The organism is Streptomyces sp. NPDC001606 (assembly GCF_053596835.1).
Map to the genome: position 1 here is coordinate 1 of NZ_JBSFHC010000010.1, position 57191 is coordinate 57191.

At 72.9% G+C, this 57191-nt stretch carries 52 protein-coding genes and 1 pseudogene (1 of these 53 running past the window's edge); 17 read left to right on the top strand and 36 right to left on the bottom strand.

The features are described from left to right. The 3 genes and pseudogenes from ACWCV9_RS19250 to ACWCV9_RS19260 all read right to left on the bottom strand — a co-directional run. Nucleotides 1–596 (bottom strand): annotated as a pseudogene (locus tag ACWCV9_RS19250) (LCP family protein); the annotation flags it as partial. 192 nt (nt 597–788) lie between these two features. After that, nucleotides 789–3407, bottom strand: a complete 2619-nt coding sequence (gene mgtA / locus ACWCV9_RS19255; protein WP_450788084.1) for a magnesium-translocating P-type ATPase — start codon at nt 3405–3407, stop codon at nt 789–791. Continuing rightward, on the bottom strand, nt 3400–3762 hold the full coding sequence (locus ACWCV9_RS19260; protein ID WP_385848339.1) for an ArsR/SmtB family transcription factor: 363 nt from the start codon (nt 3760–3762) through the stop codon (nt 3400–3402). The genes mgtA and ACWCV9_RS19260 overlap by 8 nt, the downstream gene beginning before the upstream one ends. Nucleotides 3763–3995: 233 nt before the next feature. On the opposite strand from ACWCV9_RS19260, the gene ACWCV9_RS19265 reads away from it, so the two are divergent. Then, a complete protein-coding gene (locus ACWCV9_RS19265) occupies nt 3996–4262 on the top strand; it encodes a GlsB/YeaQ/YmgE family stress response membrane protein (RefSeq protein ID WP_385848338.1) in 267 nt (88 codons plus the stop codon). On the opposite strand, the gene ACWCV9_RS19270 is transcribed toward ACWCV9_RS19265, so the two are convergent. Further along, nucleotides 4229–4792 carry a hypothetical protein gene (locus ACWCV9_RS19270; protein ID WP_450788086.1) on the bottom strand — a complete coding sequence of 188 codons (564 nt, stop codon included), beginning with the start codon at nt 4790–4792 and terminating at the stop codon, nt 4229–4231. The genes ACWCV9_RS19265 and ACWCV9_RS19270 overlap by 34 nt on opposite strands. A gap of 149 nt (nt 4793–4941) precedes the next feature. On the opposite strand from ACWCV9_RS19270, the gene ACWCV9_RS19275 reads away from it, so the two are divergent. Further along, nucleotides 4942–6972 (top strand): NAD(+) synthase, encoded by a 2031-nt coding sequence (locus ACWCV9_RS19275; protein ID WP_450788088.1) that lies wholly within the window; start codon nt 4942–4944, stop codon nt 6970–6972. Between the two features lie 25 nt (nt 6973–6997). Here the strand turns inward: ACWCV9_RS19275 and ACWCV9_RS19280 are convergent, their stop codons facing one another. Then, nucleotides 6998–7741: a TIGR03943 family putative permease subunit gene (locus ACWCV9_RS19280; RefSeq protein ID WP_450788090.1), complete on the bottom strand. Its 744-nt coding sequence runs from the start codon at nt 7739–7741 to the stop codon at nt 6998–7000. Next, on the bottom strand, nt 7738–8763 hold the full coding sequence (locus ACWCV9_RS19285) for a permease (RefSeq protein WP_385848332.1): 1026 nt from the start codon (nt 8761–8763) through the stop codon (nt 7738–7740). The genes ACWCV9_RS19280 and ACWCV9_RS19285 overlap by 4 nt, the downstream gene beginning before the upstream one ends. Before the next feature lie 152 nt (nt 8764–8915). Here ACWCV9_RS19285 and ACWCV9_RS19290 point away from each other — a divergent pair, with 152 nt between their 5' ends. Next, the gene (locus ACWCV9_RS19290) at nt 8916–10805 is read left to right on the top strand and encodes an NAD-binding protein (protein WP_450788433.1); all 1890 of its coding nucleotides are present in this window, start codon (nt 8916–8918) and stop codon (nt 10803–10805) included. Nucleotides 10806–10918: 113 nt separating this feature from the next. Here the strand turns inward: ACWCV9_RS19290 and ACWCV9_RS19295 are convergent, their stop codons facing one another. Beyond that, entirely contained in the window at nt 10919–12712 is a 1794-nt protein-coding gene (locus ACWCV9_RS19295) for a prolyl oligopeptidase family serine peptidase (RefSeq protein WP_450788434.1), read from the bottom strand. Between the two features lie 134 nt (nt 12713–12846). Here ACWCV9_RS19295 and ACWCV9_RS19300 point away from each other — a divergent pair, with 134 nt between their 5' ends. Then, a complete protein-coding gene (locus ACWCV9_RS19300) occupies nt 12847–13686 on the top strand; it encodes a class I SAM-dependent methyltransferase (RefSeq protein WP_450788092.1) in 840 nt (279 codons plus the stop codon). A 62-nt stretch (nt 13687–13748) separates the two neighbouring features. Further along, a complete protein-coding gene (locus ACWCV9_RS19305) occupies nt 13749–14540 on the top strand; it encodes an SURF1 family protein (RefSeq protein WP_450788093.1) in 792 nt (263 codons plus the stop codon). A gap of 35 nt (nt 14541–14575) precedes the next feature. Here the strand turns inward: ACWCV9_RS19305 and ACWCV9_RS19310 are convergent, their stop codons facing one another. From ACWCV9_RS19310 to ACWCV9_RS19340, 7 genes are all read right to left on the bottom strand, one after another. Next, on the bottom strand, nt 14576–15748 hold the full coding sequence (locus ACWCV9_RS19310; RefSeq protein ID WP_450788095.1) for a hypothetical protein: 1173 nt from the start codon (nt 15746–15748) through the stop codon (nt 14576–14578). 46 nt (nt 15749–15794) lie between these two features. Then, nucleotides 15795–16472, bottom strand: coding sequence for a SigE family RNA polymerase sigma factor (locus tag ACWCV9_RS19315; protein ID WP_450788097.1), 678 nt, complete (start codon nt 16470–16472; stop codon nt 15795–15797). A 395-nt stretch (nt 16473–16867) separates the two neighbouring features. Then, complete coding sequence (locus ACWCV9_RS19320; protein ID WP_450788098.1) at nt 16868–17932, bottom strand: aspartate-semialdehyde dehydrogenase; 1065 nt, start codon at nt 17930–17932, stop codon at nt 16868–16870. Further along, nucleotides 17932–19203 (bottom strand): aspartate kinase, encoded by a 1272-nt coding sequence (locus ACWCV9_RS19325; protein WP_385848323.1) that lies wholly within the window; start codon nt 19201–19203, stop codon nt 17932–17934. The genes ACWCV9_RS19320 and ACWCV9_RS19325 overlap by 1 nt, the downstream gene beginning before the upstream one ends. Nucleotides 19204–19373: 170 nt before the next feature. Then, nucleotides 19374–20036 (bottom strand): DUF5063 domain-containing protein, encoded by a 663-nt coding sequence (locus tag ACWCV9_RS19330; protein WP_450788100.1) that lies wholly within the window; start codon nt 20034–20036, stop codon nt 19374–19376. Beyond that, on the bottom strand, nt 20029–20628 hold the full coding sequence (recR, locus tag ACWCV9_RS19335; protein WP_450788101.1) for a recombination mediator RecR: 600 nt from the start codon (nt 20626–20628) through the stop codon (nt 20029–20031). Before recR ends, ACWCV9_RS19330 begins: the two co-directional genes overlap by 8 nt. A 57-nt stretch (nt 20629–20685) precedes the next feature. After that, on the bottom strand, nt 20686–21030 hold the full coding sequence (locus ACWCV9_RS19340; protein WP_450788102.1) for a YbaB/EbfC family nucleoid-associated protein: 345 nt from the start codon (nt 21028–21030) through the stop codon (nt 20686–20688). 244 nt (nt 21031–21274) lie between these two features. On the opposite strand from ACWCV9_RS19340, the gene ACWCV9_RS19345 reads away from it, so the two are divergent. After that, complete coding sequence (locus tag ACWCV9_RS19345; protein ID WP_385848320.1) at nt 21275–22024, top strand: SLATT domain-containing protein; 750 nt, start codon at nt 21275–21277, stop codon at nt 22022–22024. An 18-nt stretch (nt 22025–22042) separates the two neighbouring features. Here the strand turns inward: ACWCV9_RS19345 and ACWCV9_RS19350 are convergent, their stop codons facing one another. Continuing rightward, on the bottom strand, nt 22043–24328 hold the full coding sequence (locus ACWCV9_RS19350) for a protein kinase domain-containing protein (protein WP_450788104.1): 2286 nt from the start codon (nt 24326–24328) through the stop codon (nt 22043–22045). Nucleotides 24329–24503: 175 nt separating this feature from the next. Here ACWCV9_RS19350 and ACWCV9_RS19355 point away from each other — a divergent pair, with 175 nt between their 5' ends. From ACWCV9_RS19355 to ACWCV9_RS19380, 6 genes are all read left to right on the top strand, one after another. After that, entirely contained in the window at nt 24504–25859 is a 1356-nt protein-coding gene (locus ACWCV9_RS19355) for an aminotransferase class III-fold pyridoxal phosphate-dependent enzyme (RefSeq protein ID WP_450788106.1), read from the top strand. A 106-nt stretch (nt 25860–25965) separates the two neighbouring features. Beyond that, nucleotides 25966–26691 carry a GntR family transcriptional regulator gene (locus ACWCV9_RS19360; RefSeq protein WP_450788436.1) on the top strand — a complete coding sequence of 242 codons (726 nt, stop codon included), beginning with the start codon at nt 25966–25968 and terminating at the stop codon, nt 26689–26691. Between the two features lie 98 nt (nt 26692–26789). Then, on the top strand, nt 26790–27440 hold the full coding sequence (locus ACWCV9_RS19365) for a hypothetical protein (RefSeq protein ID WP_450788108.1): 651 nt from the start codon (nt 26790–26792) through the stop codon (nt 27438–27440). A gap of 46 nt (nt 27441–27486) precedes the next feature. Further along, a complete protein-coding gene (locus ACWCV9_RS19370) occupies nt 27487–27831 on the top strand; it encodes a hypothetical protein (protein WP_450788110.1) in 345 nt (114 codons plus the stop codon). Between the two features lie 58 nt (nt 27832–27889). After that, nucleotides 27890–28129 (top strand): DUF6400 family protein, encoded by a 240-nt coding sequence (locus tag ACWCV9_RS19375; protein ID WP_450788111.1) that lies wholly within the window; start codon nt 27890–27892, stop codon nt 28127–28129. Further along, nucleotides 28116–28301: a hypothetical protein gene (locus ACWCV9_RS19380; RefSeq protein WP_450788113.1), complete on the top strand. Its 186-nt coding sequence runs from the start codon at nt 28116–28118 to the stop codon at nt 28299–28301. The genes ACWCV9_RS19375 and ACWCV9_RS19380 overlap by 14 nt, the downstream gene beginning before the upstream one ends. A gap of 87 nt (nt 28302–28388) precedes the next feature. Here the strand turns inward: ACWCV9_RS19380 and ACWCV9_RS19385 are convergent, their stop codons facing one another. Then, nucleotides 28389–30203, bottom strand: coding sequence for a bifunctional metallophosphatase/5'-nucleotidase (locus ACWCV9_RS19385; protein ID WP_450788115.1), 1815 nt, complete (start codon nt 30201–30203; stop codon nt 28389–28391). Between the two features lie 244 nt (nt 30204–30447). After that, the gene (locus tag ACWCV9_RS19390) at nt 30448–31731 is read right to left on the bottom strand and encodes an adenylosuccinate synthase (protein WP_450788117.1); all 1284 of its coding nucleotides are present in this window, start codon (nt 31729–31731) and stop codon (nt 30448–30450) included. Between the two features lie 197 nt (nt 31732–31928). On the opposite strand from ACWCV9_RS19390, the gene ACWCV9_RS19395 reads away from it, so the two are divergent. Together ACWCV9_RS19395 and ACWCV9_RS19400 are read left to right on the top strand one after the other, a co-directional pair. Then, entirely contained in the window at nt 31929–32804 is an 876-nt protein-coding gene (locus tag ACWCV9_RS19395; RefSeq protein ID WP_450788119.1) for a diacylglycerol kinase family protein, read from the top strand. A 129-nt stretch (nt 32805–32933) separates the two neighbouring features. Next, on the top strand, nt 32934–34454 hold the full coding sequence (locus ACWCV9_RS19400; RefSeq protein WP_450788121.1) for an APC family permease: 1521 nt from the start codon (nt 32934–32936) through the stop codon (nt 34452–34454). Nucleotides 34455–34548: 94 nt separating this feature from the next. Here the strand turns inward: ACWCV9_RS19400 and ACWCV9_RS19405 are convergent, their stop codons facing one another. The 19 genes from ACWCV9_RS19405 to ACWCV9_RS19495 all read right to left on the bottom strand — a co-directional run bounded on the left by ACWCV9_RS19405 (nt 34549) and on the right by ACWCV9_RS19495 (nt 54647). After that, complete coding sequence (locus ACWCV9_RS19405; RefSeq protein WP_450788123.1) at nt 34549–35769, bottom strand: cytochrome P450; 1221 nt, start codon at nt 35767–35769, stop codon at nt 34549–34551. Between the two features lie 61 nt (nt 35770–35830). Continuing rightward, nucleotides 35831–36496 (bottom strand): response regulator, encoded by a 666-nt coding sequence (locus tag ACWCV9_RS19410; protein WP_385841793.1) that lies wholly within the window; start codon nt 36494–36496, stop codon nt 35831–35833. Next, entirely contained in the window at nt 36493–37914 is a 1422-nt protein-coding gene (locus ACWCV9_RS19415) for a sensor histidine kinase (protein ID WP_450788126.1), read from the bottom strand. Before ACWCV9_RS19415 ends, ACWCV9_RS19410 begins: the two co-directional genes overlap by 4 nt. Nucleotides 37915–37988: 74 nt before the next feature. Then, the gene (locus ACWCV9_RS19420; RefSeq protein WP_450788128.1) at nt 37989–38738 is read right to left on the bottom strand and encodes a response regulator; all 750 of its coding nucleotides are present in this window, start codon (nt 38736–38738) and stop codon (nt 37989–37991) included. Continuing rightward, entirely contained in the window at nt 38735–40114 is a 1380-nt protein-coding gene (locus tag ACWCV9_RS19425; protein ID WP_450788129.1) for a sensor histidine kinase, read from the bottom strand. Before ACWCV9_RS19425 ends, ACWCV9_RS19420 begins: the two co-directional genes overlap by 4 nt. Continuing rightward, nucleotides 40107–41348: an acyltransferase family protein gene (locus tag ACWCV9_RS19430; protein ID WP_450788131.1), complete on the bottom strand. Its 1242-nt coding sequence runs from the start codon at nt 41346–41348 to the stop codon at nt 40107–40109. Before ACWCV9_RS19430 ends, ACWCV9_RS19425 begins: the two co-directional genes overlap by 8 nt. Beyond that, nucleotides 41341–42429, bottom strand: a complete 1089-nt coding sequence (locus tag ACWCV9_RS19435) for an alpha/beta hydrolase (protein ID WP_450788133.1) — start codon at nt 42427–42429, stop codon at nt 41341–41343. Before ACWCV9_RS19435 ends, ACWCV9_RS19430 begins: the two co-directional genes overlap by 8 nt. 205 nt (nt 42430–42634) lie before the next feature. Further along, nucleotides 42635–43543 (bottom strand): alpha/beta hydrolase family protein, encoded by a 909-nt coding sequence (locus ACWCV9_RS19440; protein WP_450788135.1) that lies wholly within the window; start codon nt 43541–43543, stop codon nt 42635–42637. 199 nt (nt 43544–43742) lie between these two features. Next, the gene (gene kynU / locus ACWCV9_RS19445) at nt 43743–44939 is read right to left on the bottom strand and encodes a kynureninase (RefSeq protein WP_385841786.1); all 1197 of its coding nucleotides are present in this window, start codon (nt 44937–44939) and stop codon (nt 43743–43745) included. Further along, nucleotides 44932–45777, bottom strand: coding sequence for a tryptophan 2,3-dioxygenase family protein (locus ACWCV9_RS19450; protein WP_450788137.1), 846 nt, complete (start codon nt 45775–45777; stop codon nt 44932–44934). The genes kynU and ACWCV9_RS19450 overlap by 8 nt, the downstream gene beginning before the upstream one ends. Nucleotides 45778–45938: 161 nt before the next feature. Continuing rightward, on the bottom strand, nt 45939–46352 hold the full coding sequence (locus ACWCV9_RS19455) for a DUF3151 domain-containing protein (RefSeq protein ID WP_385841784.1): 414 nt from the start codon (nt 46350–46352) through the stop codon (nt 45939–45941). Nucleotides 46353–46448: 96 nt separating this feature from the next. Next, nucleotides 46449–47969: an MFS transporter gene (locus tag ACWCV9_RS19460; protein ID WP_450788140.1), complete on the bottom strand. Its 1521-nt coding sequence runs from the start codon at nt 47967–47969 to the stop codon at nt 46449–46451. A 69-nt stretch (nt 47970–48038) separates the two neighbouring features. Then, nucleotides 48039–49061: a class II fructose-bisphosphate aldolase gene (gene fbaA, locus ACWCV9_RS19465; RefSeq protein WP_385841782.1), complete on the bottom strand. Its 1023-nt coding sequence runs from the start codon at nt 49059–49061 to the stop codon at nt 48039–48041. Between the two features lie 153 nt (nt 49062–49214). Then, nucleotides 49215–49763 carry an orotate phosphoribosyltransferase gene (pyrE, locus tag ACWCV9_RS19470; protein ID WP_031172616.1) on the bottom strand — a complete coding sequence of 183 codons (549 nt, stop codon included), beginning with the start codon at nt 49761–49763 and terminating at the stop codon, nt 49215–49217. A 10-nt stretch (nt 49764–49773) separates the two neighbouring features. Beyond that, the gene (locus tag ACWCV9_RS19475) at nt 49774–50562 is read right to left on the bottom strand and encodes an aldose epimerase family protein (RefSeq protein WP_450788142.1); all 789 of its coding nucleotides are present in this window, start codon (nt 50560–50562) and stop codon (nt 49774–49776) included. Nucleotides 50563–50602: 40 nt separating this feature from the next. Beyond that, a complete protein-coding gene (locus ACWCV9_RS19480) occupies nt 50603–51517 on the bottom strand; it encodes an SRPBCC domain-containing protein (RefSeq protein ID WP_450788144.1) in 915 nt (304 codons plus the stop codon). Nucleotides 51518–51587: 70 nt separating this feature from the next. Beyond that, on the bottom strand, nt 51588–53231 hold the full coding sequence (locus ACWCV9_RS19485; protein WP_450788145.1) for a polyamine aminopropyltransferase: 1644 nt from the start codon (nt 53229–53231) through the stop codon (nt 51588–51590). 79 nt (nt 53232–53310) lie between these two features. Continuing rightward, a complete protein-coding gene (locus tag ACWCV9_RS19490) occupies nt 53311–53868 on the bottom strand; it encodes a DUF2617 family protein (protein WP_450788147.1) in 558 nt (185 codons plus the stop codon). 422 nt (nt 53869–54290) lie between these two features. After that, nucleotides 54291–54647 (bottom strand): hypothetical protein, encoded by a 357-nt coding sequence (locus tag ACWCV9_RS19495; RefSeq protein WP_450788149.1) that lies wholly within the window; start codon nt 54645–54647, stop codon nt 54291–54293. A 135-nt stretch (nt 54648–54782) separates the two neighbouring features. Here ACWCV9_RS19495 and ACWCV9_RS19500 point away from each other — a divergent pair, with 135 nt between their 5' ends. The 3 genes from ACWCV9_RS19500 to ACWCV9_RS19510 form a co-directional block, all read left to right on the top strand. Continuing rightward, the gene (locus ACWCV9_RS19500) at nt 54783–55967 is read left to right on the top strand and encodes a pyridoxal phosphate-dependent aminotransferase (protein ID WP_450788150.1); all 1185 of its coding nucleotides are present in this window, start codon (nt 54783–54785) and stop codon (nt 55965–55967) included. Between the two features lie 67 nt (nt 55968–56034). Then, entirely contained in the window at nt 56035–56910 is an 876-nt protein-coding gene (locus ACWCV9_RS19505) for a PhzF family phenazine biosynthesis protein (protein ID WP_450788152.1), read from the top strand. 153 nt (nt 56911–57063) lie between these two features. Further along, on the top strand, nt 57064–57191 hold the 5' end (the start) of the coding sequence (locus ACWCV9_RS19510; protein ID WP_450788153.1) for a mannosyltransferase family protein. It continues 1054 nt past the right edge of the window; 128 of the gene's 1182 nt are visible here — the first part of the coding sequence; it begins with the start codon at nt 57064–57066; the stop codon falls past the right edge of the window.

The following is a 57191-nucleotide window of genomic DNA, read 5'->3' on the forward strand; positions in this document are numbered from 1 at the left end:
GGGACCCGGGTCATGGTGTCCCGCGGAATGCTCATCACCGTCGCGTTGGAACGGTCCGCGGCGATGTGCACCACCATCTCCACGTCCGCGTTGCCATGACCGCTCTGCACCCCGGTCTTCGAACAGCCGCCGCCCAGCTTGCAGTCCGCCGCACTGGTCCGCCCGTCCGACCCCATCACCAGGATGTTGATCGGCGTACGGCCGAACGCGTCCGCCTTCTCCGTACCGCCCTTGCCGTCCAGCGCCACACTGTGGATGTTGCCGTTCAGATGCTCGTAGAACCACCAGCCGACGCCTGCCGTGGCCAGCACCAGCAGGGCCGTGCAGAGACCGACGATCTTCAGTACGCGCCTGCCACGCCCTGCCGGACGCGCCCGGCGCCGTGCCGCGGCGCGTCCGCGTCCGCGTCCGCCGCGCGAGCGGGACGCCTCACGGGCCGCCGCCCGGCCGCCGACCGCCGGGCTCTGTGCCGCCCGGGCCGCGGCCCGGCCCCCCGTGGGGCGCGCCTCGCCCGGCCCGGCCGTACGCTGTTCCGGCATCTGGGCGGTGCGGCTGCGCGTGGTCTGCCCGACCGGGCCGTCCCACGGGTCGCTCATCTCCCACTCCCAATGAACGCTCGGGCCGGTCAGGCCGGTGGACGAGAAGACGGAGCGCCACACCCCGACTCGGTTGCGTAGTTGCGCAATCTAACAAACACATGGCCCGAGCAGCAGAGATCCTGGGGGAATTCACAGGTGAGGCATCTCATGCGACCGCTCACCAGATAAGCGTCACGAAGTCCTCGCATGTCACACCGCTGCCCGCGTCCCGGATCCCGCCCCGGACCGCAGCGCGGGCAGCGCCAGGGCGTAGAGGGCGAGTACGGCGGTGAGCAGCAGGTAGTACACGGCCGGCAGCGCGGGCAGGCCGAGCGCCGGGCCGAGCGGTGAGACCGGCAGCACCAGACCGATGGCGGCCAGCACGAGCGCGGCCCGGGCAACCGGTCCCGGCCCGCGCCGGCCGGCGGCGCCGCGGCCGGCCCGCAGCAGCACCATCACCAGGGCCTGGGTGAGCAGGTTCTCGCTGAACCAGCCGGAGTGGAACACCGCCTCGTTGTCGCCCGTCCCCGGCCCGTGCACCGCGAGCGCCAGGACACCGAAGGTGGCCAGGTCCGCGACGGCGTTGAGGCCTCCGAAGACGATGATGAAACGCAGCAGGGCCCGCGGGTCCAGCACGGTCGGCCGGCGCAGCACCGAGGGGTGCGGGCGGTCGTGGGCGAAGGTGAGCTGGGCGGCGTCGAAGCACAGGTTCTGCACCAGGACCTGCGCCGGGAGCATCGGCAGGAAGGGCAGCAGCAGACCCGCGGAGAGCATCGCGAGGACGTTGCCCAGGTTGGAGGAGAGGGTGATGCGCAGATAGGTGGCGATGTTGCCGCCCGCGTGCCGGCCCGCGGCGACGGCGTGCGCGAGCGCGGTGAGGTCCCGCTCCGCGAGCACCACGTCCGCGCCCTCCCGGACCACGTCGGCGGCGTCCCGCGGGGCGATGCCGACGTCGGCGGTGCGCAGCGCGGGCAGGTCGTTGACCCCGTCGCCGAGAAAGCCGACGGTGTGCCCGGCGGCGCGCAGCGCCTCGATGACACGGGCCTTGTGTTCCGGGGTGCAGCGCGCGAAGACGGTCGTACGGCCGGCCGCCTCGGCGAGTTCGCCGTCCGGGAGCCGGTCGAGGGCGTCGGCGGTGAGGACGGCGTCCGCGGCGACCGGAACACCGAGGTCGCGGCAGGCGCGGACCGCGGTGTCCGGATGGTCGCCGGTAAGGATCTTGACGGTGACCCCCCGGTCGGCGAGGACGGCCAGCGCGTCGGCGGCGGAGGGCGCGAGCGCGTCCCGCAGGGTGACCAGGCCCTGGAAGACCAGCCCGCGGACGTCGGCCGGCCGGTGGTCCCGGTCGCGCGCCGGGCGCTCGGCGGTGGCGACCGCCAGGACCCGTACCCCGCCCGCGGCCTGCCGGGCGGCGAGCGCCCGCAGCCGGTCCCGCTCCTCGTCGGCGAGGGCACAGCGCTCCAGTACGGCCTGTACGTCCCCCTTGACGGCCAGCGTGTGCGTGCCGAGCCGGCCGGGGGTGCGGACGACCGCGACGGCCAGCCGCCGGTCCGGCGCGAAGGGTACGGCCGCGATCCCGTCGTACGCCGTGAGCGCGGCCTCGTCGGCCGCGTCCAGGATCGCCTCGTCCAGGGCGTCGGGGGCGGGCAGCTCGGCGAGCTGGAGGGTCCACCAGGCGTTGACGGCGGCCCAGTGCAGGACATCGGGGGCGTCCCGGCCGTCGGGGCCGAGGGCGCGGTCGACGACGGGCCGGTCCTGGGTGAGGGTGCCGGTCTTGTCCAGGCACAGCACGTCGACGGCGCCGATGTCGTACAGGGCCGGCAGCCGCTTGACGATCACCCCGTGGGCGCGGGCCAGCAGCGCGGCGCCGCGGGCCAGACAGAGGGTGACGAGGACGGGCAGCATCTCCGGGGTCAGTCCGACCGCCACCGCCACGGCGAACGGCAGCGTCTCCAGGCCCCGGCCGCGCAGCGCCGCGTTGGCCATCAGCACCAGGGGCGGGGTCAGCAGCATGAACCGGATCAGGATCCAGGAGATGCCGTGCACGGAGCGGTCGAAGGCGCTGCCCTCGGGCCGGCCGGCGCCGCGCCCGTGCGCCGTGGCGAACCGGGTGTGCGGACCGGTGGCGACGACCACCGCGGTACCGCTGCCGGTGGCCACGCTGCTGCCCTGGAAGCAGAGCTGGGGCCGGTCGAGAACACCGGACCGCTCGGCGGCCCGGGTGCGGGGGGCGTGGTCGGAGGCCGACTTGGGGACCGGGGCGGACTCACCGGTCAGTGCGGCCTGATGGACGGTCAGCCCGGCCGCCCGCAGCAGGTGTACGTCCGCCGGTACCAGATCCCCCGGCCCCAGCCGGATCACATCGCCCGGCACCAGCTCGGCCACCGGTACCTCGCGGGTCGCCGGGCGGGCGCCCTCCTCGGCCCGGCGCAGCACCGTGGCGGTGGTGGCGACCAGCTCCCGCAGCGCGGCCGTCGACCGGTCGGCGCGGCGCTCCCCGGCGGCCCGCAGCACGCAGCTCACCACGACCAGCGACAGGATCACCGAGGCGGTGCCCCAGGCGAGGACGGCCGCCGAGACCAGCCCGAGGCAGGCCAGCACCGCCGTGAACGGATCCCGCAGGCTGCGCAGGAGCAGCCGGGGCCAGGAGGCCGCGCGCCGGGCCGGACCGGTGTTCTCGCCCAGCCGGGCCAGCCGCTCCTCGGCCTGCGCCTCGGTCAGTCCGCGCGGGCCGCTGTCCAGTCGGCGCAGCGTCTCCAGCACGGTCGGCGGCGACGCCGGTGCGGTCGTCTCGGCGTCCTGCCCCGAGGCGGTGGTGGTGTCAGCCACCGGTTCCGCGCAGCTCGCGCACCGGCGCGAGGGGGTGCTGCGAACGCGCCGTCAACTGCCCGACCATCACCCGCACCACGGTGACGACGTCAGGGTCGTCGACGTAGTAGACCTGCCGTCTGCCCTCGCGGCGGGAGCGCACGAGCCCGGCGAGCTTCAGCTTGGCCAGATGCTGGCTGACGGCCGGCAGCGCGCCGCCGACCCGGGCGGCGAGATGCGTGACGTCGCTCTCGCCCTGCGACAGCGCCCACATCAGGTGCAGCCGGGCGGAGGAGGCGAGCAGTCCGAACGCGGCGGCCGCCTCGGCGAGGACCTCGGCCGACGGATCCTCGAAGCCACCGGCGTTCCCCGTCACAGCCCTCTCCCGTCCCGCCCACTCCACAGCCGACACTCATGTGCCCACCCAGTGTAGGTGTGTGGATGCTCGGTGTCCCTGCGCGGTCGCGCAATGTCATGAGTCCGTGCCAACACCTCAACGGCTCGTCACCAAAGGCCGGATGCGATGGCCATGGCTCAGTGCCCCTCCCTAGGCTTGCGCAAACAGGCAAATACAGGGGAAGTACGGGGAAGTACAGAGAGGACAACACCGTGGGCGTCATCGGCTGGATCATCCTCGGCCTGCTCGCCGGGGCCATCGCCAAGCTCCTGCTGCCCGGCCGCGACCCGGGCGGGCTGATCGGCACCACCCTCATCGGCGTCGCGGGCGCGTTCGTCGGCGGCTGGCTCTCCGCGCACTTCCTCCACCGGGCGGTGCAGAAGGACTTCTTCGACCTCTACACCTGGGGCGCGGCGATCGCCGGCTCCCTGGTGCTCCTCATCGGCTACCGCATCCTCTTCGGCAACTCCCGCGACTGATCCCCGGTGCGCGCCCGTCCGCGCGTCTCCATGCCTGCCGCCATGTGCGCCTCCTCCAGCCGGCCGAGGAGGAAGGGCAGCATGCCCCGTTCCAGCAGGGCCAGTTCCCACGCGCCGCGCGCCCTGGCCACCTCGGCCCGGGCGTCGTCCTCATTCCGGCCCGCACCCGCGGACCGGGGCCGCCCCCGCGTCACCAGCAGCCGGAGCAGGCCGCCGGCCGGGAGACCGGGGCGGGAGCCCGAACCGGGGCGGGAGCCCGAACCGGGGCGGGAGCCGGAACCGGGGTCGGAGCCGGAGCCGGGCCCGTCGCACGCCGCGGCCACCGCCCCGCGGTACGCGCGGTATTCGAGGTCCGCGAAGGCCGCGATGCGGCGCGCCGCGCACAGCGCCCGGTCGCGCAGCTCGGCACGCCCGACCCGGCTGCCGCACCGCACCATCGCCTCACCGACCTGGCCCATCGCCAGGGCCCGGTCCAGCACCCGCTCGAACACCACGCTGAACTCCGGCTCCACCGGATCGGCATCCGTCATCCGTCCCCCGATACCCGACAGCTCACCACCAATAGTTCCATATTTGCGCAACCATCGAAGCAGTACACGCGGGGCAAGAGGATCTAGGCTGCTTGTGTAGGGAGTGTCGTTTCGTCTGTGGGGTCCGTGGCGTGGTGAGGGAAGTCCCGTTGAACTTCTGGTCGCTCTATCAGCATGGCTTCGCGCGCGTCGCCGCGTGCACCGGCCACACCGTCATCGCCGCACCGCACGCCAACGCCGAGGCGGTCCTGCGGCACGCGCGACGGTGTGCCGAGGAGGGGGTCGCCGTCGCCGTCTTCCCCGAGATGGTGCTGTGCGGCTACTCCATCGAGGACCTGCTGCTCCAGGACGCGCTGCTCGACGAGGTCGAGCAGGCACTCGCCACCGTCGTGGCCGCCTCGGCCGATCTGCTGCCGGTGCTGGTCGTGGGCGCCCCGCTGCGGCACCGCAACCGGATCTACAACTGCGCGGTCGTCGTGCACCGCGGCCGGGTCCTCGGTGCCGTACCGAAGTCGTACCCGCCGAACTACCGGGAGTTCTACGAGCGCCGGCAGATCGCCGGCGGTGACGACGAGCGCGGCGGCACCATCCGGATCGGCGGGGAGAGCGTGCCGTTCGGCGTGGACCTGCTGTTCTCCGCCGCCGACGTGCCCGGCCTGGTGCTGCACGCGGAGATCTGCGAGGACATGTGGGTGCCGGTGCCGCCCAGCGCCGAGGCGGCGCTCGCCGGCGCGACCGTGCTGGTCAACCTCTCCGGCAGCCCGATCACCGTGGGCCGGGCCGAGGACCGCAAGCTGCTGTGCCGCTCCGCGTCCTCCCGCTGCCTCGCCGCGTACGTCTACGCCGCCGCCGGTCTCGGCGAGTCCACCACGGACCTGTCCTGGGACGGCCAGACCATGATCAACGAGAACGGGGTGCTGCTGGCCGAGTCCGACCGCTTCCCGGTCGGCGACCAGTACGCGGTGGCCGACATCGACCTGGATCTGCTGCGCCAGGAACGGCACCGGATGGGCACCTTCGACGACAACCGGCGCACCCACGGCGAGCGCACCCGCGACTTCCGCACGGTGGACTTCCGGCTCGACCCGCCGCGGACCGACCTCGGTCTGCGCCGCCGCCTGGAGCGCTACCCCTTCGTGCCCGCCGACCCCGACCGGCTGGCCCTCGACTGCTACGAGGCGTACAACATCCAGGTCGCGGGGCTCCAGCAGCGGCTCGCGGCGATCGGCGGCCCGAAGGTGGTCATCGGTGTCTCCGGCGGCCTGGACTCCACGCACGCGCTGATCGTCGCCGCCCGGGCGATGGACCGGGCCGGCCGCCCGCGCACCGACATCCTCGCCTACACCCTGCCCGGCTTCGCCACCAGCGACCACACCAAGAGCAACGCCCACAAGCTGATGCGGGCCCTCGGGGTCACCGCGGCCGAGCTGGACATCACGCCGACCGCGCGGCTGATGCTGAAGGAGATGGGGCACCCGTTCGCCGCCGGTGAGCCGGTGTACGACGTCACCTTCGAGAACGTCCAGGCCGGGCTGCGCACCGACTACCTCTTCCGGCTGGCCAACCAGCACGGCGGCATCGTGCTGGGCACCGGCGACCTCTCCGAGCTGGCGCTCGGCTGGTCGACGTACGGTGTCGGCGACCAGATGAGCCACTACAACGTCAACTCGGGCGTGCCGAAGACGCTGATCCAGCATCTGATCCGCTGGGTCATCGGCAGCGGCCAGTTCGACGAGGAGACCGGGAAGATCCTGGCCGCCATCCTCGACACCGAGATCAGCCCCGAGCTGATCCCCGGCGAGGAGTTGCAGTCGACCGAGTCGAAGATCGGCCCGTACGCGCTGCACGACTTCACCCTGTTCCATGTGCTGCGCTACGGCTTCCGGCCGTCCAAGATCGCCTTCCTGGCCTGGCACGCCTGGCACGACACGGCGGCGGGGGCCTGGCCGCCCGGCTTCCCGGAGGAGAAGCGGGGCGCCTACGACCTGGCGGAGATCCGGCGCTGGCTGGAGGTCTTCTGCCGCCGCTTCTTCGCATTCGCCCAGTTCAAGCGGTCGGCCATGCCGAACGGGCCGAAGGTGTCCGCCGGCGGCTCGCTGTCGCCGCGCGGCGACTGGCGGGCCCCGTCGGACGGCAACGCCGAGGCGTGGCTGCGGGACCTGGAGCGGTTCGAGTTCTAGGCCGGAGAGCCCCCGGTCGCAGCGGTCAGGTGTTCCAGGTCTCGTCGTACGGGTCGTGCGGGACCGGGACCGGGCGGGTGCCGGTGACCTTCAGGTAGGGGACGGGGCCGTTGTTGACCGGGTCGCGGGCCAGGCGGGGGGTGTAGGTGCCGGTCACCTCCAGCCAGGCGTCCGGGCGCAGCACCGGGGGCAGGTCGCCGGTCAGGGCGATCTTCACCGGCTGGGCGTCCGCGGCACAGCAGTTGAGGGCCATCCGGACCAGGTAGGGCGCGCCGGAGCGGTCCAGGGCGAGGAAGCCGGTGACCCGGACCGGACGGCCGTGCAGGGAGCGGCCGTGGTCGTAGGCCGCGCGGGAGGCGTAGTCGACGACCGAGAGGGGGACCGGGTCGCCGCCGGGCAACGGGCCGTACCCGTACGGCTTCTGGAGCGCCGTGCCGGCCCGCAGCGCGCTGTAGGAGCCGAGCGCGGGCGGGGCGATGAGGATCAGGGCGAGCAGGGGCAGCAACAGCAGCCAGGAGAGCCGGGGTTCGGGGTGGCTGTGCCGGTCCGGGCCGTGCTCGTCCGGACCGCTGTGCTCGCGGTGGTGGCGGGCGCGCCGACGCTCGTACCAGGCCGTCGCCACGGCCGTCGCGATCAGCACCGCGCCCGAGGCCAGCAGCAGGGGGCGCAGGCCCGTCTTGACGTAGCGCAGATACAGGTCGGTGCTCCCGGCGTGCAGCAGGGCGGCGCCGAGCAGGAACAGGACGGCGGCCTGGGACTGGCGGTTCACAGCAGCACCGCCCCGGTCAGCAGGCCGCCCGCGACGGCCAGCACGAAGGTGGCCGGCGCGAAGCGGAGCGCGAAGGCACGGCCGAAGGTGCCGGCCTGCATCGCGAACAGCTTGAGGTCGATCATCGGACCCACCACCAGGAAGACCAGCCGGGCCGTCAGCGAGAACTGGGTGAGGGAGGCCGCGACGAACGCGTCCGCCTCCGAGCAGATGGAGAGCAGTACGGCCAGGACGGCGAGGGCGAGCACGGAGAAGACGGGGTTTCCGGCCGCCGTGCGCAGCCACTCCGCCGGGGTCGCCGCCTTCAGGGTGGCCGCGGCCATCGCACCGAGCACCAGGAAGCCGCCCGCGTGCACGGTGTCGTGCCGGACCGACTGCCAGAACGCCTCCCCCCTGGTCGCGCCCTCGTGCGCACCGTGCGCCGGCGGACGCAGCCAGTCGGTACGGCCCAGCCGCTGCCACAGCCAGCCCATCACGCACGCCACCAGCAGGCTCGCCGCGAACCGGGCCAGCACCATCACGGGATCGCGGGGGAAGGCGACGGCGGTGGCGGTGAGCACGATCGGGTTGATCGCGGGGGCGGAGAGCAGGAAGGCGAGGGCGGCGGCCGGGGTCACTCCCCGGCGCACCAGGGCGCCCGCCACCGGCACCGAAGCGCACTCGCAGCCCGGCAGGACCGCGCCCGCGACCCCGGCCACGGGCACCGCCAGCAGGGGGCGGCTCGGCAGGGCCCGCGCGAAGAAGGACGGCGGGACGAACACCGCGATCGCCGCCGACAGCAGCACACCGAGGACCAGGAAGGGCAGCGCCTGCACGGTCACCGCGACGAACACCGTCATCCAGCTCTGCATCAGCGGTGTGCCGAGCGCGCCGCGGATCGGGGACTGGGCGAGCACCGCCAGGACGAGGACCAGCGTCAGCACCAGCGGGGAACTGAGCCTGGCTCCGCCCTCCGTACGGTCCGCGGGGCGGCCCGGGGCCCGCGCCTCGGCGCCGGGCGGGGCGTCTTCGGTGATGGCCACGGGTGGATACCTCCGCTGGTACGGTTCCTCCCCCTGCGTACGCGAGGCGTCGCACGGGCGTTCAGCCCCTTGCTGGAACCACTCCCGTCCTTGGGGCAGTCTTTTCCCTCGTGGCGAGCGTTCCGTATCAAGGCGGCCCCGGCGTACCGCACATGGTGGTGTGCGGTGACGACGGACTCGCGCACCGGCTGGCCGCCGAGCTGCGCGGAGTCTACGGCGAGCAGGTGACCCTCGTCGTACCACCGAACGGACGCACCGCCCGGCCGCCCGTCGTCGGACGCGCCCGGGGCGTGTCGGCATCGCTGCTGGACCGCGTGGTCAGCGCCACGGTCGGCCGGACCGGCGGGGCGGCCGCGCCGGCCCCCGCCCAGAGCAGCGCCCCGAGCGGCAGTGGCGGCATCGGCGGGACCGGCGGTGGTGCCGGTGACGGGGTGCTGGAGGCCGCCGAACTCACCGAGGCGGTGCTCGCCGAGGCCGGGGTGGAACGGGCCGCCGCGCTCGCCCTCGTCCACGACGACGACGAGACCAACATCCGGGCCGCCCTCACCGCCCGCCGGCTCAACCCGCGGCTGCGGCTGGTGCTGCGGCTGTACAACCGGCGGCTGGGCCAGCACATCGAGGAACTCCTCGACCAGGCCGCCGCGTTGGCCGGCTGCGACGACGCCGACGGCATCGGCCCGGACGCCTCCACCACCGTGCTGTCCGACGCCGACACCGCCGCGCCCGCGCTGGCCGCCACCGCCGTGGCCGGCACCAGCAAGGTCGTGCAGTGCGAGGGGCTGCTGCTGCGGGCCGTGGAACGGCCGCCGTCCGGGGACGGGCCGGCCGCCGACCCCGGGCTGTGCACCCTCGCGCTGCTGTCCGCGCCCGCCGGCGACGCCCCGGCCGGCGGCGGCTCCGGGGCGGGCGACGGTTCCGCTCCGGGCAACGGGGAGCAGGAGCCGCGGCTGCTGCCCGACGACGAGGAGGTACGGCAGGCCGGCGGGCGGGCGGCCGTGGTGCTGGAGCAGGTGACGTCCGCGGCCGGCCGGGAGTCGGCCGCACCCGGCCGCGGGGTGGGCGGTGTGCCCCCGCTCGCCTCCCTCTTCTCCCGGCGGCTGCGCTGGTCGCTGGCCGGAATGGTGGCGTGTGTGGTCGCGCTCGCCGTCGCGCTGTGGGCGGTGACGCCCCATCTCCATCCGGTACGGGCCTTCTATCTCACCCTCCTCGATCTGTTCGCCATCGACGACCCGGCCATCGGCGCGCCGCTCGGCCGCCAGATCCTCCAACTCCTCTCCGGCCTCACCGGGTTGTTGCTGCTGCCGGTGCTGCTGGCCGCCGTCCTCGAGGCGCTCGGCACCTTCCGCACCGCCTCCGCGCTGCGCAAGCCGCCCCGCGGGCTCGGCGGGCATGTCGTCCTGCTCGGGCTGGGGAAGATCGGCACCCGGGTGCTGAGCCGGCTGCGCGAGCTGAACGTCCCCGTGGTCTGTGTCGAGTCCGACCCCGAGGCCCGCGGTCTCGCCACCGCGCGACGGCTGCGGGTGCCGGTGGTGCTCGGCGACGTCACCCAGGAAGGGGTGCTGGAGGCCGCCAAGATCCACCGGGCGCAGGCGCTGCTCGCGGTGACCAGCGCCGACACCACCAACCTGGAGGCGGTGCTGTACGCGCGGACGGTACGGCCCGATCTGCCGGTGGTGCTACGGCTGTACGACGACGACTTCGCCACCGCCGTGTACCGGACGCTGCGTGCCGCGTACCCGCAGGCGCGGACCCGGAGCCGGAGCGTCACGCATCTCGCCGCGCCCGCGTTCGCCGGGGCGATGCTGGGCCGGCAGGTGCTGGGGGCGATTCCGGTGGAGCGCAGGGTGTTGCTGTTCGCCGCGGTCGGGGTGGACGGTCATCCCCAGCTGGAGGGGCGGACCGTGCGGGAGGCTTTCCGGCCGGGGTTCTGGCGGGTGCTGACGCTGGAGGGCCGGACCGACACGGCTCCTGATCATGTGCTGGAGAAGGGGGACCGGGTGGTGGTGGCGGCGACCCGGAGAGGGCTGGCCGAACTCCGCTGAGCCCTCCGGGGGTTCAGCGGTCTTTTGCCCACCCGCCCCCCGAAACGGTCGGCTGGAAGGCTCCGTCCCGGGTGGGGGTGGGTGAGGCCGGCTGGGTGCTGCCGTGGGTGGGGTCAGGAGGGCGGGAGGTGCGTGGCGGCGAAGGCGAGTTCCAGGGCCACCTGCTTGATGCGCTCGTCCACCACCAGCGAGCCGTGGCCCGCGTCGTAGCGGTACACCTCGTGGATCGCGGAGCGGTCCCGCAGGCGTGCCACGTAGTTGTCGATCTGGCGGATCGGGCAGCGCGGGTCGTTGACGCCCGCGGAGATGTAGACGGGGGCCTTGACCTGGTCGACATAGGTGATCGGGGAGGACGCCTCGAAGCGGTCGGGGACCTCCTCCGGGGTGCCGCCCAGCAGGGTGCGGTCCATGGCCTTCAGCGCCTCCATCTCGTCGTGGTACGCGGTGACGTAGTCCGCGACGGGCACGACCGCGATGCCCACCGCCCACGCCTCGGGCTGGGTGCCGAGGCCGAGCAGGGTGAGGTAGCCGCCCCAGGAGGCGCCGGTGAGGACCAGCCGGGCGGGGTCGGCGAGGCCCGAGGAGACCGCCCAGTCGCGGACCGCGGCCACGTCCTCCAGCTCGATCAGGCCGACCCGGTGCTTGAGCGCGTCGGTCCAGGCGCGGCCGTAGCCGGTGGAGCCGCGGTAGTTGACCCGGACCACCGCGTACCCGTGGTCGACCCAGGCGGCCGGGCCCGCGGCGAAGGAGTCGCTGTCGTGCCAGGTCGGGCCGCCGTGCAGGTCGAACACCGTGGGCAGCGGGCCGGTCGCGCCCGCCGGCTTCTGGACCAGGGCGTGGATCCGGCCGCCGGGCCCCTCCACCCACACGTCCTCCACCGGCACCGACGGCGGACACGTCATGCCCGGGGGGTCCAGCACCACGCCGCCGGAGGTGGAGCGCACCGCCGGGGGCTGCGCCGCCGACGACCACAGGTACTCCACGCTGCCGTCGGGGCGGGCCGTGGCGCCGGAGACCGAGCCGGGCGGGGTGGGGATGCGGGACAGCTCACGGGCCGCCAGGTCATAGCGGAACAGCTCGCTGCGGGCCTCGAAGCTGTGGGCGATGAGCAGGGCCGAGCCGTCCGGGTACCACTCGGCGCTGACGTCACCGGGCAGGTCGAGGGCCAGGTCGGTCTCCTCGCCGGTCGCCACGTCCCACACCAGCGGCTCCCAGCGGCCCCGGCGCTGATGGCCGACGAGCAGCCGGGTGTCGCCGTCCACCGGGGCGAAGCCCAGTACCTCCAGGCCCAGTTCCTCGGTGCCGCCCTTGGTGTCGTCCAGCTCGGCGACCGTCGTGCCGTCGGGGCGCAGCACGCGCAGCGCCGAGTGCATGGCGTCGCCGTGCTCGGTGTGCTCGACGGCGATCAGCGAGCCGTCGTGCGAGAGGTCGCCGACGCCCGCGGACTCGCGGTGCCGGTAGATCTCCAGCGGGGCGGCCCCCTCGCGGGCGAGGTGGATCGTCGTACCGTCCGCGTCCGTGGAGCGGCCGACGACCGCCGTACGCCCGTCGCGGGCCAGGGCGAGGCCGGCCGGGTAGGAGGGTTCGAGCCCGGGGACGGCCGGTTCGTCCGGGCCGCCCGCGAAGGGCTGGCGGCGCCAGATGCCGAACTCGTCGCCGTCCTTGTCGTCGAACCACCAGATCCAGGCGCCGTCCGGGGAGAGCACGCCGTCGGTGGTGCCGTTCGGCCGGTCGGTCACCTGGCGCTGGTGACCGGTTCTGCGGTCCCAGGCGTACAGCTCGTACGTACCCGTCGCGTTCGACACGAAGAGGGAGTGGTCGGGGGCGTCCTCCGCCCAGTCGGGCAGGGACACCCGCGGCGCCCGGAAGCGCTTCTCCCAGTCCGGCATCCCCGGCTCGTCCCGCATCCTCGGCTCGCCCGCCCTGTCCGGCGTGTCCGGCGTCTTGCTCTCGCTCGTGGCCCCAGTCATGCGCCCATACTGCCTGGCCCCGCCGACAATTCGCTGGCCGGTACGCCCAGCCTGTGGATAACTTTCGGATCATGAGCACAACGACAGCCTCCGTGTCCGTTCCCGACGGCTGGCGCGAGGACAACCGCGCCATGTGGGACGAGCGGGTTCCGGTGCACGTCGCCGGGGAGTACTACGACCTGGACGGCTTCCGGGCCCGCCGGGACGTACTGCGGGACTTCGAGACCGCCGAGGTCGGCGACGTCACCGGCAAGACGCTGCTGCACCTCCAGTGCCACATCGGCCTCGACACCCTCTCCTGGGCACACCGCGGCGCAGCCCGCGTCGTCGGCCTCGACTTCTCCGGGCCGGCCGTGGCGGTGGGCCGGTCGCTCGCCGCCGAGTTCGGCTACGGCCCCGAGCGTGCCGCGTTCGTCACCAGCGACGTCTACGACGCGGCGGCCGCCGTACCCGAGCCGTCGTACGACATCGTCTACACCGGGCTCGGCGCGCTGTGCTGGCTGCCCGACATCCGCCGCTGGGCCGAGACCGCCGCCTCGCTCGTCGCGCCCGGCGGCTTCCTCTATCTCGCCGAGTTCCACCCGATCACCGAGTCCCTGGACGACGCGACCGGCAGCCGGATCGTGCGCGACTACTTCTCCCGCGACGCCCAGGTCTACGACGAGCCCGGCACGTACGCCGACCGGAGCGCCGCCACGGTCCACAACCGCAGTGTGGAGTGGCAGCACACCCTCGGCGACGTCGTCTCCGCGCTCGCGGCGGCCGGGCTGCGCATCGAGTTCCTCCACGAGCACCCCGTGTCGGTCTTCCAGCGCTTTGAGAACTTCGAGGTCAGGGACGGTTTCCACCGTTTCCCGGCGGACCGCCCGGAGATCCCGCTGATGTACTCGCTGCGCGCCGCCAAGGTCTGAGCCCGCGCCGTTGCCGAACCCGGTGCCAGGGGGCCGGGCCCGGGCGCCGTACCGTGGAGGGCGTGTACCGGTTTCTGCTGACACCCCGCTGGTGGGGCATCAACGTCTTCGTGCTGCTCGCCATCCCCTTCTGCATCTTCATGGGGTCCTGGCAGCTGAGCCGGTTCGAGGGGCGGGTGCAGGACCATCGCACCGCGACCGAGCAGGCCGCCTCCGACAGGCACGAGACCGCCCGGCCGCTCGACGCGCTGCTGCCCGTCGACAAGGCCACCTCAGGGCGCCGGGTCACCGCGAGCGGCCACTACGGCAAGCAGCTCCTGGTGCCGGACCGGCAGCTGGACGGCAAGGACGGCTTCTACGTCCTCACCCTGCTGCGCACCGGATCCGGCAAGGCGCTGCCCGTGGTGCGCGGCTGGCTGCCCGGTACCGCGGACCCGGCGAAGGCCCCGGCGCCGCCGACCGGTGAGGTGACCGTCACCGGGGCGTTGCAGGCGTCCGAGACCCCGGGAAGCAACGGGGTCAGCGCGCAGAGCGGACTGCCGGCCGGGCAGACCTCGGCGATCAGCTCGGCGGCGCTGGTGAACCTGGTGCCGTACCGGCTGTACGACGCGTGGGTCACCCTGGACCGGGCGGACGCGGGGATGAAGGCGGTGCCGGCTTCCGCGCCCGACGGGACCGGGCTGGATCTGAAGGCGTTCCAGAACCTGGGGTACACCGGGGAGTGGTTCGTGTTCGCCGGGTTCGTGGTGTTCATGTGGTTCCGGCTGGTACGGCGGGAGGTCGAGGCCCTGCGGGACGCTGCGCTGGGCTTGGTGCCGGATGAGTCGGAGCGCACACCGGTACCTAGTAGCTGACCGGTACCGGTGTGGGCCAGAGCAGCCATGGGCTGCTACGCGCCCGGCAGCACTCCCGTGTAGTACACCGTTCCCGCGCACTCGCCCGGGACCACCGTCGCCGCCGAGGGGGCGCCGCCGGCCGAGGTGTGGGAGATCAGGACGCTGCCGTCGGCCGTGCCGTCCGCGGTCATCAGCTGGGTGGTCGTGCCCTCCGACGTGGTGCCGCCGTCGGTCGTACCCGCGGTCGTGGAGGTGCCCGAGGTCGCGTCCTGGGACGGCGACGGGTCCGCCGTCGGTCCGCCGGTGTCCGTGCCGCCGGCGCCCGAGTTGTCGCCGCCGGTGGTGGGACAGGCCGCGGAGGGCACGAAGGCGAACTTCTCCTCGTAGGCGGCGCCGGGCTGGAGGACCAGTCCGGAGACCTCCTGGGAGGGGTCGGGCAGACCGGTCGCCGCGTCACCGGCCACATGCCGGGCGGTGAGGATCTTGGCCGGGTCGGCCGCGCCCTGCGCACTGGCGCCGATGGAGCCCGGCCCGGACACCGTGCACGCGGTGGTGGAGACGTTGACGACGCGGAAGGTGCCGTAGACGACGCCCGCGGAGTCGGGTGCGCCGGCGCTGCCCGTGGCCGAGCCCAGCTGGGCGGACGTACACGACGCGAGGCCCGCCGAGGCGGACGCGGACGGTCCCGTGCCGCCGGTGGAGCCGGTGGAGGCGCCGCCGGTGCTCTTCTTCCCGTCCTTGCCGGGGTCCTTGCTGGGCTGCACGACCGTGCCGGGCGTGCCCTTCGCACCGCGGGGGGTACTGCCCTTGTCGCCGTGTGCCTGCCCGGTGCCGCCCTGGGCCTGGGAGGACTCGCCGGCCATGGCGGTGTCGGGGCTGGAGCCGTCGACGCCGGAGACATGGATGAGGGCGGGGATCGCGGTGCCGATGAAGAGGGCCGCCGCTGCCATGCCGACGGCGGCCTGGCGCTTGCGCGCCCGCCGCGCGGGTACGGCCCGGCGGAGGTGGTCCAGCGTGCCGGTGCGCGGTTCGAGGTCGCCCACCGCGGAGTGCAGCATGCGCCGCAGGGCCGCCGCGTCCGGGTCGAGCCCGTCCTCCGCGCCGTCCGTGCCGTCCTGGTCGATGGATTGGCCGAAGCTGTCGAAAACGCCGCTGCCGTCGAGCTTCTCGCGGCCGTCCGGCTCGCCGAACCGCTCGGCGGGCTTGTCGTCGGGGCCGTGGTTCACAGTTCCGTTCCCAGCATGCGATGACGTGTGCTCTTGTTCCTGCCGCTCATACCGTCTTCCCCATGGCCACGCGCAGCGCCGCGATGCCCCGCGAGCCGTACGCCTTCACCGAGCCCAGGGATATCCCGAGGGTCTCGGCGACCTGAGCCTCGGTCATGTCCGCGAAGTAGCGCAGCACCAGGACCTCGCGCTGCCGGCGCTGGAGCCCCTTCATCGCCTTGATGAGGTCGCGCCGCTCCAGCTGGTCGTAGGCGCCCTCCTCCGCGCTGGCCATGTCCGGCATCGGCTTGGACAGCAGCTTCAGGCCGAGGATGCGGCGGCGCAGGGTGGAGCGGGAGAGGTTGACGACCGTCTGCCGGAGGTAGGCGAGCGTCTTCTCGGGGTCGCGGACGCGCTTGCGGGCCGAGTGGACGCGGATGAAGGCCTCCTGGACGACGTCCTCGCAGGAGGCGGTGTCGTCGAGGAGCAGCGCGGCGAGGCCCAGCAGGGACCGGTAGTGCGCGCGGTAGGTCTCGGTGAGGTGGTCGACGGTCGTGCCGACGACGGCAGCGGGGGCCTCGGACTCCTCGGCGCCGTCACGCTGACTGGGTATGCGGGCGGGCCGCGCTGCGGGCATGGGCGCGATCACCGGCATGCCGCCGGGCGGGCGGGGCCGGAAGGCCGCACGCGGGGGCCGAAGGGCCGCGGCGCCGCGGGGCGCAGTGAATTCGAGTACCTCTGCCACGCCAGTTGGACACGTCTCCCCCCGCCAGGGTTGTACGTGCCGGGCGTCACATGTGCGACAACCGACGGTGCCTCAAGTGCCGTCATGCGTCCCGCTCTTCCCCTATGTCTGATATCGACCGCGGTCCGCTGTGGACCGGGTCCGACCTGGACGAGCGTCCCCACGCCCGGCCGATCGCGACGTCCCCACGCCTGAAGAGTGACCGCAAAGACGCTCCCCGCCGACCGCGCGGTTGCGGAAGGCGGGGAGAAAAAATCTTCGGTTGCACCGAGCAAGGGTTCAAGGGACTTCGACCATGCTCCCGGCCACTTTTATTACCGAGATCCTACAAAGCCCGCGCCGGGCCGGGCGCGGTGGCCTGTTTCAGCGGTGTCCTGCTTCAGCAGTGGCCTGTTTCAGCCGTCCCGCCACTCCGCCGCGACCAACTCCGCGATCTGCGCGGTGTTCAGCGCGGCCCCCTTGCGCAGGTTGTCGCCGCAGACGAAGAGTTCCAGCGCGGTCGGGTCGTCCAGCGCCCGCCGCACCCGGCCGACCCAGGTCGGATCGGTGCCGACGACGTCGGCGGGGGTCGGGAACTCACCGGCGGCCGGATCGTCGCACAGCACCACACCGGGGGCGGTGGCGAGGATCTCGCGGGCGCCCTCGACGCGGACCTCCCGCTGGAAGCGGGCGTGGACGGTGAGCGAGTGCGTGGTGATCACCGGGACCCGGACACAGGTCACGGCGACCGGGAGATCCGGCAGCCCGAGGACCTTGCGGGACTCGTCGCGGACCGTCATCTCCTCCGAGGACCAGCCGTCCGCCCGCAGCGACCCGGCCCACGGTACGACGTTGAGCGCCACCGGCTCCGGGAACGGCCCGGTGCCGTCCCCCACGGCCCGCCGTACGTCTCCCGGCTTGGTGCCCAGCTCGGTCCCGGCGACCAGGGACAGCTGGGCGCGCAGCGTCTCCACGCCGGCCCGCCCGGCCCCGCTCACCGCCTGGTACGACGACACCACCAGCTCGCGCAGCCCGAACTCGGCGTGCAGCGCGCCCAGGGCGACGATCATCGTCAGGGTGGTGCAGTGGGGGCTGGCGACGATCCCGCGCGGGCGGCTGCGCACCGCGTGCCCGTTCACCTCGGGCACCACGAGCGGCACGTCCGGGTCCATCCGGAAGGCGCCGGAGTTGTCGACCACGACCGCGCCGCGCGCGGCGGCGACCGGCGCCCACTCGGCCGCGACCTCGTCGGGCACGTCGAACAGCGCGATGTCGACCCCGTCGAAGGCGTCCTCGGCCAGCGCCGTCACCTCGACCTCCTCGCCGCGCACGGCCAGCTTGCGGCCGGCCGAGCGCGGGGAGGCGATCAGACGGATCTCGCCCCAGATGTCCGCCCGCTGGGACAGGATCTGGAGCATGACCGCGCCGACGGCCCCGGTCGCTCCCACGACCGCGAGTGTCGGCTTCCCGGTCGGGGCCATCAGCGGCCCGTGCCTCCGTAGACGACGGCCTCGTCGGTCTCGGAGTCCAGCCCGAAGGCGGTGTGCACGGCGCGCACGGCCTCCGGCACGTCGTCGGCGCGGGTGACGACCGAGATCCGGATCTCCGAGGTGGAGATCAGCTCGATGTTCACGCCCGCGTCGCTCAGCGCCTCGAAGAAGGAGGCGGTGACGCCCGGGTTGGTCTTCATACCGGCGCCGACCAGGGAGATCTTCCCGATCTGGTCGTCGTAGCGCAGGGAGTCGAAGCCGATCCCCGGGCGGTTCTTCTCCAGCGCGTCGATGGCCTTGCGGCCCTCGGTCTTCGGCAGGGTGAAGGAGATGTCCGTCAGCCCGGTGGAGGCGGCGGACACGTTCTGCACGACCATGTCGATGTTGATCTCGGCATCGGCGATGGTCCGGAAGATCGCGGCGGCCTCACCCGGCTTGTCCGGCACACCGACGACCGTGATCTTGGCCTCGGAGGTGTCGTGCGCGACACCGGAGATGATGGCCTGCTCCACCTGCTTGTCCCCAATCGGCTCACTGCTGACCCAGGTGCCCTGAAGTCCGCTGAAGCTGGACCGGACATGGATCGGGATGTTGTAGCGACGGGCGTACTCCACACAGCGGTGAAGCAGCACCTTGGAACCGGACGCGGCCAGCTCCAGCATGTCCTCGAAGGAGATCCAGTCGATCTTCTTCGCCTTCTTCACCACGCGCGGGTCGGCGGTGAACACACCGTCGACGTCCGTGTAGATCTCGCAGACCTCGGCGTCGAGCGCGGCGGCGAGCGCCACGGCCGTGGTGTCGGACCCGCCCCGGCCGAGCGTGGTGATGTCCTTCTTGTCCTGGCTGACGCCCTGGAACCCGGCGACGATGGCGATGTTGCCCTTGTCCAGGGACTCGCGGATCCGGCCCGGCGTGACGTCGATGATCCGGGCTTTGTTGTGGACCGAGTCGGTGATGACGCCTGCCTGGCTGCCGGTGAAGGACTGGGCCTCGTGGCCCAGGTTTTTGATCGCCATCGCCAGCAGGGCCATGGAGATCCGCTCTCCGGCGGTCAGCAGCATGTCGAATTCACGCCCGGCAGGCATCGGAGAAACCTGCTCGGCGAGATCGATCAGCTCGTCCGTCGTGTCGCCCATCGCGGAAACGACGACGACAACCTGGTTGCCGTTCTTCTTCGCTTCCACGATCCGCTTGGCGACGCGCTTGATGCCCTCGGCATCGGCTACGGAGGAGCCTCCGTACTTCTGCACGACAAGGCCCACGTGCGCTCCTCGCTCGGTTCGTTTGTGTCGGCTCAGTCTATCGAGCGTCCGAAATCCACCACCGTGCTCCCGCATGGTGAGACATCGTCCGCCCGGTTGCGGAACCTGCCCAGCGAGACGCCGCGCACGCGGAACGTGCCATGTGTCACAGCGTGGCCGGCGAGCAGTGGCTACGTGCCCGGCCGGATCCCCAGCGGGTCGCCGATCTCCTGTGCCATCACACGCCCCGCCTCGAACTCGAGGGTCTCGTCGCCCATGCCGGGCTGGTCGGTGTCGAGACCGTCCAGCTCCTCCAGGGGCTGGTTGAGGCGGACGTGGATGAGGACCGACTGGAGGGCGCGCAGCACCGCGGAGGCGGTGGGGCCCCAGTTGGAGAAGTAGGAGAACTGCCACCACCACATGGCCTCCGCCGTACGGCCCGCGCGGTAGTGGACCATGCCGTGGCGCAGGTCGGTGATGATGTCGGCCAGGTCGTCCGAGACCCGGGCCGGGACGGGCGCCTTGCGGGGCTCGTACGGGTCGAAGACCTCGGAGTAGACGTCGACGGGTTCGAGCAGCCGGGCGAGGTTCTCGCGGAGTTCGTCGACGTCCGGCTCGGGTCCCGGGTCGGGCTCGTAGCGCTCGTCCGGGACGATGTCCTCGTGGGCGCCCAGCCGGCCGCCGGCCAGCAGCAGCTGGGACACCTCCAGGAGGAGGAAGGGGACGGTCGAGCCGGGCTCGTCGCCCCTGGCCACCTCGGTGACGGCCACCAGGAAGCTCTCCACCTGGTCCGCGATCTGGACCGCGAAGTCGTCCGGGTTCTGCGTCGAGGCGTGCAGCGTGGCGTCAGACATCTAGGAGTCGTCTCCCCTCGAAGGCGCGGCCGAGGGTCACCTCGTCCGCGTACTCCAGGTCGCCACCCACCGGGAGGCCGCTGGCCAGGCGGGTGACCTTCAGGCCCATGGGTTTGATCATGCGGGCGAGGTAGGTGGCCGTGGCCTCGCCCTCCAGGTTCGGGTCGGTGGCCAGGATCAGCTCCGTGACCGTCCCGTCGGCCAACCGCGCGAGAAGTTCCCGTATCCGCAGGTCGTCGGGGCCGACACCCTCGATCGGGCTGATCGCCCCGCCGAGCACGTGGTAGCAGCCGCGGAACTCACGGGTGCGCTCGATCGCGACGACGTCCTTCGGTTCCTCCACGACGCAGATCACCGAGGGGTCGCGGCGGGCGTCCCGGCAGATGCCGCACAGCTCCTCCTGTGCGACGTTGCCGCAGGTCGCGCAGAAGCGGACCCTCGCCTTGACCTCCAGCAGCGCCTGCGCGAGCCGCTTCACGTCCGTCGGCTCGGCCTGGAGGATGTGGAAGGCGATCCGCTGCGCGCTCTTGGGACCGACGCCGGGCAGCCGCCCCAGCTCGTCGATGAGGTCCTGGACCACGCCTTCGTACAACGGACTGCCTTTCCTGGAAGACCTTTCGGTACGTACGGTAGTTGGCCGGGGCCCGTCTTAGAAAGGCAGACCGGGGATGCCCGTGCCGCCGCCCAGGCCCTGGGCGAGCGGGCCGAGCTTCTGCTGCTGGAGCGTCTGGGCGTTCTCGTTGGCCGCCTGGACGGCCGCCACGATCAGGTCGGCGAGGGTCTCGGTGTCGTCCGGGTCCACCGCCTTCGGGTCGATCTTCAGTGCGCGCAGCTCACCGGAGCCGGTCACGGTGGCCCGCACCAGGCCGCCGCCGGCCTGCCCGTCGACCTCCGTGTTCGCCAGTTCCTCCTGCGCCCGCTGGAGATCCTGCTGCATCTTCTGGGCCTGCTGGAGCAACTGCTGCATATTGGGCTGGCCACCACCGGGGAACACGATCAGCTCCTCTGCCGTTCGCTACGACTCCGTCGTGAACGAGCCTACGTGGTCCACCCGACCCTCGCCCCGCCACTCTTTCGAGTGAGAACGACGGCAGACCCATACCTGATCAAGGCCCTCTTCCGGGCGGAAAAGTCGGGAAAGCGACCTCTCCGCCACCCATTGGGCGGTAGGAAGGGTCCCGCGCGTCGGCAGGAGATGTCACGCAACGTGACCGGTCGTGATCAGTAGGGAGTGCCTGGTGGGTCAGCCGGAGATGCAGCCCGAGGGTCCGCCTCAGGACGGGCGGGGCGAGGGTGCGGCCGGGCTGCGGCCGGGCGATCTGACCGGGCGGGCGTTTCCGCTCGGGGACTGGGGCGAGCCGGCCGAGCGGCTGGACGAGCTGTACCGGTGGGTGGAGCGCGGGGCGTTGCAGACGGCGTCCTGGTATCTGCGGGACCGGATGTGGAAGCGGCGCGGGGCGCGGGTGCTGCGGGCCGGGGCGGCGGCCGGGGCGGTGGCCGGGGCCGCGCTGCCGCTGCTGGACCTCACCGGCGCGGTCGGCGGGGTGGCGCCCTGGGGCTGTCTGGCGCTGCTGGTCGCCGTGGCGTGCGTCGGCACCGACCGCTACTTCGGGGTGACGTCCGGGTGGATGCGGGACGTGGCCACCGCGCAGGCGGTGCAGCGGCGGCTCCAGGCGTTGCAGTTCGACTGGGCGTCGGAGAGCGTGCGGGAGGTGCTGGGGCCGGCGGAGGGCACGGCGAGCGAGGCGGCCGAGCGGTGTCTCGGGGTGCTGCGGCGCTTCTCGGAGGACATCACCGAGCTGGTCCGGACGGAGACCACCGACTGGATGGTGGAGTTCCGCACGGGGACCGCGCCGCTGGGGATGCAGGCGGCGGTGGCGTACGTACCTCGGCAGGAGGGCGGCGGCTCCACGGGCCGCTTCCCTCTCCCTCCGGCGAACGGCACCCGCCCCAACATGCCCCGCCAACGGCCGCCCGAGCCGCGCTAGCCCCCTTCGTCGCTGCCCTCACTGCTTGCCGTAGGTCAGGCTCTCGCCGCCGCCCGCCTGGGACCGCTTGAGCCGGCCGTCCGACAGCAGGGTGACCTCCGTGGCCTCTCCCGGGGTGCACGAGGAGGCGGGCCGGCCGGTGACGACGCTGGACGGGCCGATCTCCAGCGGCCCCTGGGCTCCTGGCTGTTCGGTGAGCCGCGCCGTGAAGACGCAGTGGTACGAGCCCCCGCCCTGGGCCGGCCCGTCCGCGACCAGCGTCAGCACGGCGTCGCCCACCTTGCCCTGCTGGATGGTCAGCGTGCGGGTGTTGGTGCCGGCGGCGTTGTCGATCGTCGTCGACCAGGTGCCCAGATAGGCCTCCGGGACGGCGCCGTCGGCGGGCGCGGAGGTGGTGGGGGTAGCGGAGGTGGGGTCCGGCGGGGTCGGGCGCCGCGCGGGGGTGGAGGCGGTGGGCGCGGGGCTGACGGTCCCGGCCCGCTTGTGGTCGTCCTTGCCGCCCCGGGTCAGCAGCGCGTACACCGAGCCGCCCGCACCCAGCGCCACCACCAGCGCGACCACGACGAGGAGCGCCGTGGACCGCCCACTGCGCCGCTCCGGCTGCTGCGGCACCGGCCCGTACGACGGGGGTGGCACGGCGGGCGGATACCCGTACCCACCGGCCTGCATGGGCTGCGTGTGGTGCGCGTGCCGGGCCTGCGGGGGCTGCGGATACCCGTACCCGCCGGCCTGGGTGGGCTGCGGATACCCGTACCCCCCGGCCTGGGTGGGTTGCGTGTGGTGCGCGTGCCCCGTCTGCGGGGGCTGCGTGTGGTGCGCGTGTCCTGCCTGCGGGGGTTGCGGATACCCGTACGCCGGCCCGAACCCCGGGGCCGTCGGCGGCACCGGCCCGGCCGCACCGGCGGGCGGATACCCGGTCCCGCTCCCTGCTCCGTCGACCACGGCGGCATGCTCGACGGCCCCGCCCTCGACCCCGGCCGCGGGCGCGGGCCCCGCCGGGGGTGTGAGCGGTGCCGCCGGGAAACCGGCTCCGGCACCGAGACCGTCGGCCCCGGCACCCACACCGGCACGCGGCGACGTCACCTGCCCGGGCCAGGCGGGCGGTGCCGACGGAAACGCGGATCCAGCTCCGACGCCGTCGGCCCCGGCACCCGGCAACGGGGCCTGGTCCGGCCGCGTGGGCGGCACTGGCGGGAACCCGGCCCCGGCAGCAGCGCCATCCGCACCAGCACTCGGCGACGGCACCTGCCCAGCCGGTACGGGCGGCACCGCCGGCAACCCGGCACCGGCACCCTGCGCCGCACCGGCACCACCGGCATCACTCACACCAGCCCCAGCCCCGTTCGCCTCCGCCTTCGACCTCTCTCCCGTCCCCTCCGGGTCCTCCACCTCCAGCAGGCCCACCGCGTGGCGGCCCAGTTGGGCTACGAGGACGCTCGGCAGCCAGGGGTCGCGGGAGCGGCCGCCGCTCACCGTGTCCTCCGCGCCCATCCGCTCCAGCAGCGCGTCCAGGGACGGCCGGGCCGTGGGTTCCTTGCGCAGGCAGTCGCGGACCAGGTCGGCGATCCCCTCCGGTACCCCCGCGAGATCCGGTTCCTCCTGGGCGATGCGGAACATCAGCGCGGGCACACCGCTGTCGGCGGTGCCGAAGGGCAGCGTCCCGGTCGCCGCGTACGCCAGGACGGAGCCGAGGCAGAACACGTCGCAGGCCGGGGTGATCCGGTCCCCGCGCACCTGTTCCGGAGCCATGAACCCGGGCGAGCCGACCAGCGCCCCGGCCCGGGTCAGCGCCTCCGCGCCGCCCCCCGCCGTGGCCTCCAGCGCCCGCGCGATCCCGAAGTCGATGACGCGCGGTCCGTCGAGGGTGACGAGCACGTTCGACGGCTTCAGGTCCCGGTGCACGATCCCCGCCGCGTGGATGTCCTTGAGCGCGTGCGCGAGCCCCGCCGCGAGGACCCGTACCGACCGCTCGGGCAGCGCCCCGTGCTCGTGTCCGACGACCTGCTGGAGGCTCGGTCCGGCCACATAGCCGGTGGCCACCCACGGCACGGCGGCCTCGGTGTCCGCGTCCAGCACGGGCGCGGTCCAGTAGCCGCCGACCCGCCGCGCGGCCTGCACCTCCTGCCGGAACCGCGCCCGGAACTCCTCCTGCGCGGCCAGCTCCGCCCGCACCAGCTTCACGGCGACGGTACGGCCCCGGTCCGACCGGGCCAGATACACCTGTCCCATGCCGCCGGCGCCCAGCCGCGCCAGCAGCCGATAGCCCCCGATGTGCTGCGGATCCCCCGGCCCCAGCTTCTGCATCGCCGCCCGCCTCTCCCCCCGGACACGCACGCGTACCCGCACACGTACGCGTGCAACGCAGCGAGAATAGTCCCGCCCCGCGCCCTCTTCCTCGACATGCTGTCGCAGAAAGCCGCCTCTCACAGAACAAGACGCCGATGTCGCTTCCGCATCGCGGACATTTACCCTCGGCCGCATGACCCCTCAGCCCAGCCCCGAAGCCGGCGCCGCAGTGAAGGCCGCGGACCGCGCGCACGTCTTCCACTCCTGGTCCGCGCAGGACCTCATCGACCCGCTCGCCGTCGCCGGCGCCGAGGGGTCGTACTTCTGGGACTACGACGGCACCCGGTACCTCGACTTCACCAGCGGGCTCGTCTTCACCAACATCGGCTACCAGCACCCCAAGGTCGTCGCGGCGATCCAGGAGCAGGCCGCGACGATGACGACGTTCGCGCCCGCGTTCGCCGTCGAGGCCCGTTCGGAGGCGGCCCGGCTGATCGCCGAGCGCACCCCGGGCGACCTGGACAAGATCTTCTTCACCAACGGCGGCGCCGACGCCGTCGAGCACGCGGTGCGCATGGCCCGGCTGCACACGGGCCGCCCCAAGGTGCTCTCCGCCTACCGGTCGTACCACGGCGGCACCCAGCAGGCGGTGAACATCACCGGCGACCCGCGCCGCTGGGCCTCCGACAGCGCCAGTGCCGGTGTCGTCCACTTCTGGGCGCCGTTCCTCTACCGCTCCCGCTTCTACGCCGAGACCGAGGAGCAGGAGACCGCGCGGGCGCTGGAGCACCTGGAGACGACGATCGCCTTCGAGGGCCCGGGGACCGTCGCCGCGATCATCCTGGAGACCATCCCGGGCACGGCCGGGATCATGGTGCCGCCGCCGGGCTATCTGGCCGGGGTCCGGGAGATCTGCGACCGGCACGGGATCGTCTTCATCCTGGACGAGGTGATGGCCGGGTTCGGCCGTACCGGCGAGTGGTTCGCCGCCGACCTCTTCGGCGTCGTACCCGACCTGATGACCTTCGCCAAGGGCGTGAACTCGGGTTACGTGCCCCTCGGCGGTGTGGCCATCTCGCAGGAGATCGCCGAGACCTTCGCCAAGCGCCCCTACCCCGGCGGGCTCACCTACTCCGGGCACCCGCTGGCCTGCGCCGCCGCCGTCGCCACGATCAACGTGATGGCGGAGGAGGGCGTGGTGGAGAACGCCAAGCGGCTCGGTGAGACGGTCCTCGGCCCCGGCCTCGCCGAGCTGGCCGCCCGGCACCCCAGCGTCGGCGAGGTGCGCGGCGTCGGCATGTTCTGGGCGCTGGAGCTGGTGAAGAACCGGGAGACCCGCGAGCCGCTGGTGCCGTACAACGCGGCCGGCGAGGCGAACGCCCCGATGGCCGCCTTCGCGGCCGCCGCCAAGAAGCACGGCATCTGGCCCTTCGTGAACATGAACCGCACGCATGTGGTCCCGCCGTGCACCGTCACCGAGGCCGAGCTGAAGGAGGGCCTGGCGGCGCTCGACGCGGCGCTGACGGTTGCCGACGGGTACACGGAGTAGGACGCCCCGGGAACCGAACGCGTAAGGTGACGTGCTCGTAAGCCAGTACGAGAGCCCGTACGAGACCCGCGAGTACGTCACCTTCGCGCGAGGAGTGAACCCGACCATGCCCGGCACCGGCGCCGTGACCCGCAGCACCCTGCGCCAGCAGATCGCGGACGCGCTTCGCGACGAGGTGCTGGCGGGGCGGCTGCGGCCGGGCCGGGCGTTCACCGTCAAGGAGATAGCCGACCAGTACGGCGTCTCCGCCACCCCGGTCCGCGAGGCGCTGGTCGACCTGTCCGCGCAGGGCATCCTGGAGGCCGACCAGCACCGTGGCTTCCGGGTGCCGGAGTACTCCCTCGCCGACTACCGGGACATGATCGAGGCGCGCAGCCTGGTCACCGACGGCATGTTCCAGGCCCTCACCACCGGCCATCCCGCCTTCCGCACCCCGCCGGAGGACCCGCGCACGGCGGCGACGCTGACCACCGTGCGGCGCCGGGGCGAGGAGGCCCAGCGGGCCGCGGCCGCCGGTGACCTCACCATCCTGATCGGCTACGACCTGCGCTTCTGGCGCGAGCTGAGCATGCTGTTCGGCAACCCGTACCTGGCCGATTTCCTGCACCGGCTGCGGGTGCAGTCCTGGGTCTGCGCGGTCCAGCACCTGTTGCGGCTGCCCGAGCTGCGCGGCCGGCTCTGGGCCGGGCACACCGACCTGGTCGACGCGCTGGCCCGCCGCGAGTCCGACACCGCCCGGGCGATCGTCACCGCGTCCAACGCCCACTCCCTCGCCCTGCTCGAAGGGGTGAGCGCGGCCGAGGGCGGGGCACCCGGCCAAGGGGACCGGTGACCGGCCGGTCGAAAGGGTAGGGGGCGGTCGGGAGGGTATGGGACCGGCACCGCACCGACTACCCTGCTGTGACCGCTTCCCCGTGTGAGGAGCCCTCTTTGGCCTGTGATCTGTGGCTGGTACCGCTCGTGGACGTCCTGTGCCACACCCCGGACAACCCGTTCGCCGAGGAACTCGCGCAGTACAACGACGCGTTGGCCACGGCCGGGCTGCCGCCGGTGCCGGTGTACCAGTACATGCCGGGCCTGTCCGGCGAGGTCGCCCCGGTCGCCGGTTTCGACTACGACGCCCTCCATTTCCTGCGCCGCGCCTATCTCCTCCAGGTCTGCGGTCTGCCGGTGACGCCCGTGGACGAACTCGGCGGGGACTACGAGCAGCTGCTGGAGATGTTCGAGTCCACGGCGCAGCAGTCCCACCTGGTCTGGCACTACGACCACGCGGGCGCGTACGTCCCGGTCGACTTCCCGCACCCGCTGTCCAACGACGATCTCCTCGCGGGCGGCGGCCCGTTGGGCTCCTCGCAGAGCCTGTTGCGCGAACTGGAGTACGTCGCCCCGAGCATCGGCATCGATCCGGCCAACCCGCCGGCCGCCCCGGCCCCGCCGACGGCCCCCACGGAGCTGGAGGAACCGGCTCTCCCCGCGCCGTACGACCCGAGCCCCTTCGCCCGCGAGCGGCATGTGTGGCTGGGCCTGCACGCGGCGGCGACGCGCTCGCTGGCACAGGGGTCGATGATCGTCTTCAGCTGAGCCGGCGGCCTGTTACGTTGCGCGAGCGAAGGGCAACGCTAAGTGCATGACCCTCGCTCCCAGAGTGACAGCCCTCGCCCTGGCGGCCCTCCTCGGCGCCGCCGTCCCCGCCGGCGCGGCGGAGGACCTGCCCACCTACACCTGTCCGCAGCGACTGCCCGTCCCGGCCGCCGCCCCGCCCTCGGTGGCGGCCGCCGGCTGCATCGCGAGCAACGGCGCCCCGGAGGCCGGCGTACTGGACCGCCCGGTCAGGGTCGTGCTCCCGGACTCCCTCGACCCGGCGTCCGCCGACAGCACGAGCCTGATCTGCCGGTCCTCGTCCGCCACGGCCGAGGACGCGGGCAGCTCCGTCGTCCTGCACGACTGTGCCCCGGAGGTCCCGCCGAGATGATGTGATTCCACCCACCTCTTCTTGCCGTGGGGGGAAATGCCCGCCTACGTTCGGTCGCATGTCCCCCCACGACCCCGTCCACGACTTCACCGTCGACCTCAGTGCGCACGAGATGCTCCGGCGCACCCATGTCATGGCCGCGCTCGGCCCCGACTGGGACCCGGCGGCGGCGCTGCGCGGCGAGGAGGAGGCGCGTGCGCTGCTCTACTCCGGCCTGGACGCGGAGCAGCAGCGGATCTACGACGAGCTGGTGGCGGCCGGTGTGCTGCCGCCGGGACCCGGCGATGCTGCCGCTTGACCCGCAGGCCGAGCCCGGGCGGCGCGCCTGGCTGCCCTGCCCGAACTGCCCCGACGGCACCTGGCGCTACCTGCTCTCCAACACCGGCAGCCTGCTGCACCTCCAGTGCCCCGCGTGCCACCACGTCTGGAGCCACGAGACCTACTTCGGCGCCACCCGCCCGCCGGCCTGAGAACCGTACGGCGAAGGGCCGCCGGGATGCGTCCCGGCGGCCCTTCGACCGTGCTCACGAAAGCTTCGCGCTCGTGACGGCCCGGTCTCAGAAGACCGACGTGCCGTTCTGCGTCAGCTTCCAGTTGGTGACCGCGAAGTCGGCCGGGTCGAGGACCTTCTTGGCCGTCACGTAGTCGATCATCAGCTGGCGGATCTCGTTGGTGGAGCTGTAGGCGATGTCCGCCGTGGCGATGTGCGGGTAGCCGGAACCGCCGTTCGCCCGGTAGTTGTTGACGGCCACGACGAAGACCTGGTCGTCGGGGATCGGGGCGCCGTTGTAGGTGAGGTTCTTGATCCGCGAGCCCTCCGGCTGGGCGATGTCGATCTCGTAGTCGACGCCCGCCGCCGTGTCGTACATGTAGTCCCAGAAGTTGTTGGCGTTGGTGAGGGTGGCGGTGTCCACCTTCGTGCCGGCCGGGACCTGGTGGTAGTACTTCGCCGCGTACTCCAGGTAGTCCTTCAGCTGGGCGCCCGTCAGCTTCTTGCCGTACAAGGTGTTGTCGTAGATGTAGAGGCCGGCGATGTCCTTGATGGTGACGCTGCCCTGGGGGATGTCGGCGGTGCGGGAGAAGGGCGCCGCGACCGAGATCAGCGGGAGGGCGGCGTCCGAGGCCGACAGGCCCGCCTTCACGGAGTCCATCTGGACCTTGTGGATGAAGTCCATGATGGGGACGTCCCGCCAGCAGGAGTCGGCCGCCGAGAGGTCCTGGGTGCAGGTGCCGACCGCCGTGTTGACGTACTTCACGACCAGCTCGTGGTCGTCCGTGAGGAGCTGCTTGATCTCCGGGTCCTCGTCCACCGTGTTGGGGTTGAGGGTCTGCGCCTTCTTGCTGGTCACCTTCCACTGGCCGTGGTGCAGTTCCAGCTCGAAGTCGAAGACGCTCAGCCGGAAGCCCCAGCAGTACGGCTCGGAGAGGAGGACGTCCTCGCCGGTCTGCTCGTTCTTCACGGTGTACGACGGCACCTCGACGTGGGTGTGGCCGACCAGGATCGCGTCGATGCCGGGGACCTGCTGGGCGACGAGGTTGGAGGCGTTCTCGACGTAGGGCAGCGAGTCGCCGTACGACGAGGAGCCGTCCATGCCGGAGTGGTCGGTCAGGAAGACGACGTCGCAGCCGAGCGCGCGCAGCCGGGGCACGTACTTCTTCGCCTGCTCCACCAGGCCCGGGAACACCATCTTCCCGCTGACGTTGTCCTTGTCCCACAGCGCGATGCCGGGGTTGGTGAGGCCGAGGATGCCGACCTTGATGTCCGGGGCGCCCGGCACGCAGATCCGCTTCACGGTGTACGGCTGGAAGGCGGGGCGCAGGGTCTTCGCGTCCAGGGCGTTGGCGCCGAGCAGCGGGAAGTCGCACTGCTCCTCGAACTTGCGCAGCGTGTCGATGCCGTAGTTGAACTCGTGGTTGCCGAGGGCGGCGGCGTCGTAGCGCATGTGGTTCATGGCCGCGGCCATCGGGTGCTGGGGGCCGTCCTCGCCGGTGATGGGCTGCACGCGGGCGAAGTAGTAGGCGAGCGAGGTGCCCTGGATGATGTCGCCGGCGTCGACGAGGAGGACCCGGTGCTCGCCCTTGGCCTCGCGCTGCTGCTTGATGAGGGTGGCCACGCGGGCGACGCCGCAGGAGTTGCCGGCCTTGTCCTTGTAGGCGGCGTCCTTGTAGTAGTCCCAGTCGAAGACGTGGCTGTGCAGGTCGGTGGTGCCGAGGATGGAGAAGGACCAGGTGCGCGGCGCCTTTCCGGGCCGGTGACCGGCCTCGGCCGCCTGGGCGGGGCCGGCGGCGACGGTCCCGGCGGCGGCCACTGCCGCCCCGGTCACGGCCGACTTCTTCACGAACTCCCGGCGGTTCATGGGACTGAGGGGCATTCAGGGCTCCTGGAAAGGGCTGGGCTGGGGAGGACTTGAGGAGAGGCCGCGCTGGTGCGGTGCGGGGCTACCCGCGTAGATGCTTCTCAGGTCCCACCGGCCCCGGAACCAGGATTAAGTCATGCTCAGGTCAAGTTCGGTAAAATTCGCGAGCATGCCGACGCCCCCGCCGGTCGGAGCCGGCGAGGGCGCGGGAAAGGTGTCGGCCGGGTCGACTCCGGCCGAACACCACATCAACTGTGGCTTACAGGAACGAGTTGACCTCGATCGTCTCGTCCCGGCCGGGGCCCACGCCGATCGCGGAGATCGGGGCGCCGGACATCTCCTCCAGCGCCTTGACGTAGTTCTGCGCGTTCTTCGGCAGATCGGCGAAGGTCTTCGCCTTGGTGATGTCCTCGGACCAGCCCGGGAGGGTCTCGTAGATCGGCTTCGCGTGGTGGAAGTCGGTCTGCGAGTACGGCAGCTCCTCGACCCGCTTGCCGTCGATCTCGTAGGCCACACAGACCGGGATCTCCTCCCAGCCGGTCAGCACGTCCAGCTTGGTGAGGAAGAAGTCGGTCAGGCCGTTCACCCGGGTCGCGTAGCGGGCGATGACGGCGTCGAACCAGCCGCAGCGCCGGTCACGGCCGGTGGTCACGCCCCGCTCGCCGCCGATGCGGCGCAGCGCCTCGCCGTCCGCGTCGAACAGCTCGGTCGGGAACGGACCCGCGCCGACCCGGGTCGTGTAGGCCTTGAGGATGCCGATGACCCGGCTGATCTTCGTCGGGCCGACGCCCGCGCCGGTGCAGGCACCGCCGGCGGTCGGGTTCGAGGAGGTGACGAAGGGGTACGTGCCGTGGTCGATGTCCAGCAGCGTGCCCTGGCCACCCTCGAAGAGCACGACCTTGTCGTCCTCCAGGGCCTGGTTGAGGATCAGCACCGTGTCCGCGACATACGGCTTGATCTTCTCGGCGTAGCCCAGCAGCTCCTCGACCACCTGGTCGGCGGTGATGGCGCGCCGGTTGTAGAGCTTGGTGAGGATCTGGTTCTTGACGTCGAGCGCCGCCTCCACCTTCTGCTGGAGGATCGACTCGTCGTACAGGTCCTGCACCCGGATACCGACGCGGTTGATCTTGTCGGCGTAGGTCGGACCGATGCCACGCCCCGTCGTGCCGATCTTGCGCTTGCCGAGGAAGCGTTCCGTCACCTTGTCGACGGTCACGTTGTACGGCGTGATGATGTGCGCGTTTCCGCTGATCAGGAGCTTGGACGTGTCGACGCCACGCTCGTTCAGACCGCTCAGCTCGGAGAGCAGGACCGACGGGTCGACGACGACACCGTTACCGATGACCGGCGTACAGCCGGGCGACAGGATTCCGGAAGGGAGCAGGTGCAGCGCGTACTTCTGGTCGCCGACGACCACCGTGTGGCCGGCGTTGTTGCCGCCCTGGTATCGCACCACATAGTCGACGGAGCCACCGAGGAGGTCCGTCGCCTTTCCCTTGCCTTCGTCACCCCACTGAGCACCGAGCAGCACAAGTGCGGGCACGCGCGTACACCCCTTCCGGGCGGGGCATGTCCAAGGTCGGGGGCATGGGCGTAAGGTTCACCGCCGCGTACCACCGCGACCGCCTTTGGTCGCACAACCGTCGGACCGGATGCCCCGGAATAGACGAAGCCCCTGGCGCAATAGCGCAAGGGGCTCTTGCACAAAGATGCTACCCGAGGAAGCGAGGCAGGACCGAGGTGGCGACTTCCGCGACGTCCGATCAGCTGCTGGTGATCATCGATCCGGCGGCACGGCAGACGGACGGGGAGTCCGTACGGATCGCGAAAGACGTGCTCAGCGCGGGTGCGGCGGCCAAGGTGTGTCTCCCGGACGGGCCCGAGGAATTCGCCCGGGCACTGGGCCGACGGGGGTCCCGCCGGCCGGTCGTGGTCGGCGGCGACCAGGCGCTGGTGCGGGCCGTCACCCTGCTGCACCGCTCGCGGGAGCTGGCCGGATGTGCCCTCTCGGTCGTCCCGGTGGGTGAGACGGCGCTCGCCGAGGCCCTGGGCGTGCCGGGCGGGGCGGTGGCGGCGGCCCGGGCCGTGCTGGACGGGGCCGAGCGCCGGCTGGACCTGCTGGTGGACGACAGCGGCGGGGTGGTGCTGGCCGCCCTGGGCTTCCCCTCGGCGCCGGTACGGGAGCCCGCCGGGGAGCCGGTGCCGGTCGGCTCGGGCCATGCCTCCCCGCGCCCCCTGGGCGTGCCCTGGTACCGCTCGCTGGTGCGCACCCTGGCCCCCCGCACCCTGGTCCCGCGCCCGGACCGGCTGCCCGCCGTGCCCGCACCGGGGCCGACCCGGCTGCGGGTGGAGGTGGACGGGGAGACGGTCGTGGACCTGGACCAGCCGGTCGAGGCCGTCTCGGTGACGCCGGGCGGCTCCGGGGTGGCGGAGGTGGAGGTCCGCCCGCTGTCGGTGGGGGCGGCTGCGACGCCGGTACGGCTGTCCGGGCGGACGGTGACGGTCACCGGGGCCGACTTCCGCTACCGGGCGGACGCGGCGGTCTCCGGGCCGGTACGGCGGCGGACCTGGCGGGTGCTGGAGGACGCCTGGGGCCTGGTGCTGCCGCCCGCATGAGCCGTCCCGCGCCTCCGCTAAAGGTCTGGTGACACATATTTAACCGCGCCGACCCCTTCCCGTACCCCTGTTGCGTCCACCATCCTGCTCCATCAGGACCCAGCGACCGGACACGGAGGGGGCCACCCGATGGCAGTGGACGAGGACATCGCCCCGGCGGCGAAGACGGACGGCGGAGACGGCGCAGAAACGGTTCACCGGCTGAAACCCAATGCCGTGGGGCTGCTCGGGGTGGTGTTCATGGCGGTGGCGACGGCCGCGCCGATCACCGCGATGACCGGCAACGTGCCCTTCATGGTCTCGTCCGGCAACGGCGTCGGAGCACCCGCCAGCTACCTCGTCGCAATGGTCGTCCTGGCAATCTTTTCCGTCGGTTTCACCTCCATGGCCAAGCACATCACCTCGACGGGGGCCTTCTACGGCTTTATCTCCTACGGCCTCGGCCGCACCGCCGGACTGGCCGCCGGGCTGCTCGCCACCTTCGCCTACGTCGTCTTCGAACCCGCGCTCATCGGCATCTTCTCCACCTTCGCCACGACCACCCTGAAGGACCAGACCGGCGTCCACGTGCCCTGGTGGGCCTTCGCGGTGCTGATGCTCGCGGTCAACGCCACCGGCACCTGGTTCGGCGTGAGCGTCGCCGAGAAACTGCTGGTGGTGCTGCTCGCGACCGAGGTGACCGTGCTGGCCGCGATGGCGGTGTCCGTGGCCCTGCACGGCGGCGGCCCGCACGGCTTCACCTTCGCCCCCGTCAACCCGGTCAACGCCTTCAAGGGCACCTCCGCCGGCCTCGGACTCTTCTTCGCCTTCTGGTCCTGGGTCGGCTTCGAGTCGACCGCGATGTACGGCGAGGAGTCCCGGGACCCCAAGAAGATCATCCCCAAGGCCACGATGATCAGCGTCCTCGGCGTCGGGGTCTTCTACGTCCTGGTCTCCTGGATGGCCATCACCGGCAACGGCGAACGCGAGGCCCTGACGGCCGCCTCCTCCGGCAACCCGCTCGACCTGTTCTTCCTGCCCACCGAGCGCTACGTCGGCCACTGGGCGGTCGTCGTCATGCAGTGGCTGATGATCACCGGCTCGCTGGCCTGCGGCATGGCCTTCCACAACTGCGCCGCCCGCTATCTGTACGCCCTCGGGCGGGAGGGGGTGCTGCCCTCGCTGAAGCGCACCATCGGCCGGACCCACGCCCGGCACGGCTCCCCGCACATCGCCGGGGTGGTGCAGACCTGCGTGGCCGCCGTACTGATCGGCGCGTTCTGGGCCGCCGGAAAGGACCCGTACACCGGCACCTACGTCCTGCTCGCCATCCTCGGCACCATGGCGATCCTGGTCGTCCAGGCCGTGTGCTCCTTCGCGGTGCTGGTCTACTTCCGCTCCCACCACCCCGAGAGCCGGCACTGGTTCCGCACCTTCACCGCACCGCTGCTCGGCGGGGTGGCGATGCTCGCCGTGGTGGTGCTGCTGGTGTCCAACATGGGCGTCGCCGCAGGCCCCGAGTCCGGCTCCCTGGTGCTGAAGGCGACCCCCTGGCTGGTGGCCCTGATCGCGGCCGCAGGCCTCGGCTGCGCCCAGTACCTCAAGCACCGCGCCCCCGAGCGGTACGCGCTGCTCGGCCGCACGGTGCTCCAGGAGACCAAGGAGCGATAGCCCGGGGACCGGCGGATGCGCGCGTCGGCCGGACACCCGCCTCCCGGACACCCGCTGCCCGGTCGGCCCGGCGGCCGGTCGGCCCGGTGGCCGGTCAGCGCACTTCCACGCTCAGCCCCTGCAAGCCCCTGATCACGAAGTTCGGCTTGCGCTCCGGCTCCGCCGCCGGGGCCAGGGTCGGGGCCTGCTCCAGCAGGGCCGTCATCGAGGCCGCCAGCTCCATCCGGGCCAGCGGGGCGCCGATGCAGTAGTGGATACCGGCGCTGAAGGAGATGTGCGGGTTGTCCCGGCGGGCCAGGTCCAGGCGGTCCGGGTCGGCGAAGACCTCCGGGTCACGGTTGGCGGAGCCGAACAGCATGGCGATCTCCGCGCCCCTCGGGATCGTCGTGCCGTCGATCTCGATGTCGTCCAGCACCCAGCGTTCGAAGAGCTGGAGCGGGGTGTCGAAACGCATCAGCTCCTCGACCGCGGACGGCACCAGACAGTGGTCGGCGCGCAGGGCCGCCAGCTGCTCCGGGTGGCTGAACAGCGCCCACCAGCCGTTCACCGTGGCGTTCACCGTCGCCTCGTGACCGGCGTTCAGCAGCAGCACCGCCGTGGAGATCATCTCCTGCTCGGTGAGCCGGTCGCCCTCGTCGTGCGCCGCGATCAGACCCGAGATCAGGTCCTCCCCCGGCTCCTTGCGGCGGGCCGCGATCAGCTCCCGCAGATACCCCGAGAACTCCACCGACGCCCGCACCGCCCGGGCCGCCGTCTCCGGCGACGGGTTCAGCTCGTACATCCCGCAGATGTCCGCCGACCACGGGCGCAGCTGCCCCCGGTCCGACTCCGGGATGCCCAGCATCTCCGCGATGACCGCGACCGGCAGCGGCTCCGCCACATCCGTCAGCAGATCGCCGCCGCCGCGCCGGACCAGCCCGGCCACCAGGTCCCGGGCCAGCCCGTCGACGTACGGCTGCAGCCGCTCCACCGTGCGCGGGGTGAACGCCTTCGACACCAGACGCCGGATCCGGGTGTGGTCCGGCGGCTCCAGGTCGAGCATCCCGTGGTCGTTCAGCGTGTGGAACGGCTCCTGCTCCGGCGGGGGCGCGCTCCGGCCGAACTCCTCGTGCGAGAAACGGTGCTGGTAGGTGCGGCCGAGGCGGCGGTCGCGCAGCAGCGCGGAGACATCCGCGTGGCGCGGGACCAGCCACTGGTCCGTCGGCTCGTACCGGAGCACCCTGCCGCGGGCCCGCAGCTCGGCGTAGGCCGGGTAGGGGTCGGCGAGGAAGGCGGGGTCCCAGGGGTCGAAAGCGAGGTCCGCAAGCGCTGCCATGGACGGACGTTAGCCCCGAGCACCGCGCCCTGACCAGGCCCCCGGTCTCCGGGCCCACGGCCTACCGCGGCGCCACCAGGCGGGCCTCGTAGGCGAAGACCGCCGCCTGGGTGCGGTCTCTCAGCCCCAGCTTCACCAGGATGCGGCTCACATGGGTCTTCACCGTGGACTCCGCCACCACCAGCCGCTCGGCTATCTCCCCGTTGGACAGCCCCTGCGCGATCAGGACCAGCACCTCCGTCTCCCGTTCGGTCAGCTCCCCGTACGCCGCCTGCGCCGACGGCACCAGCCGGGGCGCCTCGGCCAGCCGGGAGAACTCCGCGATCAGCCGCTTGGTGACCGAGGGCGCGAGCAGCGCCTCGCCCGCGGCCACCACCCGGACCGCCTCGGCCAGCCTCCGGGCGGACGCGTCCTTCAGCAGAAAGCCGGAGGCGCCCGCCCGCAGCGCCTGGTAGACGTACTCGTCCAGGTCGAACGTCGTCAGCACCAGCACCTTCGCCGAGGCGTCCGCCGCGACGATCTCCCGGGTCGCCTCGATGCCGTTCAGCTCGGGCATGCGGATGTCCATCAGCACCACGTCCGGGGCCAGCCGGCGCACCTGCTCGACCGCCTCCCGGCCGTTGACGGCCTCGCCGGCGACCTCGATGTCCGGCATCGCGTTCAGCAGGACGGAGAAGCCCTCCCGGACCATCATCTGGTCGTCGGCGATCAGTACGCGGATCGTCATGCCCCAGCCTCGGTCGTTCCAGTGCCCGTGGCGATGTCCTTGCCGGTGTCGATGGCGGTGTCCTTGCCGGTGTCCGGGGCCGTGGGTATGGGGTGGGCCGGGAGGAACACCGTGACCTCGAAGCCTCCGTCGGCCGTGGGGCCCGTCGCCATGTCGCCGTTCAGCATGGAGACCCGCTCCCGCATCCCGGTGAGCCCGTGCCCGGCGCCCGGGGAGGGCTTGACGAGGTGCGGGGCCGGCGGCGGGCCGTTGACGATGCGCAGGCCCAGACCGCCCAGCACATACCCCAGCTCCACCCGCGCGCTCGCCCCCGGTGCGTGCCGCAGCGTGTTGCTCAGCGCCTCCTGCACGATCCGGTACGCCGACAGCTCCACCCCCTGCGGCAGTTCACGCACCGCGCCGGTCACCGCCTGCTCCACCTCCAGGCCGGCCTCCCGCACATTGGCGAGCAGTCCGCCCAGGTCGGCGAGGGTCGGCTGGGGGGCGTCCGGGGCCTCGTAGTGCTCCGCGCGGACCACCCCGAGGACCCGGCGCAGCTCGGTCAGGGCCGCCACCGCGTTCTCCCGGATGGTGGCGAACGCCTTCTCCAGCTCCGGCGGGGGGTTCTCCACCCGGTAGGGCGCGGCCTCCGCCTGGATGGCGACCACCGACATGTGGTGGGCGACCACGTCGTGCAGCTCACGGGCGATCGTGGTGCGCTCCTCCAGCAGCGTGCGCCGTGAGCGCTCGTGCTCGGTCACCGACTGCTGGGCCGTCACCTCCTGCGCGGCCTCCCGCCGTATGTGCCAGACCGTGACGGCCAGCAGGCTCAGCGCCGATGTGATCAGCATCGGGGACACGTCGTTGTCGTACCGGCCCCGGCCGATGACGCTTCCGGCGAGGAAGCCGTAGACCGCGGTCATCAGCCACATCGAGGCCGCCGTGCGCGGGCGGGTGCGCAGTGCGACGACCGTGAGCACGACCAGATGGGACAGGAAGCTGCCCGGCAGCCACGGCCAGTCGCTCCAGTCGCCCCGGTCGAGCGCGGCGGCGAGGGTGGTCGCACCCAGCGAGCACCAGAACGCGCCCACCGGACGCGCCAGCGTCAGCAGCACCGGCGCCAGCGCCAGCAGCCCGCAGAACAGGGCCGGCGCACCGTACTCGAAGGAGGCGGCCACGGCGAGGAGCATCGACAGCACGCCCAGGCCGGCCACCACGGTGTGCGGTATCCGGCCCACGTACCCCTTCGAACGGCCGGGCAGGCGCCGGGTGAGCGGGCCGTCGACACCCATGCGGGGCAACGGGCGGTAGGCGAAGGGTTCGTGGAACAGGTCCTGCCGCAGCCCGCGCAGGGCCTCCGCGGCGAACCGGAACTCCGGGCTGCGCGGCCGGCCGGCCGCGCCCGGCGGAGTCGTCTGCGTGTGCGTCGTCTGGGTCACGTACACGACGGTAGGCCTCGGCCGGCCCCGGGTCGTCCCCTTGAAGAGGGGTCCTTGAAGGTCCCTCTCAGGTACTACGGGTCGCCGGGGAAACGGTCGGCTGCCTCTCGCGAGGGCTCAGCGGCGCCGCCGGGGCGGATGACGCCGGATTCGTAGGCGAAGATCGCCGCCTGGGTGCGGTCGCGCAGGCCCAGCTTTACCAGGATCCGGCCGACATGGGTCTTCACGGTCTGCTCGGCGACGACCAGCCGCTCGGCGATCTCCGCGTTCGTCAGGCCCTGGGCGATCAGCGCCAGGACCTCCGTCTCCCGCTCGGTGAGGTCGCCGACGCGCTGCTTCAGCGGGGAGCGCGGGCTGCCGTTCAGCCGGGCGAACTCGGCGATGAGACGGCGGGTGACACCGGGGGCGAGCAGGGCGTCACCGGCGGCCACCACCCGTACCGCCTCGGCCAGTTGCTCCGCGGAGGCGTCCTTCAGCAGGAAGCCCGAGGCGCCGGCCCGGAGGGCGTCGTACACGTACTCGTCGAGGTCGAACGTCGTCAGCACCAGTACCTTGACGGCGGGTTGGTCGGCGGTGATGCGGTCGGTCGCCTCGATACCGCCGAGTTCGGGCATCCGGATGTCCATCAGTACGACGTCCGGGGCCAGTTCGGCGGACTTCGCGATCGCGTCGCGCCCGTCCACCGCCTGCCCGATCACCTCGATGTCCGGCTGGGTGTTGAGCAGCACCGTGAAGCCCTGCCGGACCATCTGCTGGTCGTCGGCGATGAGGACCCGGATGGTGCCGACGCCGCTCGTCACGCTGCTCGTCAAGCCGCTCGTCATGGGGTTCCGTCTCCTGTCGGGGGGTGGCCGGCCACGGGGGTGCCCGCGCGGGGCAGGAAAGCCGTCACCATGAAGCCGCCCTGCACGGTCGAGGTCGTGGTGACATGTCCGCCCAGCATGGCCGCGCGCTCCCGGATGCCCAGCAGACCGTGGCCGCTGCCGGGGGACGGCTGGGCGCGATACCGGGGGCGGCCGTTGATGACGCTCAGGAAGATGCCGTCGGGCAGATGGTCGATCTCCACGCGGGCCCCGGCGCCCGGCGCGTGCCGCAGGACGTTGCTCAGCGCCTCCTGGATGATCCGGTACGCCGACAGCTCCACTCCGGGCGGATAGCTGCGCTCCTCCCCGACCACCAGCTTCTCCACGTGCAGACCGGCCGCCCTGGTGTTCTCCAGCAGCGCGTCCAGCCGGGCGAGGTTCGGCTGCGGGGCGTCGGGGGCGCTCGGGTCGTCCGGCTGCTCGGAGCGCAGCACGCCCAGCACCCGGCGCAGCTCCGTCAGGGCCTCCAGGGCGTTGTTGCGGATGCCGGCCAGGTTCTCCTTCAGTTCCTCGGAGGGGTTCTCCACCAGGTGCGGGGCGACCTGGGCCTGGATGGAGATCACCGACATGTGGTGGGCGACCACGTCGTGCAGCTCGCGGGCGATCCGGCTGCGCTCCTCCAGGAGGGTGCGGCGGGCGCGCTCCTCCGCGGTGATCGTCGCCTGCTGGACCAGTTGGGTACGGGCCTCGCTGCGGCTGCGCAGAACGGTGCCGACGAGGACGGCGACGGCGAAGAGAAGGACGGCGACGTAGCCGGTCCCGGAGGAGTGGCCCGGGTTCAGGTAGGTCTGGAGGACCCAGGTCAGCAGGGCGGTCGCGGCGAGCGCGGTGAGGGTGCCGCGGACACGGACGCGCAGGGCCAGGAGAAGGAACACGGCCATGTGCGCCTGGAGGGCGGGGGTGGCCCACGGCCATTCGGGGCCCTGGCCCGGAACCGACCCCAGATGGGGTCGGGCGAGGAGGGCGGTGGCCGCGGCGTCGGTCAGGGAGAGCACCCACGCGGGAACGGGACGCCAGAGGGCCAGCACGAGGGCGGCGGCCTGGAGCGAGGCGAGGAGGAAGGCGGTGGGGGCGGCGAGGAGGTAGGTGTCCGTGATCTCCGAGCCGCCGCCGAGGGCGAGGGCCAGCGCGATGTAGACGGTGACGAGGTAGGTGAGCAGGCGCACCCAGCGGTAGCGGGAGAAGGGGGGCGAGTGCGGGGAGGGGGACGCGCCGAGCCAGGCGCGCAGGGCTTGGCCACGGCTCGCGGGCCCTTCGGCGGGGGGCGCCGGGGTGGGCGAGGGCCCCGGGGTGGGGTCTTGGGGGGCCGCGGGCGTCACGTCGGTAACTCTAGGCATGGTGCGGGGACTTCGCGGCAGGGAGGTGCCGGTGCAGCACGCGTGAGATGCGGTTCCGGGGCCGTCGAGGACCCTGTTCGTGGTGGCGGAAGGCCGCCAGGGCGAGGAGCAGGGCCAGCGCGAAGACGGGGAGCCAGGCCAGCCGCTGGGCCACCCAGGTCAGGGAGTCGGGCGAGGTGTGCAGTCCGGGCAGGCGGCCGGCCGGAAGAGCCGTGACGGTGGTGGCCATCATCGCCGTCTGGTGCCAGAGGTAGATCGTCATCGCGGAGAGGTTCACGAACGCCGTCGCCGCCCAGGCGAGCGGTCGGGCCGTCGCCCGGCGGAGGCGGTCGCGCAGCAGCAGGGCCAGCCCGCACTGGGCGAGGCCGAAGGTGACGGCCGCCAGGGTCGGCGGGTCCAGGTTGGAGATCCTCGCGCCGGGGACGCCGACCATGGACGCCGGGTAGCCCGCGACGAGCACCAGGGCGGCCGTGGCCGTCGTACCGCCGAGGAGGAGGACCCAGGCCGAGCGGCGCGTGCTCAGCTCGCCCCGGGCCCAGGCCGCGCCCAGGGTGTACGGCACCAGCCAGCCCGCGGCCACGTTCACCCAGGCGAGCCAGGACGGGCCGAGGTGCAGGCCGAAGCGGAGGACGTCCACGTGCAGGACGACCGCGAGCGGCCAGAGGGGGTGGAGGCGGGCGACGAGAGGGGTGGCGGCCGTCAGCGCGGCGAAGACCAGAAGGAACCACAGCGGGGACAGCGCCAGTTTGAGCAGCGTGTGGAGGGTGCCGAACGGGACGCCGGTGAGGAGCAGGGTGGTGGCCGTCACCGTCCACAGGCACAGCAGGGCGGCCACCGGGCGCAGCAGCCGGGTCAGCCGGGCGCGCAGCCAGGCGGCGTAGGTCTCGCCTCGCGTGCGGGCGGCTGCCAGGCCGCGGGTCGCGACATGGCCGCCGACCAGGAAGAACACGGCCAGGGTCTGGAAGAGCCAGGAGACCGGGGCCAGCCGGGGCAGGTGCTGGAGGGGGCTGGCGGTGTGCAGGCCGCCGTCCGTCGCGACCAGGGCCGTCACCAGCCAGTGGCCGAGGACCACGCCGAGGATCGCGAGGGCGCGCAGGGCGTCGATCGCCCGGTCGCGGCCGGCGGGGGTGGCCCTGTCGACGCGCTCGGCTCCCTCGCGGATCGCGCGCAGGACGCGGAACGGGCGCCGGGTGGTGAGCGGTGGGCGGGTGGTGCCGGTCGGCCGGTCAGGCATGGGTCACCTCCGCGGTCTCGCCGAGGGTGATCCGGGCCAGGTTGGCGAGGGCGGTCGAGCCCGGGGTGAAGTAACCGCTGTGGTCGGCGCCGGCCGCGTCGAAGACCCGGGCGCCGAAGGCGCGGGAGACCGGGTCGGTGCCGAAGCCGACGGTGGTGCCGAGGAGGCCGGCGCGGCGGTGCGGGACGTGTGCCACCCAGTCGTCGCTGCCGCGGGCCGCCCAGATCCGGGCATTGGTGTGCAGGGCGGACACCGAGTCCGCGCCGGTGCCGGGGCTGCCGATCAGGGCGATGTCGTCGGCGTCCACGCCGGGGGCGGCCCGGCCGCAGACCACCGAGCCGTAGGAGTGGCAGAGGAGGGAGATGCGGGTGTGGGGCGGGGTGAGGGTGCGCAGTCGGCGGACGAAGGAGCGGAGGCGGGGGGCGGCTTCGTCGGCGCGGGTGGTGGTGGTGACGGTGGAGCTGACGGTGCCGGGGGTGCGGTAGCCGAGCCAGGCGATGACGGCGGCGCGGTGGCCGGGGGTGGCCGTCAGTTGCCGGTAGAGGGACGTGGCCGCCGTGTGGAAGCGGGCGTAGGTGTCCAGGGAGGTGTCCGAGCCGGGGACCAGGATCGCGACGCGGTCGGCGTGGAGGAGGTCGCCGAGGACCTCGGTGGCCTGTCCGGGGCCGCGGCCGTCGAAGGTGAGGAGGTGACGGGTGGGGGAGGCCAGGGAGGCGTCGGCGGCTGCGCGGTGTTCGTCGCCGTCGGCGGCGGCCATGCGGGCGGCCCGGGTGGCGTTGGCCCGGTTGGCGTCGTAGGTGGCGGCGAGGGTGGTGCGGGTGAGTGGGGGGAGGTGTGCGGGGGTGGGGGACGGGATCGGGGGGAGGGCGGCGGCGGAGAGGGGGATGGCTATGGCGGCGGTGAGGAGTGCGGCGAGGAGGGGGCGGTGCCAGCAGCGACGGCGGTGTACAGCTTTCGCCGTCAGCTGCGGGTGGCCCTCGTGGGGCGAACCCACCGCCGGCGGCCGCGGGTTCGCCATGTCCAGGGGCGAGTTGCCCTCGGGATGAGCTGTCGGCGGTTGGAGGGTGCGCGGGTGGCCCATGGGTGGCTTCCTTCCGGGACGCCCGGCCATCGGGCTGCTCCAGAAAGGAAGTTAGAAATCGGGACCCGTCGTCGGCGTCACGCCAGGGAGCTGTCCTGCGGGGTAGCTCTCAGGTACTACGGGTATCCCCCCGGTACCGCCCTACGGGCACGCCCGGCCCCCTCAAGCAAACTCAGCCCCCCTCAACCCCGCTCAACCCCACTGCTCACCACGCCAGTTGAGCGATCTCCTCCGCCACCACCGCACACGCGTCCGCCGCCGGATCGATCAGCGGGAAGTGACCCACGTCCTCCAGCAGCGTCAGGCCCGCCATCTCCCCCGCCCTCGCGCCGGCATCGACGTACGCCTCCGCCACCGCCTGCGGCACCACCAGGTCCGTACGGCCCTGCACCAGCGTCGTCGCGATGCCGGTCGGGAGGAGGAGCGCGGGGTCGGCGTAGGGGCGGCGGGCCGCGAAGTGGGCCGTACCGCCGAGGAGTTGCAGCGACGCGTTGCCGCAGACGTCCAGCTTCTCGGCCACCTCGAAGTCGGCGATCGGGGCCAGGGCCACCACCCCGCGCAGCGGAGCCGGGCGGTCCGTGCGCCACGGGGAGTCCGCGGGAAGCACATGCCGGGCCGCCGCCCACAGGGCCAGATGGCCGCCCGCGGAGTGGCCGGTCAGCACCGTGCGGCGGACGTCGGCCTGCGGGAGCGCTGTGCGGACCAGGTCCGGCAGGGCGTCCAGGGCCGCCGCGACATCGTCGAAGGTGTCGGGCCAGCGGCCGGCGGGCGGGGTGGCGTCGCCCGCGTTCGGGGAGTTGCCCGTGTTCTGCCCCGGGATCGGGGAGTCGCCGCCGCGCCGGTACTCGACGTTGGCCACCGCGAAGCCCCGGCGGGCCAGGTAGTCCGCGAACGGGGTGATGTGGCGGCGGTCGTAGCGGGCCCGCCAGGCGCCGCCGTGCAGGACCACCACCAGCGGCGCGGGCGCGGCCGCAGCGGTGCGCGGAGCGTAGAAGTCGATCACCTGGTCGGGGTGCGTGCCGTACGCGACGGTGACGTCGGGATCGACCGGGGCGTGCGAGAAGGCCGACTCCTCCTCGGCGGCGGCGCGGGCTGCTGCTGCGTCGTCCGGCATGCTCCAACCTCTCAGCGATGGAACGTCGATGACACGTCGTCAGGGTGTGGCGGTCGCGTGGCGGCTGTGCACCGTTGGCGGGACCGTATCAGGCCGGTGACGTGCGCGGACATGGGGATGTCACGCTCGGTGAGGGCAAAACGGTTCTGTGGGCCACCGGGCGCCCATGGGCTGCCCGGCCCGGTGGCCCACAGCGGGCCTACTCCGGCTGCCGGACCAGTTCCTCGGCCAGCGCCCTGGCCGCCCGTTCCACGTCCGCGAAGCCCACGTACAGGGGCGTGAAGCCGAAGCGGAGCACGTCGGGATGGCGGAAGTCGCCCACCACGCCACGGGCGATCAGGCGCCGCATCACCTCACCGGCGTCGGCGCAGCGCAGGGCCACCTGGCTGCCCCGCTGCCCGTGCGGCACCGGCGTCAGGTTCTCCACCCTTCCGGGTTCCGTGTACGCGGACACGCACCGCAGGAAGAAGTCCGTCAGGGCGAGGGACTTGGCGCGGACCGCGGTGACGGAGACGCCCTCCCAGACGTCGAGGGCCGCCTCCAGGGCCAGCATGGAGAGGATGTCCGGGGTGCCGACCCGGCCGCGCAGCGCACCCGGCGCCGGGGCGTAGGACGGGTCCATGCCGAAGGGGTCGGCGTGCGAGTTCCACCCGGGCAGCGGGGAGTCGAAGCGGGGCTGGAGCTCCTGGCGGACGTAGAGGTACGCCGGTGAACCCGGGCCGCCGTTCAGGTACTTGTAGGTGCAGCCGACCGCCAGGTCGACCCCGTGCTCGTCCAGGCCCACCGGCAGCGCGCCCGCGCTGTGGCACAGGTCCCACACGGCGAGGGCGCCCGCGGCGTGCACGGCCGCCGTCAGGGACGGCAGATCGTGGAGCCGGCCGGTGCGGTAGTCGACGTGGTTGAGCAGGACCGCGGCGGTACGGCCGGTCAGCGCGTCCGGCACCTCGGCCGGGGTCACCGGGCGCAGGGTGCGGCCGGTGAGACGGGCGGCGGACTCGGCGATGTAGCCGTCCGTGGGGAAGGTCGTCGCGTCGACCAGGATCTCGGTGCGGTCCTCGCCCGCCATGCGGACCGCCGCCACCAGGGCCTTGAAGACGTTGACGCTGGTCGAGTCGCCGACCACGATCTGGCCCGGGGCCGCGCCGACCAGCGGGGCGATCCGGTCGCCGATCCGCTCCGGCGCCGTCCACCAGCCGCTCTCCTCCCAGGAGCGGATGCGCAGTTCGCCCCACTGGCGGCGGACGACGTCCGCGACCCGGTCGGGGACGTGTGCCGGGAGCGCGCCCAGCGAGTTGCCGTCCAGATAGACGCCCTCGTCGAGGTGGAAGCGGGACCGCAGCGGGGCCAGTTCGTCCGCCGCGTCCAGCTTCTCCGCCTGCATCGCCAGCTCAGACATGGGACCTCGCCGTCCACAGCTCGGGGAACACGTTCTTGCGGGCGCGCTTCTCCAGCCAGGCCACGCCGGCCGAGCCGCCGGTGCCGGGCTTGGCGCCCATCGCGCGGCGGGTGGCGACCAGGTGGTCGTTGCGCCAGCGCCACACGAGCTCGGCGACGTCGGTCAACGCCTCGCCGAGCCGGGCGAGTTCGGCGTTCTGGTCGCCCGAGTAGACGGCGGCCCAGGCCTGTTCGACCGCTTCGGAGGGCTCGTAGCGCCGGGAGACGTCACGGTGCAGCAGGCTGTCGGGGATGGCGTGGCCGCGGCGCGCGAGGAGCCGTACGACCTCGTCGTACAGGCTGGGCTCGTGCAGCGCCTTCTCCAGCTCGGCGTGGACGCGCGGGGCGCCGCGGTGCGGTACGAGCATGGAGGCGGACTTCTCGCCGAGCAGGAACTCCATGCGGCGGTACATCGCCGACTGGAAGCCGGAGCCCTCGCCGAGGGCGCTGCGGTACGAGTTGAACTGCGCCGGGGTGAGCTGGCCGAGCGGCGTCCAGGAGGCGTTCAGGGCCTCCAGCTCGCGGACGGAGCGCTTCAGCGCGGCGATCGCGGTCGGTACGTCGTCCGAGCGCAGGGCCTTCGCCGCGGTCTCCCACTCGTGCACGATGACGGTGAACCACAGCTCCATGACCTGGGTCGTCACCAGGAAGACCATCTCTCCGGGGTCGTCGGAGAGGGTGTGCTGGAGGTGGGTGAGCACGTCCGCCTTGACGTAGTCCTCGTACGGCGTCGTACCGGCGAAGTCGAGATGCGGGGTCTCGGGCTCGGCCTCGGGAAGGGGGTGAGCCTGTTGGGACATCGCTGTCTCCTGTTGTTACTCCGGGTAGCGGTCCGCCCCTGCCGATTCCGGCACGGGGGCCCCGGTCCCCACCCGGAATCCTCCGCAATCGGCACGGATACGGCAAGGCCCGTCTGCTGCCAGACGGGCCACACCTGTCCCTCCCGTAGGGGATGCCGGGGTCAGCCCAGGGTCTGGGCCGCCGTCGGCGAGGAGTCCTTCAGGAACTGCGTGCAGCGCTCGTACTCCTCCTGCTCGCCGATGGACTGGGCGGCGCGGGCGAGGGCGTGCAGGGCGCGCAGGAAGCCGCGGTTCGGCTCGTGCTCCCAGGGGACCGGGCCGTGGCCCTTCCAGCCGTTGCGGCGCAGGGCGTCGAGGCCGCGGTGGTAGCCGGTACGGGCGTAGGCGTACGACTCCACGACCGCGCCGCGCTCGAACGCCTCGTCGGCCAGCTGGGCCCAGGCGAGCGAGGAGGTGGGGTACTTCGCGGCGACGTCCGCGGAGGGGGTGCCCTGGGCGAGGAGGTCGCGGGGCTCCGGCTCCTCGGGGAGGTGGGTGGGGGGCGGGCCGCCGAGCAGGTTCTCGTGAATCGTCATGGGGTCCAGTCTGGCGTACGGCGGTGGACACGGGCGGGGCTGCTGCCCCGTAAGGGACGCGGGGAACTGCGCGACCGGCCCACCACCCGGCCGCACCTACCCCCGACCCTCACCCCGCCCCTCACCCCGCCCCTGCCCCTCCTCCTCGCCCGCGCCCTCGGCGTCCTCCTCGCCCTCACCCTCCAGAGGCGGAGCCGTCACACAGCTGTGGACCCTGCATTCCGGGTGGTGGCAGTCCGGAGGGAGGCGGCGGATCAGGGTGAAGGACAGGGCCGAGCCCAGCAGCAGCACCACCGCGCAGATCAGCATCGCCCGGTCGAAGGCCGCGTCGAACGCCGTGGCCGACCGGTACGCCTCCGGGCCCATCCCGGACAGCAGGGGCAGGGCGGCGACGGCCACCAGGCCTGCCGCCCGGGCCGCCGCGTTGTTGATGCCGCTGGCCAGGCCCGCCCGGGCGGTGTCGACCGAGGCGAGGACCGTGGCGGTGAGGGGGGCCACGAGGGTGACCATGCCGGCGGCCATGACCAGGAGGGCGGGCAGCACGTCGGTGGCGTACCGCGCGTCCGGGCCCACACGCAGCATCAGCGGCATCGCGGCGGCGCACAGCAGCGGGCCGACGGTCAGCGGCAGCCGCGGGCCGATGCGGTCGGCCAGGGCCCCCGAGCGGGCGGAGAACAGCAGCATCACGACCGTGATGGGCAGCAGCGCCGTACCGGCGGCCAGCGGGGAGTAGCCCGACACCACCTGGAGCTGGAGGGCGACGAGGAAGAAGAAGCCGCCGAAGGCCGCGTACACGCACAGGGTGACCAGGTTGACCGCCGTGAACTGCCGGGAGGCGAAGATGGCCGGCGGCACCATGGGATGGGGCCGGTGCCTCTCGACGTGGACGAAGGCCACCGCGGCGGCCAGGCCCGCTGCCGCGCTCAGCAGCACCACCAGGGAGCCGCTCCGGGCCTCGATCAGGGCGTAGGTCAGCAGGGCCAGCGCAAGGGCGCCGAGGGCGGCACCGAGCACGTCGAAGCGGCCCCGGGCGTTCTCGTCGGCGGACTCGGGGACGTGCCGTACGGCGACCGGGACGCACAGCAGCGCCAGCGGCACGTTCAGCAGGAACACCCACCGCCAGCCGGGTCCGGCCACCAGCCAGCCGCCCAGGAAGGGGCCCACGGCGGCGCCGATCCCGCCGAAGCCGGACCACAGGCCGACCGCCCGGCCCCGGTCGTCGGGGTGGAAGGATGCCTGGATGAGGGCGAGGGAGCCGGGGGTCAGGAGGGCGCCGCCGACGCCTTGCAGCGCGCGGGCCGCGATCAGCACCCCGGAGGTCGGAGACAGGCCGCACAGCAGCGAGGCGGCCGCGAACCACACGACCCCGAGGACGAAGATCCTGCGGCGGCCGTAGCGGTCGCCGAGGGAGCCGCCGAGCAGGATCAGCCCGGCCAGCGTGACCATGTACGCGTTGACGGTCCACTGGAGGGCGGCGAGGTCGGCGCCCAGGTCGCGGCCGATGCTCGGGAGCGCCACATTGACGACGGTCGAGTCCAGCAGGGCCATGCTGGAACCCAGGACCGTGGTCAGCAGGATCCACTTGCCCTGGGGGGAGGCCAGCCGGACGTTCGGCACTCTCCAGGTATACAGCGGGCCCGGCGCCGATGACCGGCTGCCGGGCCCGCTGGGAACGCCGTACGGCGGTTACTTGATCTTGTTGCCCGCCGAGCGCAGGTTCTGCGTGGCCTCGACGACGCGCGCAGCCATGCCCGCCTCGGCCAGCTTGCCCCAGGTGCGCGGGTCGTAGGTCTTCTTGTTGCCGACCTCGCCGTCGACCTTCAGGACGCCGTCGTAGTTCCGGAACATGTGGTCGGCGACCGGACGGGTGAAGGCGTACTGGGTGTCCGTGTCGATGTTCATCTTCACGACGCCGTTCTCCAGCGCGGTGAGGATCTCCTGCTCGGTGGAGCCGGAGCCGCCGTGGAAGACGAAGTCGAAGGGGGCGTCCTTGCCGAAGCGGGCGGCGACGCCCTCGTTCAGCTCCTTCAGCAGCTCGGGGCGGAGCACGACGTTGCCCGGCTTGTACACGCCGTGGACGTTGCCGAAGGAGGCGGCCAGCAGGTAGCGGCCCTTCTCGCCGAGGCCCAGGGCCTCCGCGGTGCGGATCGCGTCGTCGACCGTGGTGTACAGGGAGTCGTTGATCTCGTGCGAGACGCCGTCCTCCTCGCCACCGGTCGGGGTGATCTCCACCTCGAGGATGATCTTGGCGGCGCGGGCGCGCTCCAGCAGCTCCTGGGCGATGGAGAGGTTGTCGGCGAGGGTCTCCGCCGAGCCGTCCCACATGTGCGACTGGAAGAGCGGGTTCCGGCCGGCCTTCACGCGCTCCTCGGAGATCGCGAGGAGCGGGCGGACGTACCCGTCGAGCTTGTCCTTCGGGCAGTGGTCGGTGTGCAGGGCGATGTTGACCGGGTACTTCTCGGCGACGATGTGCGCGAACTCGGCGAGCGCGACCGCGCCGGTCACCATGTCCTTGCTGTACTGGCCGCCCAGGAACTCGGCGCCACCCGTGGAGATCTGGACGATGCCGTCGCTCTCGGCCTCCGCGAAGCCGCGCAGGGCGGCGTGCAGGGTCTGGGTCGAGGTGACGTTGATGGCCGGGTAGGCGAACTTGCCTGCCTTCGCCCGGTCGAGCATCTCGTTGTAGACCTCGGGGGTTGCGATGGGCATCTGTCCGCTCCTTGTGTTGCGGGTTGGCTTTGCTGCGTTACGGCCCTGACCTAGACCTTGGGGGTGACGTCATCGTCGTCCCCATCTTTCCAGACCGGGCTGGTGGCCCCTGTCCGGCGGTCGGCCCGGACAAGTCCAGGTCATACCGCCGGGTCAGTCCAGACCCAGTTCATCCTTCGAGAAGGCGAACCGGTACGGAACACCCGCGCCGGCCTCGATCTTCTCGGCGGCGCCGGTCGCCCGGTCCACGATCGTGGCGACGGCGACGACCTCGGCACCGGCCTCGCGCACGGCCTCGACGGCGGTGAGCGGGGAGCCGCCGGTGGTGGAGGTGTCCTCGACCACCAGCACCCGGCGGCCGGCGATCTCCGGGCCCTCCACGCGACGCTGGAGACCGTGCGCCTTCGCCGCCTTGCGGACGACGAACGCGTCGAGCTTCTTCCCGCGCGCGGCGGCGGCGTGCAGCATGGCCGCAGCGACCGGGTCGGCGCCCATGGTGAGCCCGCCCACCGCGTCGAACTCCAGGTCCGCGGTGAGATCGAGGAGCACCTGCCCGACCAGCGGGGCGGCCTCGCCGTCGAGGGTGATGCGGCGCAGGTCGACGTAGTAGTCGGCCTCCAGACCCGAGGAGAGGGTCACCTTGCCGTGCACCACGGCCTTGTCCTTGATCTGTTGCAGCAGCGCGCCACGTACGTCCGTCATGCCGACCAGCTTAGATGCGGCGCCAGCTCCAGGTGGTGCTGGCCTCCAGCGGCTCCAGCGGCGTGACCAGGCGCGGCAGGGTGTTGAGCCCGTTGGGCGGGCCGGTCTGCGGCTCCACGCACACCGCCTCGGCCTGCTCGTCGTAGACGACCACCCATTCCTCCCTGCTGGCCACCTTCAGCTCCAGCCGGCCGGGCCAGGTGAGGGTGACGTCGACGCCGCCGGGCATGCCGAAGCAGTCGTCCCAGGGGCCAGGCTCGGGATCGATCCGGTTGCCGGTGGGCAGGTGGTCGGCGCCACGCTCCTCCTGCCAGGCGGGCTCGAAGCCGAGGGAGACGTCCGCGCCGTCGAGGGTGCGGTTGAACCAGGGGTGCCAGCCGATCTGCGCCGGGAAGGAGTCCTCGTACGCCTCCACGGACATCGTCAGCGTCAGGCTGTCCTCGGCGAGCGTGACGACCTGGGTGACGCGGCCGGGGTGCGGCCAGGGGTCGGTCAGTTCGCAGGTGATCACCGCCTCGTCGGCGGTGACGCGGGCGGTGCGCCAGGCGCCGTCGCGGGCCGTGCCGTGGATGGCGTGCGGCGGGGAGTTGAGCGGCATCTGGCGGACCGTGGCGCCGTCCAGGAAACGGCCGTCGCGGATCCGGCCGCACCAGGGCACCATCGGGAAGCAGCCGTAGCGGGGCCCCTGGCGGAGCAGTTCGAGGGAGCCGACCTTGAGTCCGCTGATCCGGCCGCCGTTGGTGTGGCTGACGCGTACCTCCGCGTCGCCTGCTGTCAGCGTGATGTCTTCGTCACTCACGGGACGACCCTACTGGGGCGGCCCGGACCGTCGTCGGCGTTCAGTGGCGTTTGCGCAGGGCCCGGCCGACGACGATCGCCGAGGCCAGGGCCAGCGCCGCCGCGGGGGCCGCCCAGCGCAGGGCCGGGTTGCCCGCGACGGTCTGGGGGGCCGGTACGGGGGCGTAGCGGCCGCGGGGCGGGGCGTGGTCGACCTCCTCGGCGCTGCGGCCGATCATGGTGCGGCGGGCGTGCGCGGCCTCGGCGGGGGGTTCACCGGAGTCGGCGAAGACACCGGAGAGACGGTCCTCCAGCTCCGCCTCGTCCACCTCCCCGTCATCCACCCCGTCCTCCTCGTCCTCCCCGTCCCCCTCGCCTTCCTGCCCCGCCTCGAACGCGTCGTCGGCATCGGCCTCCGCGGCCAGGGCGGGCGGGGGAATCTCGGCGTCGAAGACGGCGAGGTGGTCGTCAGCGGGCTCGAACGAGGACTCGGCGTCGAGGGCCGGGGCCTCCGCTTCCGGGGCGTCGGCGTCCGAGGTGTCGATGGCCGGAGTGTCCGGGGCCTCGGGCAGGGCGTGCAGGAAGCGGGTCAGGAGGCGGGTGGTCGCCGAGGTCACCGCTTCCTGGGGGAGTTCCGTGAGGCGGCCGGTGGCGGTTGCCGTGCCGGAGGCGGTGACCGTGGTGCCGCCGTCGGTGTCGGCCAGGCGCAGGGTGACGGCGAGTTCGACCGAGCCGGTGCCGCGGGCTTCGCCGGCCTCGGCCTCGACGCGGTAGGTGCCGTCCGGCCGGGCGGCGATCCGTGCCGCTCCCCGATAGGTGACGGAGTGGCCGCCGACGCGCAGCTTCAGCCGGCCGGTGAGGGGCGTGGCACCGGGGTCCTGCTGGAAGCCGGGGACGGCCCGGGCGACCCTGGCGGGGTCGGCGAGGGCGGCCCTGAGCCGCTCGGCCGGAACCGGGGTGAAGACCTGGTGCTCCATGGTCGGTGAGCCTACCCAGTCATGGCCGGATCTCACCCTGCCGTGCTGGCCGGGCCGCTCCGGACCCGGCTCAGTACCGCGGATGCACCAGCGTCGACGCGGGCAGGTCCGGGATCCTCGTGCGCTGCGCCGCCTCCCCGTCCGCGGTCAGGGAGGGCTGGGTGAGGGTCCGGGGACGCGGGCCCCGGGGGTCCAGCCGCAGCGGCGGTGGCGTGGGTCCCGGTACGGCCAGGAGGTACCCCCAGTCGTGCGGGGCGCGGGAGGTGGCGGCCGAGCGGTCGGGGCCGGACGGGAAGCCGGATTCGTGGCCGAGGACCCGGTAGGGGGAGACGGAGAAGCCGGCCGCGCGGAGGGTCGCGGCGACCGTCCAGAAGACCCGGGGGCGGGTGGTGACCGAGCCCGCGTGGACGACGAGCCGGCCGCCGGGCGCGAGGACGCGGCGGGCCAGGCCGTAGAACTCCTGCGAGTACAGCTTGGTGCTGGCGGTGATCCCGGGATCGGGCAGATCGGCGATCACGACGTCGTACGACGCGGCCCGCGCCCTCCGCAGCCAGCCGAGGGCGTCGGCCGGGCCGGCGTGCACGCGCGGGTCGGCGTAGGCGTGGCCGTTGGCGGCGGACAGGCCGGGGTCGTGGCGGGCCAGCCGGATCAGGGCGGGGTCGAGGTCGACGATGTCGACGCGGCGCACCCCGCGGTGGCGCAGCGCCTCGCGGGCGGCCAGGCCGTCACCGCCGCCGAGGATCAGCACGCGCGCGTGGGGGCCGCCGGCGAGCGCCGGATGGACCAGGGCCTCGTGGTAGCAGGGCTCGTCGCCGCCGCCGACCCGCAGCCGGCCGTCGAGGAAGAGGTCGAGCGGCCTGCCGTGGGTGCCGCCGGCCAGCACCACCTCCTGGACGCCGGTCTGCACGGCCACCCGGACGTCCTCGCCGTACACCGCGTGCCGGGCGGCCCGTTCGAAGTCGCCGGCGAGGGCGGCGGCGGTGGCGAGCACACCGAGCACGGTGAGGCCGGCGACGAACAGGGTGCAGCGGGCCCGGCGGGTGAGGTCGCGGCGGAAAAGGCCGAGCACCAGGGCACCGCCCGCCATCACGTTGACCGTGCCGGTGAGCAGGGCGCCGGTCAACTGGCCGAAGAAGGGCAGCAGGAGGAAGGGAAAGGCGAGCCCGCCGACGAGCGCGCCCACGTAGTCCGCGGCGAACAGGTCGGCCACCGCGCCCCCGGCGTCCTGCCGGCGGATCCGCTGGATCAGCTCCATCAGCAGCGGGACCTCGGCGCCGATCAGCAGACCGATGGCGAGCGAGAAGGCGACCAGCAGCCAGCGCGGGCCCTCGGCCCACAGCCCGCCCCAGCCGCCGGTCCAGGCGAACACGGCGTACAGCGCCATCGCGCTGCACCCGCCGACCAGCGCGAGGGCCGACTCGACCGCGCCGAACCCGGCGGCCGCGTGCCAGCGCAGCCGTTTGGCGCCGAGGGAGCCGATGCCCATGGCGAACACCATCACGGACAGCACGACGGAGGCCTGGGTGACCGAGTCGCCGATCAAGTACGAGGCGAACGCGACGAGTTCCAGCTCGTACACGAGTCCGCAGGCCGCGCAGACGAAGACGCACACGAGGACCAGGAACCGCCCGGTACCGGGCCGGACGGGCAGCCGGGCGGGGGCTGTCCAGGACGGCGGGCAGCCCGGGGGTGCAGGGGCGTGCGGTTCGATCACTCTGCGACGTTACGTCACATACCCGGCACGCTTTGTCACCCACACGTGTGGATCTGGGGGCAGTTGACACCCCAAAGGTTTATGGCGCAAGGACTCGCTCAGGCCGGTCCTCATGGTCCGGTCGCCCTGCCGCCGCCCGGACGCCCACGCGGGTGCGGGTCGCCACCAACTGGCCGTCCTGCGGATAGGCGTGCCAGGTGCGCCAGTGCACCTGGCCCTCGTACCGCTGGGCCAGCATCGCCGTGAAGGCGTGCGGGCTGCCGGGGAAGACCCCGGCGAGGCCGTGCGGATGGTCGGAGACGAGGGCCAGCAACTCCTGGGCGCGCCCGGCGAAGGAGCCGGGCGTGAGCACCTCGACGCGGGCCGCGAACTCGTACTCCCAGTCGCCGACGCGCTTGGCGACACCGAGGGGCAGCGGGGTGCTGGAGCCGGGGATGCAGGCGACCGTCTCCGAGCAACTGCCCCGCTCCTCGTCCAGGAGCACCTGGTGGGAGGCGCCGAGCAGTCTCAACTGGAGTCTGGCGCCGGTGAGTTCGAGATCGAGGGTGGCGAGCGCGGGCAACGGCTCGCGACCCAGGGCCCAGGCGAGGTCGGCGGCGCGCGTATCGGTGTAGGAGGTGTTCAGGGTCGTGAGCATGGATCGGCTCCGCTAACACGCGATGAGGGGGAGTTCGGCCATGTCAGCCCAGTCGGCCCGGCCGGGGTCAGGAGTCTGTGGGACGTCCGGGGGGCTGCGTTGGCGGTTTAGAGGGAATCATGAACAGTGCCGCCCCCACAGCGTTTTTACCCAACTTCGTAGGGTTTCCATCCCTCAGAGGGCTCCCCAGCTCAACTGTTCAACCACGGCGTGCGCCGGGCGCGCGAACATCCGGGCCGGGCGCCCGCCGGATCCCCTCCCTCCGGCGGGCGCCGGGCGGCGGCCGAAACCATCCCCTGCGGAAGCCGTCCCCTGCGGAAGCCATCCCCTGCCGAAGCCGTCCTCTGCGGAATCCATCCCCTGCCGAGACCGTCCCCCGACGACGCCGCCGCCCTCTCCCCGGGCGGTCCGCCGTCCCTCCGTCAGCTGCCGCCACCGCAGGACGAGCCGCCGCCGCAGGAGTGGCCGCCGCAGGAGGAGTGGCCGCCGCACGAGTGACCCCCGCCGCAGGAGTGGTGGCCGCCGTGGTGACCGCTGTGACCGCTGTGACCGCCCGACGAACCCGAGTCCCCGCTCCCGGCCCACCAGCTGCCACCGCTGTCGTACCCGTCCGAGGACCTCGAGGACCCCGAGGACTTCGAGGACCACCCGCCGGACGACCGCCGGGACCGCGAGCCCCCCAGCCCCTTGCCCCGCCTCGCGTTCTTCGCCGCCGACCCCAGGATCTGCGCGCACAGGACCACGACCACCGCCACGACGACGATCACGATGTCGCCCATGGGCGTCACCTTCTTTCTCTTCCCCCGAGTTTCCGGTTCCCCCGGACGGCCCCGACGGGGCCCCGGTGCACGGGGGATGCCCGTCCGCCCGACCCGCCAAAGCGGAGTTGAGGAACTCCAGAGCTTGGGCGCAGGATGGCCCGCATGACCTCCACCGCGCGCCCCTACCTGAACCGCCGGCTCGCCGCGTTCGGGACGACGATCTTCGCCGAGATGTCCGCGCTCGCGCAGGCCACCGGGGCGATCAACCTGGGCCAGGGCTTCCCGGACACCGACGGCCCGGAGGAGGTCCGGGAGGCCGCCGTACGGGCGCTGCGGGAGGGCCGCGGGAACCAGTACCCGCCGGGGCCCGGCATCCCGGAGCTGCGCACCGCGATCGCCGCGCACCAGCTGCGCCGGTACGGGCTGTCGTACGACCCGGACCGCGAGGTGCTGGTCACGGCGGGCGCCACGGAGGCCATCGCGGCCGCGCTGCTGGCCCTGGTCGAGCCGGGTGACGAGGTCGTCGCCCTGGAGCCGTACTACGACTCCTACGCGGCGAGCATCGCGCTGGCGGGCGGCACCCGGGTACCGGTCACCCTGCGCCCGCACGAGGGGGCGTTCCGGCTGGACCTGGACGAGCTGCGGTCCGCCGTCACCGACCGCACCCGGCTGCTGCTGATCAACACCCCGCACAACCCGACCGGCACCGTCCTCACCCGGGCGGAGCTGGCCGCGATCGCCGAGCTGGCGGTGGAGCGGGAGCTGCTGGTGGTGACGGACGAGGTGTACGAGCACCTGGTCTTCGACGGCGCCGAGCACCTGCCGCTCGCCGCGTTCCCGGGGATGCGGGAGCGGACGGTGACCATCGGGTCGGCCGGGAAGACGTTCTCCTTCACCGGCTGGAAGGTCGGCTGGGTGACGGCCGCGCCCGAGCTGGTCGCCGCGGTCCGTTCGGTCAAGCAGTTCCTGACGTACGTCTCCGCCGGGCCCTTCCAGTACGCGGTGGCCGAGGCGCTCGCCCTGCCCGACTCCTACTTCGCGGAGTTCCGCCGGTCCATGCAGGCCCGCCGGGACATCCTCGCGGAGGGGCTGACGGCGGCGGGCTTCGAGGTCTTCCGGCCGGCCGGCACGTACTTCATCACCACCGACGTCCGCCCGCTCGGCGAGAAGGACGGCTTCGCCTTCTGCCGCGCGCTGCCGGAGCGGGCCGGGGTGGTGGCCATCCCCAACGCGGTCTTCTACGACGACCGGGAGGCGGGGGCGCCGTTCGTGCGGTTCGCGTTCTGCAAGCGGGAGGAAGTCCTCCGCGAGGCGGCCGGGCGGCTGCGCGCCATGTGAGACCACCTTCGTATGGACGACGCTGCTCCGTTGGAATAGCCGCGGACCGGCCCCTGTTGCCGCGGGCATGACCACGAATGCGCCGCGGCCCGAGGTGCTGCGATACACCGCCTTCTCCAGCGTCCCCGAAGGCGGAAACCCCGCCGGCGTCGTTCTGGATGCCACCGGCCTGGACGACAGCGAGATGCTGGCCATCGCCCGCGACCTGGGGTACTCGGAGTCCGCGTTCCTGACCGCGCCCCCGGAGAGCCTCGGCGGCCAGGAGGGGCGGGCGTACAGCATCCGCTACTTCAGCCCCAAGGCCGAGGTGCCGTTCTGCGGGCACGCCACGGTAGCCACCGCCGTCGCGCTCGCCGAGCGGACAGGCCCGGGGAAGCTGGTGTTCGCGACGCGCGCCGGCACTGTGCCGGTGGAGGTGACCGAGGAGGGCGGGACGGTCAGGGCCACCCTCACCAGTGTCGTGCCGCACATCGAGGAGATCGCCGACGCCGACCTCGCCGAGGCGCTCGCCGCGCTGGACTGGCCGGCCGCCGATCTCGACCCGGCCTTCCCGCCCCGTATCGCGTTCGCCGGCGCCCGCCATCTCGTTCTCGCCGCGGCGACGCGCGAGCGCCTCGCCCGTCTCGCGTACGACTTCGCGCGCCTCGAAGCCCTGATGCACCGCTTGGACCTGACCACGGTCCAGTTGGTGTGGCGGGAGTCGGCCACCGTCTTCCACGTCCGTGACCCGTTCCCCGTCGGCGGCGTCGTGGAGGACCCGGCAACCGGCGCCGCGGCCGCCGCGTTCGGCGCGTACTCCCGTGAGCTCGGCCTGGTTCCCGAGGACGCGGTCCTCACCCTGCACCAGGGCGACGACCTGGGCCGCCCCGGCGAGCTCACGGTGACGCTGCACGCGGGTGACCCGCGCGTCCGAGTCAGCGGCGCAGGGACGCGCATCGGCTGACGGCCGCTCTGCGGTCGACGTCGTCACGGGACCCCTCCCCTTCCGCCGGGGGCGCTCCCGGACCCGCTGCCGTACGCGACACAGGTGAACCCGGGGGCCGCTCGGCCCCCGCCTGCTCGCGTCGGCGGGCCGGGCCTTGCATGGTGCGGAGATGTGAGTCATGCCAGCACCCTCCTCGCCCCACCCGTCGCGGCGCCCGGTGAGCGCACCCGGTCCTTCCCCGTCCGCGCGAGCGGAGTCGCCGTGGGGCTGTTCCTCGGGGTGCGGCTGACCGGCGTGGC

Coding starts and splice junctions, on each gene's coding strand:
- ACWCV9_RS19405 (WP_450788123.1), bottom strand. CDS start 35,769: ATGGCAGCGCTTGCGGACCTCGCTTTCGACCCCTGGGACCCCGCCTTC.
- ACWCV9_RS19495 (WP_450788149.1), bottom strand. CDS start 54,647: ATGGGCGACATCGTGATCGTCGTCGTGGCGGTGGTCGTGGTCCTGTGC.
- ACWCV9_RS19320 (WP_450788098.1), bottom strand. CDS start 17,932: ATGGCCCCGACCGGGAAGCCGACACTCGCGGTCGTGGGAGCGACCGGG.
- ACWCV9_RS19375 (WP_450788111.1), top strand. CDS start 27,890: ATGTCCCCCCACGACCCCGTCCACGACTTCACCGTCGACCTCAGTGCG.
- ACWCV9_RS19400 (WP_450788121.1), top strand. CDS start 32,934: ATGGCAGTGGACGAGGACATCGCCCCGGCGGCGAAGACGGACGGCGGA.
- ACWCV9_RS19270 (WP_450788086.1), bottom strand. CDS start 4,792: ATGACGGATGCCGATCCGGTGGAGCCGGAGTTCAGCGTGGTGTTCGAG.
- ACWCV9_RS19420 (WP_450788128.1), bottom strand. CDS start 38,738: ATGACGAGCGGCTTGACGAGCAGCGTGACGAGCGGCGTCGGCACCATC.
- ACWCV9_RS19380 (WP_450788113.1), top strand. CDS start 28,116: ATGCTGCCGCTTGACCCGCAGGCCGAGCCCGGGCGGCGCGCCTGGCTG.
- pyrE (WP_031172616.1), bottom strand. CDS start 49,763: ATGACGGACGTACGTGGCGCGCTGCTGCAACAGATCAAGGACAAGGCC.
- ACWCV9_RS19425 (WP_450788129.1), bottom strand. CDS start 40,114: ATGCCTAGAGTTACCGACGTGACGCCCGCGGCCCCCCAAGACCCCACC.
- ACWCV9_RS19480 (WP_450788144.1), bottom strand. CDS start 51,517: ATGGAGCACCAGGTCTTCACCCCGGTTCCGGCCGAGCGGCTCAGGGCC.
- ACWCV9_RS19410 (WP_385841793.1), bottom strand. CDS start 36,496: ATGACGATCCGCGTACTGATCGCCGACGACCAGATGATGGTCCGGGAG.
- fbaA (WP_385841782.1), bottom strand. CDS start 49,061: ATGCCCATCGCAACCCCCGAGGTCTACAACGAGATGCTCGACCGGGCG.
- ACWCV9_RS19430 (WP_450788131.1), bottom strand. CDS start 41,348: ATGCCTGACCGGCCGACCGGCACCACCCGCCCACCGCTCACCACCCGG.
- ACWCV9_RS19295 (WP_450788434.1), bottom strand. CDS start 12,712: ATGCGGGACGAGCCGGGGATGCCGGACTGGGAGAAGCGCTTCCGGGCG.
- kynU (WP_385841786.1), bottom strand. CDS start 44,939: ATGTCTGAGCTGGCGATGCAGGCGGAGAAGCTGGACGCGGCGGACGAA.
- ACWCV9_RS19435 (WP_450788133.1), bottom strand. CDS start 42,429: ATGGGCCACCCGCGCACCCTCCAACCGCCGACAGCTCATCCCGAGGGC.
- ACWCV9_RS19500 (WP_450788150.1), top strand. CDS start 54,783: ATGGCCCGCATGACCTCCACCGCGCGCCCCTACCTGAACCGCCGGCTC.
- ACWCV9_RS19490 (WP_450788147.1), bottom strand. CDS start 53,868: ATGCTCACGACCCTGAACACCTCCTACACCGATACGCGCGCCGCCGAC.
- ACWCV9_RS19290 (WP_450788433.1), top strand. CDS start 8,916: ATGGTGGTGTGCGGTGACGACGGACTCGCGCACCGGCTGGCCGCCGAG.
- ACWCV9_RS19360 (WP_450788436.1), top strand. CDS start 25,966: ATGCCCGGCACCGGCGCCGTGACCCGCAGCACCCTGCGCCAGCAGATC.
- ACWCV9_RS19355 (WP_450788106.1), top strand. CDS start 24,504: ATGACCCCTCAGCCCAGCCCCGAAGCCGGCGCCGCAGTGAAGGCCGCG.
- ACWCV9_RS19350 (WP_450788104.1), bottom strand. CDS start 24,328: ATGCAGAAGCTGGGGCCGGGGGATCCGCAGCACATCGGGGGCTATCGG.
- ACWCV9_RS19505 (WP_450788152.1), top strand. CDS start 56,035: ATGACCACGAATGCGCCGCGGCCCGAGGTGCTGCGATACACCGCCTTC.
- ACWCV9_RS19455 (WP_385841784.1), bottom strand. CDS start 46,352: ATGACGATTCACGAGAACCTGCTCGGCGGCCCGCCCCCCACCCACCTC.
- ACWCV9_RS19385 (WP_450788115.1), bottom strand. CDS start 30,203: ATGCCCCTCAGTCCCATGAACCGCCGGGAGTTCGTGAAGAAGTCGGCC.
- ACWCV9_RS19300 (WP_450788092.1), top strand. CDS start 12,847: ATGAGCACAACGACAGCCTCCGTGTCCGTTCCCGACGGCTGGCGCGAG.
- ACWCV9_RS19450 (WP_450788137.1), bottom strand. CDS start 45,777: ATGTCCCAACAGGCTCACCCCCTTCCCGAGGCCGAGCCCGAGACCCCG.
- ACWCV9_RS19440 (WP_450788135.1), bottom strand. CDS start 43,543: ATGCCGGACGACGCAGCAGCAGCCCGCGCCGCCGCCGAGGAGGAGTCG.
- ACWCV9_RS19330 (WP_450788100.1), bottom strand. CDS start 20,036: ATGTCTGACGCCACGCTGCACGCCTCGACGCAGAACCCGGACGACTTC.
- ACWCV9_RS19370 (WP_450788110.1), top strand. CDS start 27,487: ATGACCCTCGCTCCCAGAGTGACAGCCCTCGCCCTGGCGGCCCTCCTC.